Origin of the sequence: Bifidobacterium sp. W8110, assembly GCF_016101375.1 — a bacterium.
Lineage (GTDB): Bacteria > Actinomycetota > Actinomycetes > Actinomycetales > Bifidobacteriaceae > Bombiscardovia > Bombiscardovia asteroides.
On record NZ_JACFQO010000005.1, the window covers coordinates 115343 to 162109 of the forward strand.

Genomic DNA, 46767 nt, shown 5'->3' on the forward strand with positions numbered 1-46767 from the left:
GGCATCTGCTACGGCTTCCAGGTCATGGCCCATGAGCTGGGCGGCGAGGTGGACAAGGCGGCACTGGGGGAGTACGGCAAGACCGAGGCCTTCATCGACAGCGCCAAGGGAATACTGCAGGATTCGCCCGCCCGCCAGGACGTGTGGATGAGCCATGGTGTCGCCGTCAATCGTGCGCCCGAAGGCTTTGAGGTTCTGGCGCATACCGAGGGTGCTCCGGTGGCAGCCATGCAGGACCCTTCCCGTGGACTGTACGGGGTCCAGTGGCATCCCGAGGTGACCAACACCCCTCTGGGGCAGGACATGATCGACCGCTTCCTGCATCAGTGTGCCGGACTGCCGTCGGACTGGAACGCCTCGGGCATCATCGAGCAGCAGGTGGAGAAGATCCGTAGCACGGTGGGTGACGACCAGGTCATCTGCGGCCTGTCAGGCGGCGTAGATTCAGCTGTAGCGGCTGCTCTGGTCCACAGGGCCGTCGGCGACCAGCTGACCTGCGTCTTCGTGGATCATGGGCTCTTGCGCAAGGGGGAGGCCGAGCAGGTCAAGCATGATTTTGTGGCCGCCACTGGCATCAAGCTGATCGCCGTGGATGCCTCGCAGGACTTCCTGACTGCCCTCAAGGGTGTTTCCGAGCCTGAGCGCAAGCGCAAGATCATCGGAGAGAAGTTCATCCGCACCTTTGAAAAGGCCCAGCGGCAGGTGATCGAGGAAGCCGGCAAGACCGGCAAGGAAGTCAAGTTCCTGGTGCAGGGCACGCTCTACCCGGACGTAGTCGAGTCTGGCGGCGGAGACGGAGCGGCCAATATCAAATCCCACCACAACGTGGGCGGTCTGCCCAAGGATGTCAAGTTCAAGCTGATCGAGCCCCTGCGCACCCTCTTCAAGGATGAGGTCCGGGCCATCGGCACCGAACTGGGCCTGCCTGACCAGATCGTCTGGCGTCAGCCCTTCCCGGGCCCCGGTCTGGGCATCCGCATCATCGGGGAGATCACCCGCGAACGTTTGGAGACCCTGCGTGAGGCCGACGCCATCGCTCGCGAAGAGTTGTCCAAGGCTGGACTGGATCGGCAGATCTGGCAGTGCCCGGTCGTGCTGCTGGCCAATGTGCATTCAGTAGGTGTGCAGGGCGACGAGCGCACCTATGGTTCGCCGATCGTGCTGCGTCCGGTCTCCTCGGAGGACGCCATGACTGCCGACTGGACCCGTCTGCCCTACGACGTGCTGGCCACCATCTCCACGCGCATTACCAACGAGTGCCCGGGCATCAACCGCGTGGTCCTGGACTGCACCTCCAAGCCTCCGGCAACCATCGAGTGGGAGTGAGCATCTGGGCCGACAAATCATACGGCAATACGTCAAAGACCATATGGTCATATGACTTGTCGGCCCACCTATTTTGTTCTTGGGCCATTAAATGTCGACGGTCGATAAAAGAGCTCAGGTCCGGCAATTTATTGTTTACTGCTTTGTAATGGCCGCATTGATCTGGTTGACCAGCTCGCGGGGTTGCTCCACCCCGAGCACCAGCCGGTCATAGTGCTCGTCCTTGAGTTGGATGACGATGGGACTTTCCGGTCTGGTGACATTCCAGAATGTCTTTTCCCCATGCTCAATGTATGTGCCGGCCCATTTACCGGGAACATGCAGGCCGGGCGAACGCAGCCCCTTGGCATCATCAAGAATGCCCGGATCCTCGCTGGCACCGAGAACATGCTCGAGCGGCACCACCAGTTTCCCCTTGAACGACCACATCTTATCCAAGCCCTGCGGTTCTACCTCCAGCGTCCGCCCGACAATTGCCACCTTGTTGTTCATGACTTGCTTCTTTCATCATCAGACTGCAACCGAACATGTGCACGCTGCAACAGCGTCTCGCCGAGGAGCTTGGCTATATCAACGGTTACAGCATTGGTATCTCCCGATCCCGAGCAGGACAGCTTCGCAAGGTAATCCCTGACCAGCCCACGAACCTCAAGATCATGATCTGACAGCTCCATGAGTGCCACCAATACCAGATTGAGCACTCCTGAGTTGCGCGACTCCGAATCCGTTGCATCACGAAGCGCAGCCACGAACATGCCACGCTTGCTGCCGAAAGCACCGTAGAGACTGCCCCGGAGCAGACCCGTAGCCTTGACCAGAGCATCAATCGACGTGCCCTCATAGCCCTGTTCCAGGAAAACCTCGCGGGCACGGGCAAGTACCTCATCATCATCGAAACTTCTCTTGCGACCCATACTCGTCAAGATAGCATTATTTGACTGAATGGTCAAGAATAATGGACGGTCTTCTTGCTCATGATTATCGTTATATCTTTTTGGAAGCAGTCGGTGATGGAAATAGTAATTCGATGGCAAGCTTCCAGTGATGAGCACGAGAATCAAGAGCCATGAAGATGGCCCCCATCCGAGCATAAAGCCTATCCGAGCATAAAAAGTGCCATAGGAGAAGTGATAACCAGTGTAATAACTATGTTTCCCGCTGAAACTACTGCCCTGAGGAACTTTCGGTGTTCTGTTTTTTGATTGAACGAATATATTCTGGGCTTCTAGGGAACCAACAAGGAATACGATTATCAGCTGGATATCAACGAGAATTGTTGAACTTATATGTGCAGTTTTCGATAATGGTTACAACGAGAAAGACCAGTGTAAATATCGACCCGTCAACGTCGCTAACGATGATACTGACAATCCAGATATCGATAAATGGACCCGGAACAAGTTCCGCGTCTCTTCCAGGTTTCATTCGACACTCCTTTAATTGCAAGTAGAGTTGGCGACCATCAACATTTATGGTGTCAGTGGTCACCTGAATTGCAAATACTCAGAGCATAAATCAGCCGAAGCACTCCCTTATTACACAGTCAATCCCAATTATTCACAACAGCACTCTGGCAACATCTCCTCCCACCAGAGCTCAGCTTGACCTGATCGCAGCGCCCATTTGATACCGGAAATTCCGCCCCAGACTTTACCGAGCGTGCTGATTCCGCTGATGATTCTATAGGCCGGGACACCGTATTGGATAAAGACAATTCCCGTCTGGAAAATGAACCCTCCCAAATCAAACCTCGGTTGGATCTGGTTATCTGAGGGTCAGTTATAAAAGAAGGTTCCGTCAGCTAAGAAGTTATCCAGTTTTTCAGCGAAATGCGGAATGGTCCTGGAGTCGGCATTTTTAATCTCTGTAGGAAGCTGATCCAGACAATCGGCCAATTGATCAAGTTCTGCAGTGCTGAGGGATGAACCATTTTCTCTGGTTCGGATCTGTTCAATCATTGGCTTCTGCGCAGTTGTAATGAGTTCAGGAACGCTAGCCGTTCCGGTAACACCAACATCGGTGCCGCTGACGCGCTTGTTTGCACTAGGGCCAGTACCTTGTGTGTGTTCTATGACTGCATATCAGTTTCCTTTGGTTGACATGTATGCCAAATGGCATAGCCGTGCATTAGCTGCAGAAAAACAAAAAGCCAACATAATTGCTGAAGAGATAAATATGTAGGGAAACATATGGTGTCTCGAAGTCTTCTATTGCGCGATTAGAGGGCGCTTTATCGGCTCCGAGTAATGCGAGGGGCAAGGTTAGCGAAGTGGTTAAAGCCAAGTCTGACCCAGATCTTTGGCAATCCACGTAAGCGTTTCGGGAAGCACCGCCATCATTAAGATCAGAGTATGGCCACACTGGTGTTATACCCGACCAGAGGGCAGGCGGCTCATCGCCACATAGCAGTTGAGAAAATTGAAAGCACTATCTTATTTGGGGGAGAGGTTGGCTTCAACAAAAGGACCCCAATCATAGTGAGCCCAATATATCGTCACTTAGATGACTTCGAGGTATACCCATATCCCCAGTTCGCTTGAATGGGACTGGTGGGGCTCACGGAATAATGCTATCAGTGTCCAGCAGACTCTTGATGCCTGTTTCATCTGCGTTGTGTTCGGTTCGGACAGCTTTCTCTGTCATCTGAGCAAGGTACACGGCGGATTTCAGACTTAGACTCGGCTCCGCACGCCTGAGTTCACGGATAAACACAACTTGATCCTTGCTGGGATTTATTCCCCTGGAAGTGGCGATGCTTTGGGCCCATTCCACTGCCGCAGTCATGGGGTGTTCGTAGTCGGCAAATATCTTTGTGACTTCAACCCTCGGATTCTTGTCATTCGTCAAGCTCATGGCTATTCCTCTCAAAATTCCTGGTGCTCATTGTTGGCCGCTGAAGTTCTGATCGCTTTTAGAATCCAGCCGCGAGAGTCATCGTCACAGAAGCCGCCGATACCTCAACGCTTTCATGAATCGCCTATGACTCACTTTCATAACAACTATATAACAACATCATGGAATCACTAATCGCACGTTTGTGTCGTCAAACTCTGATGTCGCGGCCTTGGCCGCTTTCAACTCCCAACGCCTTCTGGCTCTATCCGTCAGTATGTTGCATATTTCGAACCTACTGATCTGGGCGTAGCGTGTTGCTCCCTGGCCGGTCAGCAAACTGCTGGTATGGTGTCGACTCAGTCATCTGGCCACGCATATGGGGTGGAGTGCATGTTGGATGCCAGCCACCGCGCCCAAGGCATGTTGTTCCGGTCCATGAAGGCCTTCATTTTGGTATGAATTTGCTTGCCGTCGCTAAAACTGAGGCGATTGTCTTGCCTTTTTTTGCGAGGAAACCACCTGCTACCAACACGCTTCCGCCGATGGTGGACATGTTCTTCTTCACATGATCCGCACGGTCTTTTCTTTTGGCCAAACAGCGGGCGCAGAAGATGCTATCCGGGTTATCCAAGAAAGTGTGGCATCCACGGGAGTTGCATACGGTCATCAGTTTTGAGCCGCATTTCGGACAGTAATCGAAGTCTTTTTTATATTTCAAGTTCTCTTTGTAAGAGTCGCATTCCTGGTTGGTGCAGCCTCTAACGCTCTTCATGGCTCTCATCCTTTTTATCAGTTATCTTTAGGTACAAGTGCTTTTCGGGCAACGCTAGGGATTTGCTTAGTTTGGATACGTCAAGTTGGAGTGCGGCCCGAGATCGCCAAATTCCCTGTTCTGTTCCTGTATCGGAGCGATCGCATTCCGCTAGAAGGCCCGCATTGTCTCCTACAGTCGTTTTGATAAAGTGCGAATATGTTTCCAGGGCTTTCACCATGGCCTTGGGTTCTCCCTGTTCGCAAAAAATGGCTGCTCTGGCAATTGACGCCTCGTGTATGGCAGGAAAGCAACCGTTGATGCTCTCCATTCTTTCATCGATGAGTTTTGTACGTTTGCCTTTTTCATGTTCGTAGTCGCCATTTGCGAGATATTTTACGTCAGACTCCATCTTCAGCTCGAGCTGGGCCTCTGCGTCCGATAGAGCGCGCAAAGCCTGAGATATAAGCAGCTTTCTAAGAGTGTCGTCGTCAACTTCACGGGCCTGCAGATAAAGGCGCATGCCGCTCTGTAGGAGGCCGAGCCTGTCGTTCTGTTGCCCCTCGAGTACTTCCTGCACGCGCACATCAATGACTGCAATCTGGCGGGCGATGTCTTCAAGTTGACCTTGAATTGCCCTGAGTTGTATTGCGTTCGCCGCTTGAACGGGATCAATTCCCTCGCTGAAATCCTCGCGCTTGATGGGTAATTTCTTTCCATATCGCCCGTTGGTATCCAAAAGTTGGGCAAAGGTGTTGCCTGCTCTATCGGTGGTTAGCTTGATGTCACCATTAGCGATGGCATCGAGGGTATTTTTTGGAGCATCTACCACCAAACGCAAATCGCTATTCATGGCTTTATGAGCCAAGGCGAATTCGGAGGATTCACGTTCCAGTGCATGAACGATGTCTTTGATGGCGGTATTGCCTTTAGTGATGCCATTCTTTATTCCGTTCCGGAAAAATGCCAAGGGCGAGTCCGGATCGGCGCTGAACTCAGATTCTTCAGGCTTCAACCAAACCCCCTATCGAAAGACATGCAGGCTGTGCGCTAATAGCTGACGATAATTCATTACATTATAACCGTCCATTGCTCAAAGGCGCTTAAAGCAATTGCCTTGTTTGGGAGTAGTCAAAGTCTGAAACAAATATCAACGAATGGTGCGGCACAGTATTTGCAACATCCCAACCTAACGTCATCCACACGGCCGTCCTCATCAGCACTAGCCTTAGGCAAGGAAAGTGATGTATATCAGACTCTTGGTATTTCACAATAGCTGGGTCAGAATTTTGCCTCACCAAACTTAAACTTCCTTGCGCACACCTGGCTTCAATGGCGTATTGCTCTGGCACATAGTTTTAGCGTTTAGAGGTCCTTGGCATGGACCATCAGGTAGTCCCAGGCACGGGTGGGGATCAGGGCATGAAGGGCGACCAAAGGTTTGGCTCCGAAGCCCAGAAGGTAGCGTGGACGAGGATGGCGTACTATCGAGGCACGGACGATGGCCCTGGCGATAGCGGATGGTTTGGTCAAATGCCTGCTCGAGTACAGTTTGCGTAGCCCGGCTGCAGCCCTAGATCCCGACTTTTGATAGGCACTCCTGTGGGTGACCGCCTGGAGATGGTCGGCGGCGATTGCGCCCCAGTTGGTGGCGATGGCTCCTGGCTCGATCAGGACCACGTCGATGCCGAAGGGTCGCATTTCCATACGCAGTGCGTCGCTGAAGGCTTCAAGGGCGTACTTGGTGGCGTGGTACCAGGCACCCATATAGGTAACCATCCGGCCTGCCATGGAAGAGGTGTTGACGATCCGGCCGCGTCTGGCCCGGCGCATGGCGGGCAGTACCAGCTGGGTCAGGCGGGCAAGGCCGAAGAGGTTGACCTCGAATTGTCGGCGGACCTCATCAATGGAGACCTGCTCGACCGGGCCATAGGAGCCATAGCCGGCGTTGTTGACCAGCAAATCAACCCGCCTCTCCTTCTGCAGGATTCGTGCGACGGCCTTCTCGATGGAGGCGGAATCTGTCAGGTCCATCCGCACGGCTGTCACCCCTTTGTCGCCCAGCGGCTTCAGTCGTTCGACACGTCGTCCTGCTGCATACACCCGGTATCCATGCTCGGCGAGCATTCGAGCGGTTTCATACCCTATGCCGCTGGTGGCCCCAGTGACCAGCGCCACTCGATTGGTCATTTCCTCACCCCTTTTGACGGATATCCAAGAATTCTGTCTCTTGCCTGTCTTTGAGGCAAAGTATATGACGGCGATCTCAAACGCAAAGGCCTGAACAGTAAGAAAAGGCCACTCTTATGATCGAGTTTGGTAGAACGACACCGCTTTGACATGACTTTTACCCAATTCGCTTTAGCTGGTCATAGTTTGCCGGCCATAGCGAAGAGATGAGCTCAGCATACAACCGATCAATACTTCGGGATGTAATGGGTCGGAATGAGATGAGAGCTTGAGTGGGGAGGGGGTTATCTCAATGTGCTGGTAAAGATTCGCGGTCTGCGATTTGCCAGCCTGGTGAATGGGTGATCCGAGGGAGCCTACCAGGGAACCTGAAGATTAATCTGGCCTGGTACCATGTCACCTACTATAAAAAAGTGTTTTGGATACCTGTCGCGTCCGCAAAATGGAAGTGCCTGGTCAAATAATGGTCGCGTTTATCGGATTGCCGCAACTTCGCTGTACGCTTACTATCAATGCTGATTGTAGACACCGCAGGAGGTTTCAGCATGCAGGGCACACGATTTACCTATTGGTGGCACGGATTCGATCTGTGACGCCGCGTGCCTTGTAGGAACGGTTGCATGGATCGGAACCCACCGGCCCTGCAGTCGTCGACAGCATTTCCCGTGCATCGTCACCGCATAGTCGGTAGGGCGGCACCAGCGACAATGGTTGTAGTAACCGCATGGGAAAGGACAAGCCAATGACATTGGCGGATCATATGAATGCCAGAGTCAAAGCCCTGGCACCGAGCGACATTCTCGAGTTCAACAAGGAGATCGCCGGAATAGACGGCATCGTGAAGCTGACCCTGGGGGAGCCGGACTTCTTCACCCCCGAGCACGTCAAGCAGGCGGGCATCCAGGCCATCCAGGACAACCACAGTCATTACACCGAGAGTCGCGGCATGCCCAGTCTGCGCAAGGCGGCGGCCGGCTATCTACACGCCAAGTATGGACTGGACTACGACCCTGACACGCAGATGGTGATTACGGCCGGGGCCACCGGGGGCATCTTCTCGGGCCTTACCGCCATGATCAACCCGGGCGACACGGTCATCCTGCCCACGCCCATCTTCCCGCTCTACATCCCCATCGCCCAGCTGAGCGGCGCCAAAACCGTCTTCGTCGACACATCCGATGACGGCTTCATTCTCAGGCCGGACAAGCTGGAGGCCGCCATCGAACACAGCGATGGTCCGGTCAAGGCCCTGGTGCTGAACTATCCGACCAATCCCACCGGAGTGACCTACGCCCGTGAGGATCTGGAGGCTCTGGCCCAGGTGGCGCGCAAGCACGGCTTCTTCGTGCTCAGCGATGAGATATACGCCGAGCTGACCTATCAGGGCACCCATGTGTCCATGGGCACCATCCTGCCTGAACAGACGGTCGTTCTTGGCGGGGTTTCCAAGTCCCATGCCATGACTGGATGGCGGGTCGGCATCGCCGCTGGCCCGGCCGACGTCATTGATCAGATCAGCAAGGTCAACGAGTTCACCATCACTTCGGTGACCACCAACGCCCAATATGCGGCCCAGGAGGCTTTGACCAAGGGCATGAATGACACGGATCCGATGCGCGAGGCCTACCGCAAGCGGCGGGACTATCTGGTCAAGGCCCTGCCCGAGGTCGGTCTGGATGTCATCGATCCTAAGGGCGCCTTCTATATCTTCGCCCGGTTGCCCGAGGGTATGCGCGACAGCTGGAGCTTCGTCTACGACCTGGCTCGAAAGGCCAAGGTGGCGGTAATCCCCGGAGCAAGCTTCGGGCCTGGGGGAGAAGGCTACGTCCGCATCTCCTATGCTGCCTCCATGGAGGATCTGCACACCGCCGTGGAGCGGATCGGCGACTATATGCGCGCTCAAAATCGCGGCTGATCCCTCCGGCGATTCACTCGGCAATCATCACAACCATCATCTAGCAACAAAATCAACGAGGACAGTTACCAAGGACTAGAAAATGACCAGCATTCTCATGTATTCAGTACGCCCCGACGAGCAGGAGGCCATTCAGGCCTGGGCGCAAGCCAATGACATTCAGGTGGACACCACCGACCACGATCTGGGGATGAAGACCGTGGACATGATCAGGGGATACGACGGCATCGTCATCCAGCAGCACGCGGCCCTGCCCGAGCCCGAGCTCTACCAGCGGCTCAAGGAGTATGGTCTCAAGCAGCTGACCCTGCGGATCACCGGCTATGACATCGTCAACCTGCAGGCCGCTCGGGAGAACGGGCTGGTCGTCACCAACGTGCCTGCCTACTCGCCCCGGTCGGTCTCCGAACTGGTTCTGGCCCAGGTCATGCGTCTGGTCCGGCATCTGGGGGAGGCCAGCGCTCGCGAGGCCAAGGACGACTATACCTGGGCTGGGCTTCAGGCCCACGAGATCCACAATCTGACCGTGGGGATCATCGGAGCCGGCAAGATCGGATCGGCAGTGGCCAGGATCTTTCGGGCCCTGGGCTCCACCGTCATCGCCAACGATCCGGTCCACCGCCCCGAGCTGGCAGACACCCTGGATTATGTGGACCTGCCCAACCTTTTGAAGCGGGCCGATATTGTCACCGTTCATACGCCGCTGGACGAGACCACACACCATCTGATCAACGCGCAGGCCCTGGATGCCATGAAGCCCTCGGCCTTCCTGATCAACGCCGCCCGTGGCCCCATTGTGGACACCCCGGCCCTGATCAAGGCCCTGCAGACCAAGTCCATTGCTGGTGCCGCCATCGACACCATTGAGGGGGAGGCCGGCATCTTCGAAAAGGATCTGAGCGGCTCCAAGGTCGACAACCAGGCTCTGGAGACCCTCAAGGCCATGCCCAATGTAGAGGTCTCACCACACATCGGCTTCTACACCGATGCCGCCGTGACCGCCATGGTCAACATCTCGCTGAACGACGTGAAGACCATCCTGGAGGGCGGCACCAGCGAGCATCAGGTGGACTGAGTCCATTGTTTATGCGACCCGGACCGGGTGCCGACCTACTCAGGCAGGATTGTGAGCAAAGGTGATGGTGCCCTGGTCCGGGTCCATGCTTTCCACGATGGCCAGGGACTTGAGGTTGTAGCCCTCTTTGCGCAGGGTGCGGCCGCCCTCCTGGAAGCCCTTTTCCACGGCGATGCCGATGCCCTCGATGACGACCTTGGCATCATGGCAGATGTCGATCAGACCGTGCAGGGCGTTGCCCTTGGCCAGGAAGTCGTCAAGGATCAGCACATGCTCGCCCTCCTTGAGGAAGCGCTTGGCCACGATGACGGGGTACTCACGCTGCTTGGTGAAGGAGTAGATGCGGGCCGTGTACTGGTCGCCGTCAAGGTTGATGGACTGGGTCTTCTTGGCGAAGACCACCGGCACGTCCCCGAAGTGGCGGGCGGCCAGGCAGGCGATGCCGATGCCGGATGCCTCGATGGTCAGAATCTTGTCGATCTGGTGTCCAGCGAACAGGCGGGCCCATTCAGCGCCCATGTGGTCGAAGAGCCGCACGTCGCACTGATGGTTGAGGAAGGCGTCCACCTTGAGTACATTGCCAGGCTTGACCGTGCCCTGGCGGCGGATTCGCTCCTCAAGTTCCTGCATGTCATCGTCCTTGTCGTCATGAATGCGGGGCCCCTATGGTCCCGACGGATAGACACCAAGATAACCCGGTTCTGGGACTGTTGTCCGGCCGCCCTGATCCGCCAGGTTTCACCTCCAGCGGATTGGAGTGTCTTCCTGGCGTGTCAGCCCGTCAATGCGCGGATTCAAGGCCCTGACTGTTACAGTGAAAATTGACCGCAATGGTCACGCATCGTCGCGATGCGTTCAAGGACCTAAGGAGGACCATATGGGGATTCTGGATGATGCAAAGGATGCCATGAAGTCTGCCGGCGAGAAGATTTCCGACGTCGCTGGCGATGTAAAGGACACCGTTATGGACAAGGCATCCGATGCCAAGGACGCCGTTGCCGATAAGATGGGCGACGCCAAGGACGCTGCCCAGGACAAGATGGGCGACGCCAAGGACGCCGCCTCCGACAAGATGGACCAGGCCAAGGCCGATGCCAAGGTCGGCAAGGCCAAGGCTGAGCAGGGCGCCACCGAGGCTGTCAACAACGCCAAGGACCAAGTGCGCAACTGACTGGGTCATCTCGACTTCCCAGACCTGTCCCGTTCGCTTTTCCTATCTAAAGCGGACGGGTTTTCATATCTGCCGCCTAACCTGTGAGCCAAGGTCGATGACACCGCTTTGTGGTAGAAATAGTTGTTTGCCGGGTGTGCGCCATCCGGCCTGTGACGGTGACCGAGACCAGATGGCAAGAGGTGGCTTGTGAACGAGGAACCGGACTTGATCCAGCGCAGCGCCAAGGAGCTGCTCAAGGGGCTCAACGATCGTCAGGCCGAGGCAGTGCAATACCAGGGGCCGGCCCTGCTGATCGGGGCAGGCGCAGGCTCAGGCAAGACCAGGGTGCTGACCCGCAGAATCGCCTGGATCCTCAGCCAGTTCGGCGCCTGGCCCAGCCAGATCCTGGCCATCACATTCACTAACAAGGCGGCATCCGAGATGCGCGAACGTCTGCGCAGGCTGATCGGGCCCGTAGCCGACCGCATGTGGGTGTCCACCTTCCACTCGGCCTGTGTGCGTATTCTGAGGCGGGACGGCAAAGAGATAGGCCTGCGGTCGGGCTTCACCATCTATGACACAGCCGATTCCGAGCGCTTGATCAAGCTGATCGGCAAGGATCTCAACATCGACTTGAAGCGCTACACCCCCAGAAACATTCTGAGCCACATATCCGACTACAAGAACAACCTGCAGGATTGGCGCACACAGTTGCAGGAGTACGCCCCCGACTACCGACCAGGGCAGCGCGGCCAGCAGATCACCGCCCGCTTCGGCAACGAGGAGGAGCTCTACTCCGTGATCTACGCCGAGTACGAGCATCGGCTTGCTCAGGCCAACGCCGTCGACTTCGACGATCTGATCGTACGCACGGTCCAGTTGCTTCAGCAGTCCCCGATGGTGGCGCAGTATTACCACCATCGCTTCCGCTACGTGCTGGTGGACGAGTACCAGGACACCAACCATGCCCAGTATGTGCTCATGCGCGAGCTGGCCGGCGCCGATGCCGGCAAGCAGGATCCCGCCTGGATTACCGTGGTGGGGGATTCGGACCAGTCCATCTATGCCTTCCGAGGGGCTGACATCAGCAACATCAGGGACTTCGAGAAGGATTTCCCCGGAGCCCGGACCATCCTCCTGGAACAGAATTATCGTTCCACCCAGACCATTCTTGATGCGGCCAATGCCATCATCGTCAAGAACGAGGGACGCAAACCCAAGAAACTCTGGACCGCCCTGGGCAAGGGGGAGCCCATCGTGGGCTACGCAGCCGACAATGCCCAGCAGGAGGCCGCATGGATCGCCACCGAGATCGCCAGGTTGCGCAGTGAGGAGGGTATTCCATACTCCGACATGGCCATCATGTACCGGGCAAACGCCCAGTCCCGCGCCCTGGAGGAGGGGCTGATCAATGCCGGCCTGCCTTATCAGCTGGTGGGCGGAACCCGCTTCTACGAGCGCAAGGAGATCAAGGACGCCCTGGCCTACCTGCACGCCATCGCCAATCCCCAGGACGATGTGAACATGCGGCGGATACTCAACGTGCCCAAGCGGGGCTTGGCCGCACGTGCCGAGGCGGCGGCGACCTCCTATGCGGATCTGCATCAGGTCTCCTTCTGGGAGGGGGTGCAGCATATCGAGGAGGTGCCCGGGGCCTCCACGCTGATGGTCAAGCGGATGAAGGCCTTCAGGGATCTGATTGCCTCCCTGACCGACTTTGCCGCAGAGCACGACACCAAGCCGTCTCAGATTGTTGAGAAGGTTCTGGAGGAGTCCGGCATGCTGGACGAGCTTCGCAAGTCAGTCGATCCGCAGGATGCCTCCCGGTTGGAGAACCTTGGCCAGCTGCAGTCCGTGGCCGCCGAGTTCGAGCAGAAGACCCCCGACGCTACTCTGGCTGGCTTCCTGGAGACCACGGCACTGGTCGCCGACTCGGACCAGCTGCCGGGTCTGGGCGACGACTCGGGCAAGGTGACGTTGATGACCCTGCACACGGCCAAGGGCCTGGAGTATCCGGTGGTCTTCCTGACCGGCATGGAGCAGGGGACCTTCCCTCATTCCCGCTGCCTTGAGGATGCCGATGAGATGCAAGAGGAACGTCGACTGGCCTATGTGGGCGTAACCCGTGCCAAGAGGCGTCTCTACCTGACCCGGGCGGCCGTCCGCTCCCAGTGGGGGCAGGTCAATGAGATGCTGCCCAGCCAATTCCTGGATGACATCCCTGACGATCTGATCGACTGGAAGCGTCGGCAGGCCGGCAACGAGCGGATGCGCGCAGGCTGGGACCTGGGTGACGACGAGGACGAATTCGGTGGCTTCGAGGATGAAAGCGACGGTCGCGCGTTCGGTCATCATTCATTCGGTGGGTTCGGCTCTTCCCGCAATGGGTACGGGCGCTCGCGGACTCCTTCGCAGCGCTCGTTCGGATCATCCGGGTATGGCTCTCGCAGCTCCTCCTCCAGAAATGGAAGGGTCACGACCCGGCGGAGCACAACAAACCCGTCGTCAACCTCACACGCTGGCAAGGCCTCGGCCCAGCCCAAGTCGAACGGCCTATCCATTCAGGACTTCTCCCTGGGAGACAGGGTGGCCCACGACCAGTATGGCCTGGGCAAGGTGGTCGATATTCAGGACAAGGGGCACAACTCGGTTCTGACAGTGGACTTCGGCTCCGAGGGGACCAAGAGGCTGATGCTTCGCTTGGCGCCGATCGAAAAGCTCTGAACGGACGAGACTCCAAAAGCTGTATGCTCACGACTCTTGCGAGGACAGCCATTCCACTGCGAGCTGGGTCCGGTTGGCCAGGTTGGTCTTGGCCAGGATGGCTGAGATGTGATTGCGGACGGTGCCCTCACTGAGATAGAGCCGCTTGGCAATGGCTTGGTTGTCGAGGCCGTCGGCCACCAGGGCGACGATTTCACGCTCACGGTCGGTCAGTGTTTGGAAGCGCCGGGTAACAGGTTCTGCTGGGTCTTTTCGTGTCTGCTCCTCCTGCTTGCCAAGTGAGAGATTAGCCACTGCTTCAGCGCCAAGAACCGTCTGCCCTGCCATCACGGCTTGGAGGGCCGGCACCACAGAAGCCACGTCCTGCTTGATTACATAGCCCTTGGCACCCAAGGCCAAGGCACGGGAAATATACTCCTTATCTGCAAAGGTGGTCAGAAAGAGTACACGGGCGGTCGAATCCATGGCGATGATGCGCTCCGCCGCCTCCAGGCCGTCCATACCAGGCATCTGCACGTCAAGCAGCAGTATGTCAGGCCTGCCACCAGCGGCCTGAAAACAATCTAGGGTTGACTGGCCGTCATTGGCTGTCCAGAGCACGTCTGCAGCGCCGGTTGCGGTCAGAATCGTTGACAGGGACGAGCAGACGATTGGATCGTCATCAGCGATAGCGACTTTCATGCCATAACCTTCTTATCCTCTACACGCTCAGTTGCACTCTGGTTGAACCAGGGTTCCTTGGGCAAGGATACGAAAACCTTCCATCCTTGTCGGTTGGGGCCGCTGTTGGCTGTGCCTCCCAAGGCTCTGGCCCTGGCTTCCATATCAGCCAGCCCCATGCCGCGCTGGAGCCCTGGCTCTTTAATGGGCGAGCTGTCAGGCTGCGAGTGCTGAATTCCACCATCATCCTGCACCACCATCTGCCAGAAGGCTGGTAGATCGCGCAGAATGACCTGTGCCGACCTTGCTGAAGAATGGCGGACCGTATTGGTAAGGGCCTCGCGAACAATGGTGGCCAGGCAACGACACACTGGTGCAGGAGCCGTCTCAATGCCGTTGTTCAGATCGACCTTAAGCTGCCCCATAGAAGCCTCGGAGCTGGCATCCTCCATCTGGGATGCGAAGTCAGTGCCCTCATCCTCCAAGTCATGCACCGAACGACGGATTGTGGTCATGGCCTCGTCCAAGGTCTTGCCGACATCGTCCAGTATCTGCTCGGTACCCTGATCACTCTTGCTCTGAGCAACCACCCGGCCAGCCTGTGTCTGCATGATGGCTCGGGTGAGCAAGTGGCCCACATTGTCATGAATATCTCGGGCGATTCGGGTCCGTTCCGATAGATGCGCCATCCGGGTCGCCTGGGCTCTCTCCTCGTCCAGATCGCTGATGCGGCCATGCAGTTGGCGAATCCTGTAGCGCTCGGTGTCTTCAATCTGCCATACGCGACCCTTAGCCACGGCTAAGTGTGCGCACGTCAGTCCGCCGCCTTGCGCCAGTGCCGAGGTCAATAAAGCCAGCAGGGCATCGCGTTGGGGGAGGCCTCTGAAGAGTATGAGGTCGCCCATAGCAGGTATCAACCAAAAGAATGCCGGCATCAAGGCCAAGAGCAGCCTGGGCCAGGCCAGTTTGGAATTCTTGGCTTGGGGAACTTTCATGCCGAATGACCTGGTGACCGGAACCATGGTTCCGAGTCCGACCCCCGCTTCGAAGGCCAGGGCTGGCAGGAAGAAAATCCAGTCTGGTATGAACGTTGCCAAAAGTGATACCAGAGCACCGCCCCACATGGAGCCTGGCGCAGGCAATAGCCATTCACACAGGGCTCCTGCGGCTACTGAGGCCAAGAGGCCAGCGACCAAGGTTCCTGAAACCCCTGAACCATACCATGATCCGCATAAGATCCCCAGACCAAGCAGGACCAGCCAGCCAGCTATCCTGCCCATGAATGTCTCCTCGCCCTGTTTGCCTATTGCCTCAAATAGTAATTGTCGGGCTACCCGTTCCTGAGCCTAGGCGCAGGCAGGACCACCCATGACAAATGTCATAAATTGTGGTTTGAGCATCCACAACATTGATGACGGCTGTCACGGTGTTGGGCCAGCCGTAGCTGGGATGATGGAATCATGAACAGTTCACGTGAGCAAGAGCCGGCCTTGAAGGTCAACGCATTGGTGAAGCGCTACGGTGACATGGTGGCCTTGGACCACTTCGACATGGAAGTCGGTCGTGGTGAAGTATTCGGACTGCTTGGCCCCAATGGTTCAGGCAAGTCAACCGCCATCAACTGCATACTGGCACTGCTCAGCTTTGAATCCGGAACGGTTCGGATATTCGGGCAGGAGATGACTCCGACCTCCTACGACCTCAAAAGTCATATCGGCGTGGTTCCACAGAATGTGGCCGTCTTCAACGAACTGAACGTGCAGGAGAACATCGACTATTTCTGCTCCCTCTATGTACCCAAGAAGGCCGACCGCAGGAACCTGGTCGAGCAGGCCATTGACTTCGTGGGTCTGGGCGACTTCCGCAGATTCCGTCCCGGCAAGATGTCGGGCGGTCTGCTGCGCAGGCTCAACATCGCCTGTGGCATCGCCCATCAGCCCGACCTCATCTTTTTCGACGAGCCCACCGTCGCCGTTGATCCACAGAGCCGCAACGCCATTCTGGAGGGGATCGAACGGCTGAACGCCCAGGGGGCCACGGTGGTTTACACCAGCCATTACATGGAGGAGGTCGAACAAATCTGTACACGCATCATGATCATGGACCACGGCCGTCAAATTGCCCTAGGCACTGCCGAGGAGCTCAAGGGCATGGTCCAGGCCGGCGAGCAGGTCACCGTCGAGACTTTGGATCTGCAGGACTCCACCCTGGCCCAGATTCGTGCCCTGCCCCTGGCCCAATCCGTCGACTATGACGGCAAGGAGCTGGTCATCCACTGCCGACAGGGCGAGCACAACCTCCAGGATGTGCTGACGGTCCTGGAATCCACCCAGACCAGCTACGGCCACCTGACCAGCCGTCCGCCATCCCTGAACGACGTGTTCCTGGAACTGACCGGCAAGGAACTGCGCGACTGAGCGCGGTCCCCAGGCTCAATTGCCGTAAGGAGCACCTATCCATGTGGAATTCATTCCTGATCAACGTCAAAACCTCGATACGCAACACCTCCTCCCTATTCTGGGTTCTGGCCTTCCCGGTCATTCTGGCCGCTCTGATGCTGGGCATCATGGGCAACCTGCAAGACAGTTACACTGCCGAGGCACAGCACTTCGCCATTGTCTCGGACGCCAACTGGAAAGCCAGCCCAGGTGCTGACGAGCTCGTTTCCTCACTATCGAAGAAACCCAAGGCCGGGTCCGATGACATTCAGCTGCTTATCCCGACGACGGTGGCTTCCAAGGCCGAAGCGAACACACGTCTGGATAACCGGAAGGACATCGGATACCTGTACGCGGGCTCTGACGGACTGGTCAACATGGTCCTGTCCGACCGCGAAGCCGCCAGCATCCAATCCGATGCAACCGCCTCAGAAGGCATAGCGGTCTCCATTCTGTCCGCTTCGCTGGGCAGTTTCAACCAAGCCAACTCCGCAAGGGCAGCCATTGCCTCACCAAGCAATCAAATTCTGTTGCAATCCGGCGGACCGACCTACACCAAGCAAATCCGCCTGACGCACATCCACCCTTCTATGACCGCGCCCTACTTCTTCGCTGTGCTGGCTATGGCCTGCCTTATCGGTGCCAGCACCGCTGCCGAGATGATAGCCAAGACTCAGCCCAACCTTTCAGCCTTGGGAGCCCGACGAGCCAGTTCTCCCAGCCCCAAGTGGCGGCAGGCAGCGGGCGCCTTCCTGGCCTCCTGGCTCTTCTCCGCAGTCAGCCTACTGGTTGCCTACATCTTCGTCCGCACAGTCTGTGGAGTGCAAACCGGTGGTCGTGACCCGATAGCCCTGATAGCTATCGCCGTAGGCACCTTCATGGCCACTGCTTTCGGCTCTATGATGGGCGCGATTCCCAAACTCCCCACCGAGACGAAGGTTGGCCTGGTCATAGGCATCGACTGCACCCTGAGTGCCTTTATCGGTCTCTACGGCAGCCTGGCCATGGACTTGAACAATGCCATCCAGGAGCATGCCCCCATCCTTCACCTGCTCAACCCCGTCAAACAGGTTTCCAACCTTTTTTACGACATCGTCTACTACGACAGCCTGGCACCCTTCGCCCGTACCTGCGGCATTCTGGTCACTATGGCTGCCATCTTCCTGGCCATCTGTGGTCTGCTCCTAAGGAAACAACGGTATGAATACTTGTAAAACAGCACTGCGTGTCATCTGGGCGCATAAGTTCTACCTGCTCCTGTATTTGGTGGGTATGAGCCTGATCATGATTGTCATCGGTTCCACGAACATGCAGGCCGCGGTACGTGCCAATACCTCAAGCTCGGTTGGTCGCTTTGAACCTGCGCAGGCGAAAATAGTCGTCATCAACCGGGACTGCGATAACCAGGCTGCTTGCGCGATGGGCCAGGGTCTGGAGCATTATCTGGGCAAGTCAGCCCAATTGGTGACAGTCAAAGATGAGCCTCAAGCTCTGCAGGATGCCAATGTGTCCGGCAAAAGCGATTTGACCGTTATCATCCCAGCCGGATATGGCCAACGGTTCCTTGATGCGCTTGAAGACACTGCTGCCCAAGCTCACAGCGACGGTAAGACACCGAGTTTTCCTAAAGTTGAAACGGCTGCCTCCTATAATTCCAGCCGCGGCAGTCTGGCACAATTGCAGGTGGACAGTTATTTTGATGCTCTTCGTACTGCCTTGCTTACGGGTCTGGGCCAAAAAGGTTCGATGGAGCTGCATTCATCTGCGGCGGTCAAGGATGCGGCTGCCTATGCAGTGGCACACTATGCCGGCAACCAGCCACATATGGGCATCCATGCCAGCCCCAAGACTGATAACCATGGAGCTTTGTTGAAAGGCTTCGCTACGACAGTCGGCCTGGCCGCTTTTCCCTTGATGACGGCGCTGACGGTCTGCGTTGCCACGCTCTTCGGAGCCTTCAGTTCTCCCGACCGACATCGACGCCTGCTTGCCTCTCCAGTGCGGTCAAGCAGCCTGAATGGACAGGAGCTCACGGCAGTCCTCATCCTGGCAGGCTTCTCCTGGGTATACTACGTGGCACTCGTTGCCTTCAGCATGGCGGCATCGGGGGTGTCCTTGGCTTCCCTTGGCTGGGGTAGGGTGCTGCTGAGCTTTTTCGTCATGCTGGTATTCGCTGTATCGGCGGCATCCTTTGGATTCATGCTTGCTCAGTTTAATCCTTCTTCTTCGCTCATAAACTCCGTCGGGGTCACCTTCGGCCTGGTGGTTATGTTCACCTCCGGGTCAAGTTCCGGCGGCCCCCTGCCTCCGGTCATGCAGACCATCGGCAAACTGACGCCGGGCTGGTGGTACAACACTGCAGTCCAATCAATCATGGATTCGAGCGCAGCAGGCTTGGCCTCCTGGGGCCTTCCGCTGACCGTGGTTGCCTTGTTCGCGCTGGCTTATGCCTGTGTCGGCCTTATGGTCTCACGCCTGACACGCACCCGGGCCACCCTGGTCGCTCCTGTCAGCTCCGACCCCAGTATGATCGGGTAGTTTTTCTGCATTCATATCATCTTTCTGTCAACGGTTTTGCTTACGGTAATCTACCGAATATAAAATAATTTTGGATAATAGAGCCAAACCAAATGCAGCACAGCTGAAGAAGTAAATGATATGAACATACTCGTCATTCAAGGATCACCCTATGGAGGTAGTTTTAGCCATACCAACGCCCAGGCTTATGCACAAGCTGCCCGGCGTAAGGGCCACACGGTCGAAATGATCGACCTCAGCCAGGAAGACTTTGACCCAGTGCTTCGCTACGGCTATGCCAAGCACATGGAGGACGAATCAGCGCCTAAGCGTTATCAAAACATGGTTGCACGAGCCGATCATCTGGTCTTCGTCTTCCCCATTTGGTGGGCGGGCGAACCGGCCATCCTCAAGGGCTGGCTGGATAGGGTACTCACGCCCCAATTTGCCTACAGATATGAGAGCAGCCTTAAGTCGGAGGGGCTGCTCAGAGGCAAGACGGCGCAAATTATCAGTAGCAGCCATGGGCCGGCCTTCGTCTCCAAGATGTATGGCTCCACCGTGACCCGATGGAAGTACTCCATCCTGAAATTCTGCGGTATCAAATTCACCGGGGCCAGCATTCTGGGCTGCATAGATTCGAAGATTGATACACCTGAACGCCGCGACGCCTTCACTCGGAGGATTTGCGAGACAGTCCCCTCAGCAAAGTAAGGCCTGTCAGCCTTATTGAGACGCTTTTGTGTCTATGTCGCTAAGCGATGGATTCTTGGTAGCCAATGGCGAAAAAGCGCCGGCGCGGCATTCAAAAGGCCTTCACCTCGTCGATCATTCATCCGGCTTCATGGCCAGTCTGGCAATCAGACATGTCAGCAGTGTCACCATGACAACACCAGTGATGATCAAGGTCATGGGGCAGTGGTCGATCAGCGGGCCGAAGGCGGCCTGTCCCAGCGGAATCGCGCACATGCATAGACTGTTGGTCAGCCCTATTACTTTGCCTATCAGCATTGCAGGGGTATGAATCTGCTCATAGGACATGGAAGTGATGTTGACCGTCTGCACCATTCCCGCAGCCAGAGCCATGCACCCGGTTACCAGGGCGAAGAGGACATGAGCAGGCAAATGCAGAAGCAGCCCTGCGGCAATGGGCAGGAGGACCAGTGCGCTGCCCGAGAGCAGCAAGGGTATCCGTTGCAGATAGAACCAGCTAGGGCGGATGGACACCGAGATGGCTCCAAGCAGGCTCCCGCAGGCCAGTATCCCTTCGGCCAGCCCCTGCATGGCATTGCTCAGACCCAGTGTCCGAGTGATTATATATGGCAGGGCCACGTTGATGTAGGAGGCAAAGATCAGGTTGGCCGCCAGGCTGAGTCCTATGACCACTTTGAGGTTGCTATGCCTGACCAGAAACTGTGCAGCCGCTTTGGTGTCCGCAGCCAGATGGCTCACCAGTGCTCCTGGGCCTTGGGAGGGACCCTGTGCCGGTTCGGGAATCCTGACGGCGATTCTGATCCAGACGGCAGAAAGAAGACAGACCAAAGCGGCAACCCCGACCACTTGCATGATTCCGAAGAAGCCCATGACCATGCCGGCAAATACTGGTCCGATCATTCCTACCAGGGAGATTGCCTGGGAAACCAGGGCTGATGCGCGGGTCAGGTCTTTTCTGTCCACCAGACAGTGAAGGGCCGCCTGCACCGTTGGGCTGTAACAGGCTCTGTAGGCATTGACCAGCATCATGCAGGCCACGGTCAAAAAAACCGGGTCGATCTTCTGGCTTATCAGGATGTACAAGAAGGCGGTCAATGCTGACAGAATGTCCAGCACCGCCATGGTGGACTGCTTGTGCAGCCGGTCGGCCAGAGCTCCGCCCAGGGGGGTCAGGAGTATGGATGGAAGGACCGCCAGAGCGGAGACCATGCCATAGAGGGATGCCGATCCTGAGATGTTGAGCAGGTGAAGCGGAAGGGCGAAGACCAAGCATGTTTGCCCTAGATTGGAGAGAATCTCAGTCGTCAGAAGAGCAATGAACGGCAGTGTCAGCAGCCCCTTGCCCTTGGAGTGGTCCATGCTTGAGGTTTGGTCGTGAGCGGGCGGGTTCATCTGCTGCCTTCGCTTTCAGTCTTTTCCTTGTTGTTGCCCTTGGCATTGGTGCCGAAGGAGGCCAGTAGGTCGGAGAATCCCTGGTCCTGCAGGGGGATGCCCAGGCCCCGCATGATCGAGAAAAAGCAAGCGGCTCTGGTGCGAAGCTCCGTCTGCGTGCCCCGGCGAAAGAAGGGCAGCAGCCACATGTTGGTCAGCAGGCGGAAGATCTCCGCGGTTTGTTCGACATGGTCCACATGCAGTGAACCGTCCTGATTGCCCTGGTTGAATAGGTCGACAAAGTCGTCCCGCTCATCCACCAAGGCGATGAATTCCATTCCGATCATCTTGGGATTGGCCTTTGGGTTGAATTTGCTGAACATCAGATCCGCAGCCTCCAGCCTCTTTCGCGCTCGCTCAGGGGAGAAGAGCGACTGCAGCTGCTCCAAGGCCGTGCCCTGTTCCGTCTGGGGTTGAGCCTTGTCGGTCGCCTCGCTCATGGTCTTCATCAACCTATTGGCCACGGCGTCGAAGAGGTCTTCCTTGGACCGGAAGTGATGGTAGACGGCTCCCTTGCTCAAGCCTGCGGTCGCATCGATAATGTCCTGCATGCTGGTCTTGTCGTAACCTTGGCTGGTGAAGAGCTCGGTCGCGGCTTTGATGATTCGCTCCTGCGTCAACTCGGGATGCGCATTGCGGGCCATGCTGGCCTTCCTTTCAGTTTGCCGAAACGAGTCGTCGCTGATCGGTTGGGGAAGTCGGTCATCCTTGATTAAATAACATACCGACCGTTGGTATGAATATATCACAACATACTCGTCCCCGCAGGTCGGGCACATGTGGTTTAATAAACACTTGGTTTGCGCATTTGTGCGCGGGCCTATCTGGAGTCTCAGCCCGTCAATGGGTCGGCGGCCGCAAGGTCGTTCGTGCTTGGCACGGTGAAGCATTGGAGAGGCCTGACTCGACGGTTCCGGCCGTCTTCGTTCAGATAACGACAGAAGCAAGTAAGGATTGCATCAATGACCAACATTCAGCGTGCGCGTCGCCAGGTTCGCCTGTCCCGCGCTCTGGGCATCGCCCTGACCCCCAAGGCACAGCGCCTGTTCGAGAAGCGCCCCTACGGCCCCGGCGAGCACGGCCGCAGCCGCCGTCGCACCGAGTCCGACTACGCCGTCCGTCTGCGCGAGAAGCAGAGGCTGCGCGCCCAGTACGGCGTATCCGAGAAGCAGCTGCGTGCCGCCTATGAACGGGGCACCCACGAGTCCGGCCAGACCGGTGCCGCCATGCTTCGCGAGCTGGAGTGCCGCCTGGACAACCTGGTCCTGCGCGCCGGCATCGCCCGCACCACAGCCCAGGCCCGTCAGTACGTGGTCCACCGCCACATCCTGGTCGACGGCAACATCGTGGACCGACCCTCCTACAGGGTCAAGCCAGGCCAGACCATTCAGGTTAAGCCCAAGAGCCAGACCATGGTGCCTTTCCAGATCGCCGCTGAAGGCGTCCACCGGGATGTGCTGCCCGCAGTCCCCGGCTACCTGGACGTGGATCTGGCCTCCCTGAAGGCCAGCCTGGTCCGTAAGCCTGAGCCCGAAGAGATTCCGGTTCAGATCAACATCCAGTACGTGGTCGAGTTCTACGCTCGCTGATCACCTGCGACTTTGGGGCCCCGGTTCGTCCGGGGCCCTTTGCGTGCCAGGATCTGCCGCCCTTGCTGGGGTGTGGGTGGGATAATAGGGGCATGTTGCTCCATCTGTATGCTGTCCGCCATGGACAGACCTATTTCAATCGCTACAACCGTCTTCAGGGCTGGTCCAACTCGCCCCTGACTTTATCGGGGCTGGAGGATGCCGACCGTGCGGGTCGTAAATTGAGCAAGGTGAGTTTTGCGGCCGCTTACTGTTCGGACACCACCCGAGCCCAGGAGACAGTCCGCAGGATCCTGGCCCAGAACCAGTCGGGGAAGAAGCCCGAGCCGATCAGCGACAGCCACTTTCGAGAGCAGTTCTACGGCTACTTCGAGGGGCAGGACATGGCCATGGCCTGGTGGGCCGCAGGAGCGCCCCATGGAGCAGGCACCTACCAGCAGATTGTGGACCAGTTTGGTCTGGCCGCCACTAGGGACTTCCTCAAGGAGGCCGATCCCTTCGGCGATGCCGAGTCCGACAGCGAGTACTGGATTCGGATTGCCGGCGGATTCGCCATGATTGCCGCCGACCAGCAGCTGAAGAATGATGACTGCGTCCTGCTGATCTCGCACGGCAACACCCTGCTCAGTCTGGTCAACCGCTTCGGCGGCGGGCGTTACGACACCAGCAGCCGCCCAAGCAACGGAAGTGTCACCATATTCGACTTCGATACGGAGGCCCCCTTCGAGCGGGCCTTGCAGGTTCGGTCCTTCAACAGCTGAACGGACTTCAACCGGCCGTTCATGGCCTGGCCTGATAGACGGCGCGTGCTAGCGTTGTCCCCAGTATCGTACCAATGGAAGAGAGGTAGCAGATGGACGTAGGACAGATTGCCGGCCTGATAGCGGCCATTGCCTTCGCTATCCTGGCGGGGTTTCTGATCTACCCCCTGATTCGTCTGGGGAAGCTCTTCGATCAGCTGGCGCAGACCATCAAGCAGACGGGTGACCATGTCGTGCCCACCCTGGACGAGTCCACCAGCACGGTCACCCAGCTCAATCAGACCCTGACTGACGTCAATCGCATCTCCGCAGCGGCCTCAACCACGGCAGGCAACGTCGGCGCCCTGACCGACCTGTACGGATCGATGCTGGGCAAGCCGGTCATCAAAGTGGCGGCTTTCTTCTACGCCCTGCGCAAGACGATTTCGTCATTCCTTTCAGGAGGCCGCGAGAGCGCCAAATCCAAGTCCTCCACAGCGGAAAAGACCAATGACGGCCTGGGGAACGAGGGGAGGACCCGCTGATGTTCAAACGGATCTTCTGGCTGGGACTGGGCGTCACAGCAGGCGTGGTCCTGGTGACCAAGGCCGAGGCCTATGTGAGGGCCAATACCCCCAAGCGAGCGAGGGAATTCGTACTGGGTGAGGACCAGGACCAGGTGGCCTCCCGGACCCTGGCCGGACTGGTGCGTCAGTTCACCCAGACAATGCAGGAGCGGCAGGACGAGCTGGACCGCCGCTATCTGGACCGTTTCCAGGGCTGAGCCTGGGGCGGACAGGCCAGGACAGATGCGCCTGGCCGGTGTAAAATCACCATATTCAGCTATGAGTCCGGAGTACGGGCAACTTGTTCGTGCTCCGGACAACCGAGTCATTTGGACAACCCGTAATCCCGTCGGCGTTCACCGGGTCTGAAGGAGCAGAAGCAGCATGCGCACATCGGAAATCGCCAAGCGTTTCCTCGATTATTTCCAGGACAAGGATCATCTGGTGGTTCCCTCCGCCTCCCTGATCTCGCCCAATCCCACCACGCTCTTCACCATCGCCGGCATGGTCCCCTTCATCCCCTATCTGCTGGGGGAGCAGACCCCGCCCAAGAGCCGGATGGCAAGCAACCAGAAGTGCGTGCGCACCCTGGACATCGATGAGGTGGGCAAGACCACCCGTCACGGCACCTTCTTCCAGATGCTGGGCAACTTCTCCTTTGGAGACTACTTCAAGGAGGAGGCCATCCACTACGCCTGGGACCTGTTGACCAAGCCCGAGGACCAGGGCGGCTACGGCTTCGATCCCGATACAATCTGGGTGACCACATATACCGATGATGACGAGGCCCGCTCCCTGTGGAAGAACGAGGGCTTCGACCCCGAGCACATGGAAATCCTGGGCATGGAGGACAACTTCTGGACCACCGGTGGCCCCGGCCCCGGAGGCCCCTGCTCCGAGATCTATGTGGATCGCGGGCCTGCCTACGGCAAGGAGGGCGGTCCCTCGGCGGACGAGAACCGATACATCGAGATCTGGGATCTGGTCTTCGAAAACTATGAGGTGGACAACGTCCGCTCCAAGACCGACCTGCACATCGTGGGCGAGCTGGAGCACAAGAACATCGACACAGGCGCCGGATTGGAGCGCCTGGCCTACCTGCTTCAGGGCAAGCAGAACATCTACGAGACCGACGAGGTCTATCCCGTCATCCAGGCGGCCGAGGGTCTGTCCGGCCGGCACTACGGCGATGACGCCCAGGATGACGTGCGCTTCCGTGTGGTGGCAGACCATGTTCGCTCGGCTTTGATGATCATGAGCGACGGTGTCCGTCCCAGCAACGTCGGCCGTGGCTATGTGCTGCGCCGTCTGCTGCGCCGGACCATCCGCTCCATGAAGATGCTGGGCGTGGACCAGGAGGTTCTGCCCCAGCTCTTCCCGGTCTCCAAGGAGGCCATGGCCCCCAGCTACCCAGAGCTCAACGACACCTTCTCCGAGGTGGCCGAATCGGCCTATGGCGAGGAGCTGGCCTTCCGCCGGACCCTGGACAAGGGAACCACCATTCTGGATACGGCCGTCAACAAGGCCAAGAGTGGGAAGGGCGAACCCGAGGTCTCCGGCAAGGATGCCTTCACCCTGCATGACACTTACGGGTTCCCCATCGAACTTACCCTGGAGATGGCTGCCGAGCAGGGCGTCAAAGTGGACCAGGACGAGTTCCGAAAGCTCATGAACGAGCAGAAGTCCAGAGCCCGCGCCGATGCCATGAAGAAGCGGCACAACGTGGATCTGAGCGTCTACGACGATATGCGCAAGAGCCTGGACGAGCCTCAGGTCTTTCTGGGCTACACCGACTTCTCCAGCCGCTCGACCGTCCTGGGCATCATCCAGGAGGGCAAGGGGGCGGTTCCGGCTGTCAAGGCCCCTGCCCAGGTTGAGGTGATTCTGGATCGCTCGCCCTTCTACGCCGAGGCCGGCGGCCAGCTGGCCGACCAGGGCGAGATCTTGACCGACGATGGGGCCGTCCTGGAGGTGGACGACGTGCAAAAGCCCATCAAGGGACTCACCATCCACCGCTGCCGGCTGACTGAAGGAACGCTGACCCTGCAGGCCACGGCCACGGCCACCATCGACCGGAACCGGCGCGGCGCCATTGCCCGCTCGCACACCGCCACTCACATGGTCCACAAGGCCCTGCGCGAGGAGCTGGGTCCGCAGGCCACGCAGCGCGGCTCCGAGGATGCGCCCAACAGGCTGCGCTTTGACTTCCAGTGGTCGCAGGCACCCAGCCGTCAGGCCATGGATGCGGTGGAAGCACGTGTCAACGACCGCCTGCGTGACAACCTGGCCGTGACCGCGCAGGAGATGAAGTACGACGACGCCATCGCCCTGGGAGCCATGCACCTGTTCGGAGAGAAGTACGGCGACGTGGTCCGTGTGGTCTCCATCGGCGAGGACGGCTGGAGCCGGGAGCTCTGCGGGGGAACCCACGTGGACCACGTGGGCAAAATCGGCGCGGTCTCCATCATGTCCGAGGCCTCGGTGGGCACCGGCGTTCGTCGTGTGGATGCCGTGGTGGGCCAGGGGGCCTACGAATACAACGCCCGTGAGCACGCCCTGGTCTCTCAGCTTTCCGACAAGCTCAACGCCCGCCCTGACGAGCTTGAGTCCAGGATTTCGGCCCTGCTGGCCAAGCTCAAGGAGTCCGACCGCCGACTGGCGGCCACCTATGAGCAGCAGATGGCCCAGGCTGTGCCTGAACTGGCCAATCAGGCCCTGCATGCCCCGGGCGAGGTCAAGATCGCATCCAGGAACATGGGGCATTTCGGCGCGGTCGATGCCTTGCGCAAGACCGTGACCGACCTGCGGGCCCGGATGGGCGAGGAGTACCCGGTTGTGGTCGCACTGGCCGGTGTCAGCGAGGATGAGAAGCCTGTCATCTTCGTAGCCACCAACCAGGCTGCCCGTGACCGCGGTCTCAGGGCCGGCGACCTGGTCAGGACGGCCTCCAAGGTCCTGGGAGGCGGCGGCGGTGGCAAGCCTGACTTCGCCCAGGGCGGCGGCCAGGATGCTTCGGCCATCGATCAGGCCTTGAAAGCCCTGAGTGCTCAGGTCCAAGAAGGCTGAGCTTCCCGTGGGATCACAGACAGCCGTGTGGCTGGGGGTGGATCTTGGTGAAGCCAGGGTGGGTCTGGCCCTGTCGGACCCGGAGCTGACCCTGGCCTTTCCCGCTGGCAACATCAGGGTTCAGGGCGACTACTTTCAAGCCCTGGACCCGGTGGAAGACCTTATTATGGACAAGTGTGTGTCCAGGGTCGTAGTCGGACACCCCCTGCTCCTGAGTGGCCAGGCTGGTCGAAGCGCCAAAAAGGCGGCCCGTTGGGTGCGTGCCCTGACTGGCCGTCTGCAGGAGGCTGCACAGGATGCGGACATTGCCCCTGGGCAAGTTCCCAGTGTAGTATTGCGAGACGAACGACTGACGACTGTCAGCGCCCATCGTCAGCTCTATGATGCCCGCGTGGACGGGCGAAGACATCGTCCCGTGGTCGATCAGCAGTCCGCTGTTGTGCTGTTGCAGTCGGCCCTGGACGACCAACGTGCCGACAAGGAGTGCTAATTGGCCGATGACATGCAGGAGTTCTTCCAGGACAAGGTTCAGTGGATGGCCGATGGGCAGGCCCCGGTGTCCGCTATGCCGCCTCGTCCTCCTCGTTCGCGCCGTGAGATGCGCCGTCGGCGTGAAAGACGCAAACGTCGCAAACAGATCATGATTGTCATCATCGTCTTGGCTGTTGTGCTTGCCTCATCCTGCATGGCGATACTGGTCAGAGGGCTGCGCCATGGCACCCCCAGGATCGTAGCCACCAAGGAGGTTGCCCCAGACTATCCAGGCCCCGGCGGACAATCTCTGGAGTTCACGGTCGAGAGCGGCCAGGGGGCGGATCAGGTGGGTGCCAATCTGGTCAAGGCCGGGGTGGTCAAGTCCACGGCTGCCTTCCTGCATGCCATCGCCAGCACACAGTCCGAATCCAGGCTTCTGCCCGGCACCTTCGATCTGCGTCTGCGGATGAAGGCCTCGGATGTGGTGGCTATTCTGACCGACAGCAGCAAGGCCGGAGGCTTCCTGCAGGTACGGGCCGGCGAGCGGGTCCGTGATGTGGTTACCCGGGCCGTCCAGCTTTCCGGGGTTCCGCAGAACGAATTCGATGCCCTGATTCAAGCCAAGGGCGAGGGCATCCTACCCCAGGAAGCACAGGGTAACTTCGAGGGATGGTTGCAGCCTGGCGAGTACGACGTGCGGAAGGCCGGGTCGGCCAAGGCCATCCTGACCAATCTGGTCTCCAAGCGGATCGAGCACCTGGACCAGTTGGGCGTCCCCGGAGGCCAGGATCGGCAGACCATTCTCAACACGGCATCCATCACCGAGGCCGAGGTCAACAGGTCGGAATACTACAGCAAGGTGGCCCGGGTCATCGAAAACCGATTGGCCAAGGGGATGCCCCTGGGCATGGACAGCACCGTGGCATACTCCAACAATGTCTCCGCCCTGAAGCTGACCGACGCCATGCTGCAGAACGCCGATGACCCCTACAACACCAGGGTCCACCAGGGTCTGCCCCCAGGTCCCATCGGCAGTCCTGGAGATGAGGCCATCCAGGCGGTCATGCACCCTGAGTCGGGCGACTGGCTCTATTTTGTGACCGTCAATATGGACACGGGAGAGACCAGGTTCAGCGACAATCAGGATCAGTTCAACCGCGATGTCAAGGAATACAAGGCCTGGGAGGCTCAGCACAACGAGCAGAGCCAGTAGCGCTTTTCATGGAATCTCTATTGCCAGTGACTTTAGAGACCTGCCGGTCCTAGAGGACATCAATGATCAAGGCCACTAGCGCCGCGACGAGGATGACCGGGACATAGGCCAGCGAGAGAGGGTTGTGTGTTCTGTCGGGTGGTATGCGGCTACGAGCCAACCAAACCAGAGCAAGGGCGACCAGTCCCAGCAGCCCCATCATCAGCCACCAGACCAGGATGGTTGTCCACCCGAGAACCGACAGGCTCAGGGCGACCAGACCCGTGGACGTCACGTCGCCCAGTCCCAGGGCGCCGGGCCGGACCAGGGCCAGCAGAAACTGAAGGCCTGCAGAAGCCAGGGTCAGCAGCAGGCACTGGACGAGCAGCTTCGGCTGACCCTGGATCAGCGAAAAGACCAGCAGCGTTATGGTCTGCAGGACCAGTCCCAAGAGCACCAAAAGACGCGGGACTCGCCGGGAACGGATGTCGATCAGGGCCAGGAGGAGGGCGGTCAGCAATCCCGGCGCTGGGATGAGGTAGACCATCTTCTAAGATAATCATACGTAGCCCTAACCTGGCAAACGAGGAACAAACGAGGAGCTTGAATATGTTGCGCTGGCAGACGGCAGGGGAATCCCATGGAGAGGCCCTGGTGGCCATGATGGAGGGTCTGCCCGCCGGGGTTGCCGTGTCCACTAAGGACATCGAATCGGCCCTGGCCCGTCGTCGGCTGGGCTATGGCCGCGGGGCCAGGATGGGCTTTGAGCAGGACAAGGTACGTCTGCTGACCGGGGTCAGGCATGGACGGACGCTCGGCTCACCGGTGGCCATCGAGATCGGCAACACCGAATGGCCCAAGTGGGAGCGGATCATGAGCGTGGACGAACTGCCCACCGATCAGGAGCCGCCGGCGACTGGTCGCAACGCCCCCCTGACCAGGCCCAGGCCCGGCCACGCTGATCTGACCGGCATGCGCAAGTATGGGTTTACGGATGCGCGCCCGGTACTGGAACGCTCCTCTGCCAGGGAGACCGCCTCCAGGGTGGCCCTGGGCTCGGTGGCCGCCGACTTCCTGCAGCAGGCTCTGGGCATAAGAACCGTCTCCCATGTCATTTCCATAGCCGGGGTCGGCCTGGAGGGTCATGAGGTCACGCCCGGCCCTGAGGACGGACCAGCCCTGGACGCATCACCGGTCAGGACCCTGGACAAGGATGCCGAGAAGCGGATGATGGCCAGGATCGACCAGATCAAGAAGGACGGCGATACCGCCGGTGGGGTCTTCGAGGTCATCGCGTATGGTGTGCCAGCAGGCCTGGGCACCTATGCGGAAGACGACCGGCGTCTGGATGCGGCCCTGGCCGGTGCTTTCATGGGCATTCAGGCCATCAAGGGCGTGGAGATCGGCGATGGATTCAGCGAGGCTGACCGACCCGGTTCGCAGGCCCATGACGAGATGGAGCCCGGTCCCGACGGCGTCATCCGCAGACTCAGCAACCATGCAGGCGGCCTGGAGGGTGGCACCTCAAATGGGCAACCCATCAGGGTGAGGGCCGCTATGAAGCCCATCTCCTCGGTGCCGCGGGCCCTGCGCACGGTGGATGTGGCCACGGGTCTCCCAGCCCAGGCCATCCATCAGCGTTCCGACGTGACCGCTGTGCCTGCCGCCGCGGTGATCGGCGAAGCCATGATGAATCTGACCCTGGCGCGATTCGCCTTGGAGAAGTTCGGCGGAGACTCGCTCGACGAGGTTCGGCGCAACGCCCAGGCCTACCTACAGTCCTGGCCCGAGCATCTGCGGTGAGGGGCGGAATCGCATGATTGAAAGCAGCAGCATGCCCAAGGCCGTCATCATCGGCATGCCCGGTGCGGGCAAGACCAGGCTGGGCAGGGAGACGGCCGCCCTTATCAAGGCGGACTTCCGGGATACGGACCAGTGTATTGAGGAGGAAGCAGGCCGATCGGTCAGCGAAATCTTCGATACTCAGGGCGAACAGGCTTTCCGGGGTATGGAGACCAGGGCGGTCCTGAACCTCCTGAAGGATTTTCCCGGCGGCATCCTGTCCCTGGGAGGAGGAGCCCCCATGAGCACCGAGGTCTTCCAGGCATTGCAGGACTATCGGCGGGCAGGTGGTGCTGTGGTCTACCTGCAGATCGATCCCGAGGAGGGGATGAGCCGGGCGGCACTGTCGGATCACCGGCCCCTTCTGCGCGGCGGCGCATCGGAACGTTGGATGGCTCTCTATCGTGAGCGCCGCAGCGTCTACCAGGAACTGGCCACCATCACCCTCAAATCCAGGAATACCACCCCCCGCGCTCTGGCCCGACGGCTGGCCGATGCCTTGACTGAGCGGGTGGTTCACGTCAGCGGTCCAGACCCCTACGATGTGAGAATCGGCGCTGGGGTGACCGGACGACTGCATGAACTGCTTGGCGACCAGACCATGCGGGTGGCCCTGATTCATACCCAGCCGGTCCAGCGCCATTCCGACCATGCCCGGGCCCTGCTTCGCCAGGCAGGGTATCAGGTGGTGGATCTGACCATTCCCGACGCGGAGGCCGGCAAGACCATCCGGGTCAGCCAGGGTATCTGGGAGCGCCTGGCCACCGAGGGCTTCACCCGCTCCGACGCGGTCGTGGGACTTGGCGGGGGAGCGGCTACGGACCAAGCAGGGTTCATCGCCGCCACCTGGATGCGGGGCATCCGCTATGTGAATTGCCCCACCTCCCTGCTGGCCATGGTGGATGCCTCCACCGGAGGCAAAACCGGCATCAACCTGGAGCAGGGCAAGAATCTGGTTGGCAGCTTCTATACCCCTGTCGGCGTCCTGGCTGATCTGCGGACTCTGCGGACACTGCCCAATGAAATCTTTGTGGAGGGTCTGGGCGAGGTGGCCAAGTCCGGATTCATCATGGACGGAGGTATCCTGCGTGAGCTGGAGGAGCGGGCTGACTCCCTGCGTGCCTTCAACGGAGGAGAGTCCGACCAGTGGTTGGGCACCGTGGTCCAGGATCTGATCGAACGCACCGTCGAGGTCAAGGCCCGGCACGTCTCGGTGGATCTCAAGGAGTCCGGCTTGCGGGAGTTCCTCAACTACGGCCATACCTTGGGACACGCCATCGAGAAGATTGAACACTTCACCTGGCGGCATGGTCAGGCCGTGTCTGTGGGCATGGTCTTCGCAGCAGAGCTGGCCAGGATCACCGGCCATCTGGATCAGGGGGCGGTCGACTACCACCGGCGGCTTCTTTCCTCCCTGGGACTGAGGACCTGGTGGAATGGGGGAGACTTCGACCAGGTGCTGGCCCTCATGCATCGGGACAAAAAGGCCCGTGGCAACAAGTTGCGATTTATCATTCTTGACGGTTTGGGCAAACCCACTCACCTGGACGACCCGCCGGTCTCGGCGATCAAGGAGGCCTTCCAGGCCATACGCAAGGAGGATTGACAGATGGCGGATGCCGACAAGGGCAGGCAGAAGGTTCTGGTGGTCAACGGACCCAACCTGGGTCGGCTGGGTGTGCGCGACCCTGAGGTCTACGGTCGTCAGGATCTGGCGGCGCTGACCCGTGACTGCGAACACTGGGGTCAGCAGCTGGGTCTGGATGCTCAGGTGCTGCAATCGGACGACGAGGGTCAGGTCATCCGCTGGATGCATCAGGCCGTGGACCAGGGTAGCGCGGTGGTGCTCAACCCGGCCGCCTTCACCCACTACAGTTATGGCCTTGCCGATGCCGCCGTCCAGGTCACCCAGGCAGGGTTGCCGCTGATGGAGGTCCATATTTCCAATCCCTCGTCCAGGGAGGCCTTCCGCCGACGCAGTGTCATCTCGCCGGTGGCCACCGGCACCATCACCGGCATGGGCTTCTACGGTTACCGGCTGGCCCTGGAAGCTGTGGCCCACCTGCTGGAGACCGCATGAGCGACAGCGGAGAGACCAGCAGGGAACTCTCCGCACCGCCCAAGGCCATCCTTGTCCGCCGCGCCCGGGTCCACAACCTGCGCAACCTGGATGTCGACATTCCTTTGAATCACCTGGTGGGCATCGCCGGGGTCTCGGGCTCCGGCAAGTCCTCCCTGGCTCTGGGGGTCCTCTATGCCGAGGGCTCCCGGCGCTACCTGGAATCCTTGTCCACCTACACCAGGAGGCGGATGACCCAGGCCCAACGTCCCCAGGTGGAGTCGGTGCGTTTCCTGCCGCCGGCTTTAGCTCTGCGCCAGCGGCCGGGAGTGGGCGGCATGCGATCCACCTTCGGCACTGCCACCGAGCTGCTCAACGTGCTCAGGCTGATGTTCTCCCGGCTGGCCAGCCATGTCTGCCCCAATGGCCATCGCCAGGAGCCCACCCTGGCAGTGGCGGCCGAGATCCCCATCACCTGCCCGATCTGCGGCGCTAAAATGGAGCCTCCCAGCGCCGAGGAACTGGCCTTCAACTCACTGGGAGCCTGTCCTACCTGCCAGGGGACCGGGACCGTGCGCGAGGTGGACGACGCCACTCTGGTTCCCGATGACAGCCTGACCATCGACCAGGGGGCCGTGGTGCCCTGGCGGACCTTCGGCTTCAACGTCCAGCCCGACATCGTGCGCGAGTTCGGAGTCCGCACCGACGTACCTTGGCGGAATCTGACCGATCGGGAGCGGAAGATCGTCTTCGAGGGCCCGGCTGAAAAGAAGCACATCACCATCACCTCGGTCAAGGGGGTCCATGAGCTGGACTTCACCTTCCGGAACGCACGGTTGACCGTGACCGAGGAGCTCAAGAGGGCCAACGACGACAAGCGCCTGGCCAAGGTGGCCAAGTTTCTGACCGAACGGACCTGCCCGGACTGCAAGGGCACCCGGCTCAACCAACGGGCGCGTCTGCCCGAGATCAACGGGGACAATCTGGCCGAGGTCACCTCCTGGCCCCTGGATAAGGTGCTGGACTGGGGTCGGAGACTGCCGCCCACATTGCCCGAACCTATGCGGCCTATGGCATCGGCCCTCTGCAAGACCCTGGACGAAATGGGCAGGCGGTTGATGCAGCTGGGACTGAGCTACCTGACCCTGGACCGCTCCAGCGCATCACTATCCACAGGTGAGCGGCAGCGGGCCCAGCTGGCCAGGGCTGTGCGCAATGAAACCACAGGCGTGCTCTATGTGCTGGACGAGCCTTCGACCGGCCTGCATCCTGCCAACCTGGAGGGGCTGATAGGGGTCATGCGCGACCTGCTGGCCGACGGTAACTCAGTGGTTTTCGTCGACCACGACGTCAAGGTTTTGCAATCAGCCGACTATCTGATCGAAATGGGTCCCGGAGCAGGCGAGCGCGGCGGCAGAATCCTGGCCCAGGGAGCCCCTGAGCGGATTGCCGCCGTCCCTGACTCGCGCATTGCCGGGTTTTTGGATGGACGCGAGCCCGTTTTGGTACGCGATCGGCATCCCATGCCTGCAGAGAATGAGTGGATCCGTATGCAGGCAGGATCCATTCACACGGTCCACCCGCTGGATTTGGCCATTCCTCGTGGATGCATGACAGCAGTGACCGGCGTATCCGGTTCCGGCAAGACCACCATGATCCTGGAGTCCCTGGTCCCCGCCCTGCAAGCCCGTATCCAGGGCGATCCCATGCCCAAACATGTGCGCAGCCTGGACCCGGCCGGCATCGACCGGGTTCGCCTGGTGGACTCCTCGCCCATCGGCATCAACGTGCGCTCCACGGTGGCCACCTACTCGGGGCTGATGGACCGGTTGCGCCGTCTCTTCGCGGCTACTGACCAGGCGAAAAAGGACAAGCTGGGCATCTCGGCATTCTCATACAACACCGGATCCCTGCGCTGCCCCCAGTGCGACGGAACAGGCCAGATCAGCCTGGATGTACAGTTCCTGCCCGACATTCCGATCACCTGCCCGAGCTGCCATGGTCGGCGGTACCGTCCGGAGGCCGAGCACTACCGTCTGTCCACGCCGGCCCATTCGGAGCCTTTGAGCCTGCCCGATCTGCTGGCCATGGAGGTGGGCCGGGCCTTGGAGGTCTTCGCGCATGGCCGCGAGTACACGGCCATCCGCCGAGGCCTGCAGACCCTGAAGGACCTGGGCCTGGACTACCTGACCCTGGGGGAGGATACCCCTTCGCTTTCTGGCGGGGAGGCCCAGCGGCTGAAGCTGTCCAACGAATTGGGCCGCAGGCAGAACGGCTCCATGTTCGTCCTGGACGAGCCCACCACAGGCCTGCATCCCTTGGATGTGCGTGTCCTGATTGGAGTGCTGGAGCGCCTGGTCGGCAAGGGGGCCACGGTGATCTTCATCGAGCACGATCTGGACATGATCGCCAACGCCGACCATGTGGTCGATATGGGCCCGGGAGGCGGCGACCGGGGCGGAAGAATCGTGGCCCAGGGCGACCCTGAATCCGTGGCCCGCAACCCGGATTCGGTGACCGGCCGCTACCTGGCCGACCACCTGCATCTGAGCCGTCCCTGAATCCGTCCCGCTTCCTCGAGTGTTGGCCGGTTTCTGGTCGCTCCTGGCTGATAGGCTGAAGTTCCATGGTCAGAGAACATGGAAATTCGCAAGGGCATATCACCAAACACATTTTCGTCACCGGCGGCGTGGTCTCTTCACTGGGCAAGGGACTGACCGCATCCTCTCTGGGCCGACTGCTGAGAAGCCGCGGAATCCGCGTTCTTCAACAGAAGCTGGATCCCTATATCAACGTCGATCCGGGGACCATGAACCCCTTCCAACACGGCGAGGTCTACGTGACCGAGGATGGGGCCGAAACCGATCTGGACATCGGCCACTACGAGCGTTTCACCGACGTCTTCCTCTCCCAGAAGGCCAACGTGACCACTGGTCAGATTTACCAGTCCGTTCTGCGCAAGGAGCGGGCGGGGGAGTACCTGGGCCAGTGCGTCCAGGTCATTCCCCACGTGACCAACGAGATCAAGAGCCGCATGCGGGCCCAGGCCAGTGACGACGTGGACGTGATCATTACCGAGATCGGCGGGACTGTGGGCGACATCGAGTCCCAGCCCTTCATGGAGGCTGCCCGCGAGGTTCGTCGGGACATCGGCCCGGACAACTGCATGTTCGTCCACGTCTCCCTGGTTCCCTACGTGGCCGCCGCCCACGAGCTCAAGACCAAGCCCACTCAGCACTCGGTCATGGCCCTGCGCCAGCTGGGCATCGCCCCTGACGCCTTGGTGCTGCGCTCCGACCGGCCGCTCAACCAGGCCATCAAGGACAAGATTTCCCTGATGTGCGACGTGGATGCCGAGGGCGTGGTCAACTGTGTTGATGCTCCCAGCATCTATGACGTACCCAAGATCCTCTACAAGGAGGGTCTGGACGCCTATGTGGTGCGCAAGCTGGAGCTGCCCTTCCACGATGTCGACTGGAATGAGTGGGAGGATCTGCTGGACAGGGTCCACAACCCCCGGACCAAGGTGGCCATCGCCATCGTGGGCAAGTACATCGACCTGCCTGACGCCTACCTGTCGGTCATCGAGGCGCTGAAGGCCGGCGGCTTCGCCAACCGGTCCCAGGTCCAGGTCAAGCTGGTGGCCGCCGATACCTGCGAGACCATGGACGGCGCCCGCAAGGCCCTGGAGGGCGTGGACGGCATCGTGGTCCCCGGCGGCTTCGGCATCCGTGGCATCGAGGGCAAGATCGGCGCCCTGCGCTACGCCCGCGAGACCGGCCTGCCCGCACTGGGTCTCTGCCTGGGTCTGCAGTCCATGGTCATCGAGTTCGCCCGCCACGTCCTGGGGCTGGAGGATGCCAACTCCTCGGAGTTCGAGCCTGACTGCGAGAACCCGGTCATCGCCACCATGGAGGAGCAGAAGGACATCGTGGCCGGCCACGGCGACATGGGCCACACCATGCGGCTGGGCGCCTACCCGGCAGTGCTCAAGCCCGATTCCCTGGTGGCCCGGCTCTATGGCTCCACCGAGATCTCCGAGCGTCACCGCCACCGCTACGAGGTCAACGTGGCCTACAAGGAACGGCTGGACAAGGCCGGCCTGCACATCTCGGGCACCAGCCCGGACGGGCAGCTGACCGAGTTCGTGGAGCTCTCCCAGGATCAGCACCCCTTCTATGTGGGCACCCAGGCCCACCCGGAGTTCAAGTCCCGGCCCACCAAGCCGCACCCCCTCTTCGCCGGCCTGGTCAAGGCCAGCCTGGAGCACGGAGGCCAGGAGGCCGCCTGAGGTCAATCCCTTTTCAAAAACGTTGACCATGATCGCCCGTTTCCCTCTTATGGGAGGCGGGCGATTGTCCGTATCGGTGCTTTTGTCAAGAGGGCGGGCTGGATTCCTTAGAGAGCGTAAGCCCAGGTCTGGCGGTTCACTATCGTCCCGGTTATCCTGTAATGGTGTGAACGGCCGCATATGGCGGCCGTGCGTGTGTTAGGAGGTCTCAGCTCGTGGACAGCACCTCGCAGCGGACAGACACATCGCGGGATGTGGAAATGAGCCAGTATGTGGCCGACCGCTCCCGCGTCAACGAAGAAAAAATCAAAAAAGACGACCAGATCATCTCCGAATTCGGCGACTATACCTATGGCTGGCACGACTCCGATGATGCCGGGCGCAACGCCCACAAGGGCATTGATGAGGACGTGGTCCGGGCCATCTCGGCCGACAAGGGCGAGCCTGATTGGATGCTGCAGATGCGTCTCAAGGGCTATCGGGCCTTCATGGAAAAGCCCATGCCCAAGTGGGGCGTGGATTTAAGCGGGTTCGATGCCGACGACTTCAAGTACTATGTCAAGCCCCTGAAGGAGCAGGCCAAGGACTGGAAGGACCTGCCCGACGACATCCGCACCACCTATGACCGGCTGGGCATCCCCGAGGCCGAGAAGAAGCGGCTGGTCTCCGGTGTTGCCGCCCAGTACGAGTCCGAGGTCATCTACAACTCCATCCGCGATGACTTGCGCAAACAAGGGGTCATCTTCCTGGATACGGACACTGCCTTGAAAGAGTACCCGGACCTCTTCCGCAAGTACTTCGCCACGGTCATCCCCCCGGACGACAACAAGTTCGCCGCACTGAACACGGCGGCCTGGTCGGGCGGATCCTTCGTCTATGTGCCCAAGGGAGTCCATGTGGACATCCCCCTGCAGGCCTACTTCCGTATCAACACACCCAACATGGGCCAGTTTGAGCGCACGCTGATCATTGCCGACGAGGGTTCCTACGTCCACTATGTGGAGGGCTGCACAGCACCCATTTACTCCACTGACTCTTTGCACGCGGCCAACGTGGAGATTGTGGTCGAGCCCCACGCCCGTGTGCGCTACACCACGGTCCAGAACTGGTCCAACAACGTCTACAACCTGGTCACCCAGCGCGCCTATGTGCGCGAGGGCGGCACCATGGAGTGGGTGGACGGCAACATCGGGTCCAAGGCGACCATGAAATATCCGGCCTGCATCCTGGCCGAGCCCTACGCCAAGGCCGAGACCCTCTCCCTGGGCTTCGCCGGCAAGGGGCAGTATCAGGACACGGGCGCCAAGATGATTCACCTGGCACCCCATACCTCATCCACCATCGTCTCCAAGTCCATCTCCCGCAACGGGGGAAGGGCCGCATACCGGGGCCTGGTCAAGATCATCAAAGGCGCCGAGAAGTCCTCCTCCTCGGTGGTCTGCGACGCCTTGCTGGTGGACGACTACTCCCGCTCGGATACCTACCCGCACGTGGATGTTCGCGAGGACGACGTCTCCATGGCCCACGAGGCCACCGTCTCCAAGGTCTCCGAGGACCAGCTCTTCTATCTGATGAGCCGCGGCCTGGAGGAGAAGGAGGCCATGGGCATGATCGTGCGCGGGTTCGTGGAGCCCATTTCCCGGCAGCTGCCCATGGAGTATGCGTTGGAGCTTAACCGCTTGGTCGAATTGCAGATGGAGGGTTCGGTAGGCTGATGTCACAAAACAGCGAAATAACCATTCCGCATGCGGATCCAAAGGATCCCTACGCTTTCCCGGCCACTATGCCGTCCAGTGCCGACAAGGAGCCACGTTCCTTCAACCCTGATGACTTCCCCATGCCCACCCGCAAGCAGGATGACTGGCGGTTCACCCCCATCGACCGGATGGAGGAGTTCTTCGCTGTCTTCAAGCCCAGCGGTCTGACCAAGGTCTCAGTCACCATGATCGACGGGTCCGAACCGCCCACAGATCAGGTCAGCTTCAGCCGGATTCCCATGAATCAGGCTCCCTGCGGCACCGTCCTCAAGCCCAGCGACCGAGCGGCAGCTGTGGAGTGGGCGAGCGGCAGGCAGGCGACTGTGGTCAACCTCAAGGGCACGCTGGATCAGCCTGTGCTGGTCCGTGTCAACGGTGGCGGCCTCGATCTGGATGCTTTCCACCTGGTGATCAAGGCCGAAGCGGGCACCAAGGCCGATCTGGTGGTCGAGCACCAGGGCCAGGCACGTCTGGCTGAGGGTGTTGAAATCGACATCGGTGACAATTCGCAGATGTCGACCACCTTCATTCAGGAGTGGGACAAGGGCAGCAAGCATATCGGCAACCACCGCATTCACCTGGGTGCCGAGGCCTCCCTGCGTCACTCCGTGGTCAGTCTGGGTGGAGACGTCGTGCGGCTGCGCATGGACCAGGACTTCGGCGGCGAGCAAGGTGACCTGAACATGCTGGGCATCTACTTCGTCGATCCCGGCCAGCACATGGAGCATCGAACCATGGTGGTGCACAACCATCCCAATTGCAAGTCCCGTGTGGTCTACAAGGGGGCCCTGGACGGAATCGGCGCGCACACCACCTGGGTGGGCAACGCGCTCATTCAGCCCACGGCGCCTGGAACCGACTCCTATGAGCTCAACCGGAACCTGGTGCTCACCCCTGGGGCCATCGCCGATTCCGAGCCCAACCTGGAGATCGAGAACGGCGACATCATCGGGGCAGGCCATGCAAGCTCGGTCGGACGCTTCGACGATGAGGAGCTCTTCTACCTGCAGTCCCGTGGCATTCCCGAACAGGAGGCCCGCAAGCTGGTGGTTCGTGGCTTCTTCGGCGAACTGGTGGAGGAGATCGACGTCCCCAGCGTCTCCGGGCACCTGATGGGGGTCATCGACCGCAGGCTGGCGGCCGGCGAGGATCAAGAGATGCAGCACGTTTTGGAGGAGAACTGACATGTCCACATTGGAAATCAAGGATCTGCACGTCTCGGTGGAGACCAAGGAGGGTCGCAAGCAGATCCTCAAGGGAGCCACGCTGACCGTCCACTCCGGTGAGACCCACGCCATCATGGGGCCCAACGGTTCGGGCAAGTCCACCCTGGCCTACACCCTGGCCGGCCATCCCAAGTATGAGGTCGACTCGGGCCAGGCCCTGCTGGATGGGCGGGATCTGCTCAAGATGACCCCGGACGAGCGGGCCAAGGCCGGACTCTTCCTGGCCATGCAGTACCCGGTCGAGGTGCCCGGCGTATCCATGACCAATTTCCTGCGTACCGCCAAGACCGAGGTCGACGGCAAGGCCCCGGCCATCCGCCAGTGGACCAAGGATCTGAATGAGGCCATGAAGCGGCTGCGCATGGATCCCAAGTTCGCCCAGCGCTCGGTCAACGAGGGCTTCTCCGGCGGTGAGAAGAAGCGCGCCGAGGTCCTGCAGCTGGAGCTGCTCAAGCCCAAGTTCGCCGTCCTGGACGAAACTGATTCCGGACTGGACGTTGATGCCTTGCGCATCGTCTCGGAAGGTGTCAACAGGGCCAAGGAGAACACCGGCATGGGCGTGCTCATGGTCACCCACTACACCAGGATCCTCAAGTACATCAAGCCTGATATCGTCCACGTCTTCGCCGACGGCCGCTTTGTGAAGACCGGTGGCCCCGAGCTGGCCGACACCCTGGAGGAGACCGGGTATGACCAGTACCTGCCCGAGGGCGCCGACTCGGAATCGGCCCTGGCCTGAGGATGAGAGAAGAGGTCCGCAATGGTCATCGATGACAGCATTCGCCAGCAGTTTCCGATTCTGGACCAGCAGGTACATGGACACCCTCTGGTCTACTTGGACTCGGCTGCCACTGCCCAGAAGCCCCTGGCGGTCATCGATGCCGTTCGGGACTTCTACTTGAAGGACAACGCCGGGGTGCACCGGGGTGCCCATGAGCTGGCGGCCCGCAGCACCATGGCCTTCGAGCATGCCCGCTCCCGTGTGGCCGCCCTGGTAGGGGCAGAGGGCCAAGAGGGCGGTGAGGAGATTGTGGTCACCGCCGGTGCCACGGCCGCACTGAACCTGCTGGCCACGGCCTTCGGCAACGCCAGCCTGGGTCGCGGTGGGAAGGCGGCACGTCGATTCGCCCTGAAGCCTGGCGATGAAGTGGTGGTCAGCAAGGCCGAGCACCACTCGGTCCTCCTGCCCTTCCAGGAGCTCTGCTACCGGACCGGAGCAGTCCTCAGGTATTTCGATCTGGATCCGGAGGGCCGTGTTCTGGCCGATACCGCCGACCAGGTCATTACCGAGCGCACCAAGGTGGTCGCCGTCACCCACGTCAGCAATGTGACCGGTGCCATCACCGACATAAAGCCCATCGTCCGCCGTGCCCATCAGGTGGGCGCCCCGGTGGTGCTGGACGTTTGCCAGTCGGTGCCTCATCTGCCTGTCGATCTGCACGCCATGGATGTGGACTTCGCTGCCTGGAGCGCCCACAAGATGTATGGCCCGACCGGTGTGGGATTCCTCTATGGCCGTAGGGAGCTCCTGGAGGCCCTGCCTCCGGCATCATTCGGCGGTTCCATGGTGGAGTTGGCCTATCTGGATCGTCCTGCCAGCTATATGGATCCCCCGGCTCGGTTCGAGGCCGGTACACAGCCGGTGGCACAGATGATCGGGGCCGGAGTAGCCGCCGATTGGCTGATGGATTTGGGCATGGATAAGGTGGCCGAACATGAGAAGGCCATCACCGCCGGTCTGTTGAGGCTGGGGGAGTTGGACGGAGTGCGCATCCTAGGTCCGACCACACCAGAGGACCGGATCGGCACGGTCGCTTTCGACGTTCAGGGAGTCCATCCCCACGACGTAGGCCAGTACGTGGATTCACGCGGCATTGCCATCCGCGTGGGGCACCACTGCGCTCAGCCGGTGCATCGTCACTTTGGCCTGATGGCCTCCAACCGGGCCTCTACCGGCGTCTACAATACTGTGGCCGACACGGATGCCCTGCTGGATGCCGTCTCCGGTGTCCGCAGCTTCTTCAAAGTGGGCTGAGGGTCTTCACCGGCGGCACATTGACGGTTTTAGCAAAGACTTACTGGTAGGTTTAAGGACATGGCGGATTTCGGGATGGATGACGAAGAACTGGAGCAGATGTACCAGGAGGTGATTCTGGACGCAGCCCGTGATCCTCACGGGCGCGTAGGGGATCAGGCTGATGGGGGAGGAGACTCCGATGGCGACGGCGTGACCATCCGGGTGGAGCACGAGGCCTGCCTGGCTGCCGAGTCCCATCAGTTCAATCCCACCTGCGGGGACCAGGCCACCATCCATGTGGAAGTGGCGCCTGGCGAGCAGGGCGGCCCCGACCTCATCCAGCGAATCGTCTGGCAGGGTTCGGGTTGTTCCATCAGCCAGGCCAGTCTGTCCATCATGGTGGATCTGGTCCAGGGGCAGACCGTTGATCATGCCATGGACCTGGCTGCTGACTTCCGCAGGCTCATGGAATCTCGCGGAGCTGGACTTGAGGATGAGCAAGCCGAGGATGCCCTTGGCGATGCCATGGTCTTCCAGGGTGTGTCCAAGTACCCCATGCGAATCAAGTGCGCTCTGCTGGGTTGGGAGGGCATGAAGGCCTCGGTGGCCCAGGCCCTGTCGGCTGGACGTGAGGGCGGCGAAGGTGAGAAGGAGGAGCAGGTATGAGTGGCAATACGAATCTGGTTCCCGAGCCCCAGGACTCCATCCTGGCCTCGGTGGGCAGGGCCATTAGCGACCCTGGCACGGCGCAGGCTCTGGCCAGCAATCCCCTGGGCGCGGAGACGGTTCTGAAATCGGCCGAGGGCACTTCCATGCGTAAGGTCGATGGCCAGGAGGATAAGAAGTCCGATTCGGCCAAGTCTGACGATAAGCCTGTTGACGCAGCTACCCCTGAAGCTTCCACTGAAGGTGCGTCGGCTGGACAGGGTTCGAATGTAGAATCCGCGGAAAGTGCGTCAGCCACCAATGGTGAGAAGCCTGCGGATCAGAATGCAGCTGATGCCGAGGCTGCTGCTGAGGAGGCCATCCCTCTGAAGGCAGTTGACGACATCGGCCGGGCCACTGCAGAGGATGTCAGGGAGGCCCTGCACCAGGTCATCGATCCCGAGCTGGGTATTGATGTTGTCGATCTGGGCTTGGTCTATGGCATTGAAATCGACGAACTGGGACGGGCCATCATTACCATGACCCTGACCACGCCGGCCTGCCCGTTGACTGACCTGATCGAGGATCAGTGTGCCAGCGTCCTGGCGGGCCTGGTCGAGGAGTTCCGCATCGATTGGACCTGGTCGCCACGTTGGACCCTGGACATGATCACCCCTGAGGGTCGTGAACAATTGGCCGCCATCGGCTTCAACTTCGAGAACATGCCCACCTATCAGTGAGACCATCCGCCCGGTAGATGGTTTCGGGTCCTCCCATGTGAATATACTGATGATTCCGGTCCGCCGTGACCGGCACGGCGCACGAGAGAAAGCACAGTGAAATGGCATTGTCCATGGGCTGGAAACTGCACGGCGACGGGAAAACATTGGCTCCGGGCGAAGTGGTGGAACCCGATGAGCGACTCACATGGCCACGTACGGCTGGCATCGGTGCACAGCATGTCATCGCCATGTTCGGCTCCACTTTCCTGGTTCCCATTCTGACTGGATTCGACCCCTCCACCACCCTCTTCTTCACGGCCATGTCCACGGCCCTCTTCCTGCTGATCAACCGCAACCGCCTGCCTTCCTACCTGGGCAGCTCCTTCGGCTTCATCGCCCCGGTCCTGGCAGTGACCACCGCCCACAAGGGTCTGGCTGTGGCCTCCTTCGGGATCATGGTCACCGGCGCCCTGCTCTTCCTAATTGGTCTGATCGTCCACTTCGCAGGTTCGCGATGGATCGATATGATCATGCCCCCGGTGGTCAACGGTGCCATCGTCGCCATCATCGGCTTCAACCTGGCCCCCTCGGCCTGGAAGAACTTCAAGTCGGCCCCGCTGACCGCACTGGTCACCCTGGTGGCCGTCATGTTGATAGCGGTCCTCTTCAAGGGTCTGATTGGCCGTCTCAACATCCTTCTGGGAGTCATCGTCGGCTACATCTTCGCGGTCACCCAGGGCCAGGTCGACTTCGCGGCTGTGGAGAAGGCCGCCTGGTTCGGTCTGCCTCACTTCCACACTCCTCAGGTCGACCCATCAGTCCTGGCCATGTTCATCCCCGTGGTGCTTGTCCTGGTGGCCGAGAACATCGGTCATGTCAAGTCGGTGGCCCTGATGACCGGCCGCGATTATGACGACCAGATCGGCACCGCCCTGATGGCCGACGGACTGGGCACCACGCTGGCCGGGTTGGGCGGAGGCTCGGGCACCACCACATACGCGGAGAACATCGGCGTCATGGCCGCCACCAAGGTCTACTCCACGGCCGCCTACTGGTGCGCCGCGATTTTCGCCTTCCTGCTCTCCCTCTGCCCCAAGTTCGGGGCCATCATCAACACCATCCCCACCGGCGTTCTGGGCGGGGTCACCACCATGCTCTACGGCATGATCGGCATGCTGGGCATCCGCATCTGGGTGGAAAACAAGGTGGACTTCGGCAAGTCCGTCAACATGACCGTTGGCGCCGTCGTCATGATCGTGGGCATCGCCGACTTCACCTTCGCGGTGGCCGGAGTCAGCTTCAACGGTATCGCCATCGGCTCGGTCGCCACGCTGGTCATGTACCACGGTCTCAAGGCCATTGGTCGTTGGCGGGGAACCATCGATCCGGACGATTATATTCATGAGGATTCGCAGGCCGTCTCACAGCAGAGCTGATTGCGTCGAGGGCATTCGTCTTTCGCGGTTGTCTGATACTTGAAGATGTCTGATGTCAAGGTTGGCTCGATGCAGAAAATCACCTGATGTCAATGGTCCCCCGATATTAGGTGCCCGGCTATGAGGCGAAGCGGCGGAGGGCAGTAGGAATTTGCTACCTTTCATAGGGCTTAGTCGTTGGCTTGATCAGCTGGCTGGTTTGGTTGGTTGGTTGCTTGACTGGCTGATTTGGATTGATCGGTCAGTTGCCCGGCTTGGTCAGCCAGCAAGACTCAGCTGGCACGCTCGGGTCTGGTCGCGTAGAAAGCCACGGCGCTTGAGGCAGCCACGTTCAGGCTGTCCACCTCGTGGCTCATGGGGATGCGCACAGTCAGGTCCGCCCGGGCGATGGTCCTGTGGCTCAGCCCGTCACCTTCGGTGCCGAAGATCAGAGCCAGACGCTCAATCTGGTCAGGCCCAGGACCCAGTCGTTCAGCCAGTTCATCCAGGCTGATGGCATCCGGGTTCAGGGCCATGGCCGCCGTGGTAAAGCCCAGATCGTGTAGTTGGCGCATGCCCTGGTCGGGCCATGCGTGGATGTCGTCGCCGCCGATTCTGGTCCAGGGAACCTGAAAGACGGTGCCCATGGAGACACGCGCGGCCCTGCGGTAAAGGGGGTCGGAGCAGGAGGGGGTGACCAGGACCGCGTCCACCTGCAGGGCTGCCGCGGAACGCATCAGGGCGCCGATGTTGGTGTGATCAACAATGTTCTCCATGACGGCCACCCGCCTTGCCGATCGGCAGATCTGCTCAACGGTGGGCAGAGGCCAGCGTCGCATGGCGGCCAGCGCGCCTCGATGGAGCCGGTAGCCGGTGATGGTCTTGAGCTGCGCAGGGCTGGCCACATAGACGGGAACGTCCGGTCCGAAGGCTGCATCCACCTGGTCGAACATGGAGCGCATCCCATCCAGCCAAGGTTCCTCAACCAGGAAGGAAATCGGCTCAACTCCGGCATCCAGGGCGCGGGAGATAACTTTGGGGGACTCGGCGATGAACAGGCCCTTGGCGGGTTCCAGGCGGTTGCGCAGCTGCGGTTCGGTCAGCCTGGTGTAGGCCTCGATTCTGTCATCCTCGATGGAGTCGATTCTCACCTTGAGCACGCCTGCCGTTCCTCCTTCTGGTCCTGGTAACAGCATAGGCGGTGCAACCGAAAACCAAGCCGGAATGATGTCCGATGAAGAATGGGAATAATAAGAAAGAGCCGTATTAATCAGCTGCATCCACAAAAAACAACGATTCCAGCCATACATAGATCAGTTAATTCTGTATGTGATTCTGATTTTCAACAAATATGGGCTATAGGAACTAAACGCGTTGTTTATGTTGGGGGTTTGGCCTTGTGGCTGTAAGCGTGTTGGGTGGTTGTTAATAGGTCGG

At 59.8% G+C, this 46767-nt stretch carries 42 protein-coding genes (1 of these 42 running past the window's edge); 28 read left to right on the top strand and 14 right to left on the bottom strand.

Annotated elements, in window-relative coordinates; translation table 11 throughout:
* On the top strand, positions 1–1326 hold the 3' portion of the coding sequence (gene guaA / locus H3T88_RS07985) for a glutamine-hydrolyzing GMP synthase (RefSeq protein ID WP_198204213.1). It extends 237 nt beyond the left edge of the window; 1326 of the gene's 1563 nt are visible here — the last part of the coding sequence; its start codon lies off the left edge, out of view; it ends in the stop codon at positions 1324–1326.
* Between the two features lie 135 nt (positions 1327–1461).
* Here the strand turns inward: guaA and H3T88_RS07990 are convergent, their stop codons facing one another.
* From H3T88_RS07990 to H3T88_RS08020, 7 genes are all read right to left on the bottom strand, one after another.
* A complete protein-coding gene (locus H3T88_RS07990; protein WP_198204214.1) occupies positions 1462–1818 on the bottom strand; it encodes a hypothetical protein in 357 nt (118 codons plus the stop codon).
* Positions 1815–2378: a TetR/AcrR family transcriptional regulator gene (locus H3T88_RS07995; protein WP_198204215.1), complete on the bottom strand. Its 564-nt coding sequence runs from the start codon at positions 2376–2378 to the stop codon at positions 1815–1817. The genes H3T88_RS07990 and H3T88_RS07995 overlap by 4 nt, the downstream gene beginning before the upstream one ends.
* Positions 2379–3101: 723 nt before the next feature.
* A complete protein-coding gene (locus tag H3T88_RS08000; protein ID WP_198204216.1) occupies positions 3102–3284 on the bottom strand; it encodes a hypothetical protein in 183 nt (60 codons plus the stop codon).
* Between the two features lie 598 nt (positions 3285–3882).
* The gene (locus H3T88_RS08005) at positions 3883–4179 is read right to left on the bottom strand and encodes a hypothetical protein (RefSeq protein ID WP_110417278.1); all 297 of its coding nucleotides are present in this window, start codon (positions 4177–4179) and stop codon (positions 3883–3885) included.
* A gap of 427 nt (positions 4180–4606) precedes the next feature.
* The gene (locus H3T88_RS08010; protein ID WP_110417277.1) at positions 4607–4933 is read right to left on the bottom strand and encodes a hypothetical protein; all 327 of its coding nucleotides are present in this window, start codon (positions 4931–4933) and stop codon (positions 4607–4609) included.
* Positions 4920–5927: a hypothetical protein gene (locus H3T88_RS08015; RefSeq protein WP_198204217.1), complete on the bottom strand. Its 1008-nt coding sequence runs from the start codon at positions 5925–5927 to the stop codon at positions 4920–4922. The genes H3T88_RS08010 and H3T88_RS08015 overlap by 14 nt, the downstream gene beginning before the upstream one ends.
* Positions 5928–6277: 350 nt before the next feature.
* Positions 6278–7102, bottom strand: coding sequence for an oxidoreductase (locus tag H3T88_RS08020; protein WP_198204218.1), 825 nt, complete (start codon positions 7100–7102; stop codon positions 6278–6280).
* 742 nt (positions 7103–7844) lie between these two features.
* Between H3T88_RS08020 and H3T88_RS08025 the strand changes: the two genes are divergently transcribed.
* Positions 7845–9017: an aminotransferase class I/II-fold pyridoxal phosphate-dependent enzyme gene (locus H3T88_RS08025; RefSeq protein ID WP_198204219.1), complete on the top strand. Its 1173-nt coding sequence runs from the start codon at positions 7845–7847 to the stop codon at positions 9015–9017.
* Between the two features lie 82 nt (positions 9018–9099).
* A complete protein-coding gene (locus H3T88_RS08030) occupies positions 9100–10092 on the top strand; it encodes a D-2-hydroxyacid dehydrogenase (protein ID WP_198204220.1) in 993 nt (330 codons plus the stop codon).
* Positions 10093–10131: 39 nt separating this feature from the next.
* Here the strand turns inward: H3T88_RS08030 and H3T88_RS08035 are convergent, their stop codons facing one another.
* On the bottom strand, positions 10132–10722 hold the full coding sequence (locus H3T88_RS08035) for a xanthine phosphoribosyltransferase (RefSeq protein WP_015021927.1): 591 nt from the start codon (positions 10720–10722) through the stop codon (positions 10132–10134).
* A 247-nt stretch (positions 10723–10969) separates the two neighbouring features.
* On the opposite strand from H3T88_RS08035, the gene H3T88_RS08040 reads away from it, so the two are divergent.
* The gene (locus H3T88_RS08040; RefSeq protein WP_045924523.1) at positions 10970–11263 is read left to right on the top strand and encodes a hypothetical protein; all 294 of its coding nucleotides are present in this window, start codon (positions 10970–10972) and stop codon (positions 11261–11263) included.
* A 189-nt stretch (positions 11264–11452) separates the two neighbouring features.
* Positions 11453–13969 carry a UvrD-helicase domain-containing protein gene (locus H3T88_RS08045; protein WP_198204221.1) on the top strand — a complete coding sequence of 839 codons (2517 nt, stop codon included), beginning with the start codon at positions 11453–11455 and terminating at the stop codon, positions 13967–13969.
* A gap of 27 nt (positions 13970–13996) precedes the next feature.
* Here H3T88_RS08045 and H3T88_RS08050 read toward each other — a convergent pair whose 3' ends face one another.
* Both H3T88_RS08050 and H3T88_RS08055 read right to left on the bottom strand, forming a co-directional pair.
* A complete protein-coding gene (locus H3T88_RS08050; protein WP_198204222.1) occupies positions 13997–14650 on the bottom strand; it encodes a response regulator transcription factor in 654 nt (217 codons plus the stop codon).
* Positions 14647–15909: a sensor histidine kinase gene (locus H3T88_RS08055; RefSeq protein ID WP_198204223.1), complete on the bottom strand. Its 1263-nt coding sequence runs from the start codon at positions 15907–15909 to the stop codon at positions 14647–14649. Before H3T88_RS08055 ends, H3T88_RS08050 begins: the two co-directional genes overlap by 4 nt.
* 180 nt (positions 15910–16089) lie before the next feature.
* On the opposite strand from H3T88_RS08055, the gene H3T88_RS08060 reads away from it, so the two are divergent.
* The 4 genes from H3T88_RS08060 (at position 16090) to H3T88_RS08075 (ending at position 20298) form a co-directional block, all read left to right on the top strand.
* Positions 16090–17046, top strand: a complete 957-nt coding sequence (locus H3T88_RS08060) for an ABC transporter ATP-binding protein (RefSeq protein ID WP_198204224.1) — start codon at positions 16090–16092, stop codon at positions 17044–17046.
* Positions 17047–17087: 41 nt separating this feature from the next.
* Positions 17088–18281, top strand: a complete 1194-nt coding sequence (locus tag H3T88_RS08065) for an ABC transporter permease (RefSeq protein ID WP_015021921.1) — start codon at positions 17088–17090, stop codon at positions 18279–18281.
* Complete coding sequence (locus tag H3T88_RS08070) at positions 18268–19605, top strand: ABC transporter permease (RefSeq protein ID WP_198204225.1); 1338 nt, start codon at positions 18268–18270, stop codon at positions 19603–19605. The genes H3T88_RS08065 and H3T88_RS08070 overlap by 14 nt, the downstream gene beginning before the upstream one ends.
* Positions 19606–19725: 120 nt before the next feature.
* Positions 19726–20298: an NAD(P)H-dependent oxidoreductase gene (locus H3T88_RS08075; RefSeq protein WP_198204226.1), complete on the top strand. Its 573-nt coding sequence runs from the start codon at positions 19726–19728 to the stop codon at positions 20296–20298.
* Positions 20299–20412: 114 nt separating this feature from the next.
* Here H3T88_RS08075 and H3T88_RS08080 read toward each other — a convergent pair whose 3' ends face one another.
* The gene (locus tag H3T88_RS08080; protein WP_198204227.1) at positions 20413–21690 is read right to left on the bottom strand and encodes an MFS transporter; all 1278 of its coding nucleotides are present in this window, start codon (positions 21688–21690) and stop codon (positions 20413–20415) included.
* Positions 21687–22373: a TetR/AcrR family transcriptional regulator gene (locus H3T88_RS08815; protein ID WP_198204228.1), complete on the bottom strand. Its 687-nt coding sequence runs from the start codon at positions 22371–22373 to the stop codon at positions 21687–21689. Before H3T88_RS08815 ends, H3T88_RS08080 begins: the two co-directional genes overlap by 4 nt.
* 318 nt (positions 22374–22691) lie before the next feature.
* Here H3T88_RS08815 and rpsD point away from each other — a divergent pair, with 318 nt between their 5' ends.
* From rpsD to mltG, 7 genes are all read left to right on the top strand, one after another.
* Positions 22692–23318 (top strand): 30S ribosomal protein S4, encoded by a 627-nt coding sequence (gene rpsD, locus H3T88_RS08090; protein WP_015021916.1) that lies wholly within the window; start codon positions 22692–22694, stop codon positions 23316–23318.
* A gap of 92 nt (positions 23319–23410) precedes the next feature.
* Positions 23411–24079 carry a histidine phosphatase family protein gene (locus tag H3T88_RS08095; RefSeq protein WP_198204229.1) on the top strand — a complete coding sequence of 223 codons (669 nt, stop codon included), beginning with the start codon at positions 23411–23413 and terminating at the stop codon, positions 24077–24079.
* A 92-nt stretch (positions 24080–24171) separates the two neighbouring features.
* Complete coding sequence (locus H3T88_RS08100) at positions 24172–24603, top strand: DUF948 domain-containing protein (RefSeq protein ID WP_015021914.1); 432 nt, start codon at positions 24172–24174, stop codon at positions 24601–24603.
* Complete coding sequence (locus H3T88_RS08105) at positions 24603–24842, top strand: hypothetical protein (RefSeq protein ID WP_110417261.1); 240 nt, start codon at positions 24603–24605, stop codon at positions 24840–24842. The genes H3T88_RS08100 and H3T88_RS08105 overlap by 1 nt, the downstream gene beginning before the upstream one ends.
* Before the next feature lie 166 nt (positions 24843–25008).
* Entirely contained in the window at positions 25009–27690 is a 2682-nt protein-coding gene (gene alaS / locus H3T88_RS08110) for an alanine--tRNA ligase (protein ID WP_198204230.1), read from the top strand.
* A 7-nt stretch (positions 27691–27697) separates the two neighbouring features.
* Positions 27698–28180 (top strand): Holliday junction resolvase RuvX, encoded by a 483-nt coding sequence (gene ruvX / locus H3T88_RS08115; RefSeq protein WP_015021911.1) that lies wholly within the window; start codon positions 27698–27700, stop codon positions 28178–28180.
* The gene (mltG, locus tag H3T88_RS08120; protein ID WP_033511459.1) at positions 28181–29377 is read left to right on the top strand and encodes an endolytic transglycosylase MltG; all 1197 of its coding nucleotides are present in this window, start codon (positions 28181–28183) and stop codon (positions 29375–29377) included.
* Positions 29378–29426: 49 nt separating this feature from the next.
* Here mltG and H3T88_RS08125 read toward each other — a convergent pair whose 3' ends face one another.
* A complete protein-coding gene (locus H3T88_RS08125) occupies positions 29427–29903 on the bottom strand; it encodes a prepilin peptidase (RefSeq protein WP_015021909.1) in 477 nt (158 codons plus the stop codon).
* 62 nt (positions 29904–29965) lie between these two features.
* On the opposite strand from H3T88_RS08125, the gene aroC reads away from it, so the two are divergent.
* The 12 genes from aroC (at position 29966) to H3T88_RS08185 (ending at position 45351) form a co-directional block, all read left to right on the top strand.
* Positions 29966–31159: a chorismate synthase gene (gene aroC, locus H3T88_RS08130; RefSeq protein WP_198204231.1), complete on the top strand. Its 1194-nt coding sequence runs from the start codon at positions 29966–29968 to the stop codon at positions 31157–31159.
* Positions 31160–31172: 13 nt separating this feature from the next.
* Positions 31173–32804, top strand: coding sequence for a bifunctional shikimate kinase/3-dehydroquinate synthase (locus H3T88_RS08135; protein WP_198204232.1), 1632 nt, complete (start codon positions 31173–31175; stop codon positions 32802–32804).
* 3 nt (positions 32805–32807) lie between these two features.
* Positions 32808–33278 (top strand): type II 3-dehydroquinate dehydratase, encoded by a 471-nt coding sequence (gene aroQ / locus H3T88_RS08140; protein ID WP_015021906.1) that lies wholly within the window; start codon positions 32808–32810, stop codon positions 33276–33278.
* Positions 33275–35818, top strand: coding sequence for an excinuclease ABC subunit UvrA (locus H3T88_RS08145; protein WP_198204233.1), 2544 nt, complete (start codon positions 33275–33277; stop codon positions 35816–35818). Before aroQ ends, H3T88_RS08145 begins: the two co-directional genes overlap by 4 nt.
* A 65-nt stretch (positions 35819–35883) precedes the next feature.
* Positions 35884–37548 (top strand): CTP synthase, encoded by a 1665-nt coding sequence (locus H3T88_RS08150; protein WP_015021904.1) that lies wholly within the window; start codon positions 35884–35886, stop codon positions 37546–37548.
* 260 nt (positions 37549–37808) lie between these two features.
* Positions 37809–39263: a Fe-S cluster assembly protein SufB gene (gene sufB, locus H3T88_RS08155; protein WP_081581024.1), complete on the top strand. Its 1455-nt coding sequence runs from the start codon at positions 37809–37811 to the stop codon at positions 39261–39263.
* The gene (gene sufD / locus H3T88_RS08160; RefSeq protein ID WP_198204234.1) at positions 39263–40489 is read left to right on the top strand and encodes a Fe-S cluster assembly protein SufD; all 1227 of its coding nucleotides are present in this window, start codon (positions 39263–39265) and stop codon (positions 40487–40489) included. The genes sufB and sufD overlap by 1 nt, the downstream gene beginning before the upstream one ends.
* A gap of 1 nt (position 40490) precedes the next feature.
* Positions 40491–41270, top strand: coding sequence for a Fe-S cluster assembly ATPase SufC (sufC, locus tag H3T88_RS08165; protein ID WP_015021901.1), 780 nt, complete (start codon positions 40491–40493; stop codon positions 41268–41270).
* Positions 41271–41291: 21 nt separating this feature from the next.
* A complete protein-coding gene (locus H3T88_RS08170; protein WP_198204235.1) occupies positions 41292–42566 on the top strand; it encodes a SufS family cysteine desulfurase in 1275 nt (424 codons plus the stop codon).
* A gap of 60 nt (positions 42567–42626) precedes the next feature.
* Positions 42627–43214: a Fe-S cluster assembly sulfur transfer protein SufU gene (gene sufU / locus H3T88_RS08175; RefSeq protein WP_015021899.1), complete on the top strand. Its 588-nt coding sequence runs from the start codon at positions 42627–42629 to the stop codon at positions 43212–43214.
* Positions 43211–43933, top strand: a complete 723-nt coding sequence (locus tag H3T88_RS08180; RefSeq protein ID WP_198204236.1) for a metal-sulfur cluster assembly factor — start codon at positions 43211–43213, stop codon at positions 43931–43933. Before sufU ends, H3T88_RS08180 begins: the two co-directional genes overlap by 4 nt.
* A 101-nt stretch (positions 43934–44034) precedes the next feature.
* Positions 44035–45351, top strand: coding sequence for a uracil-xanthine permease family protein (locus tag H3T88_RS08185; RefSeq protein ID WP_015021897.1), 1317 nt, complete (start codon positions 44035–44037; stop codon positions 45349–45351).
* Positions 45352–45623: 272 nt separating this feature from the next.
* On the opposite strand, the gene H3T88_RS08190 is transcribed toward H3T88_RS08185, so the two are convergent.
* A complete protein-coding gene (locus H3T88_RS08190; RefSeq protein ID WP_015021896.1) occupies positions 45624–46490 on the bottom strand; it encodes a TrmH family RNA methyltransferase in 867 nt (288 codons plus the stop codon).
* Positions 46491–46767 lie beyond the last annotated feature (277 nt).

Bases quoted from the DNA above. Each gene is read 5' to 3' on its own strand.
- H3T88_RS07990 (WP_198204214.1), bottom strand. From the start codon at position 1,818: ATGAACAACAAGGTGGCAATTGTCGGGCGGACGCTGGAGGTAGAACCG.
- H3T88_RS08000 (WP_198204216.1), bottom strand. From the start codon at position 3,284: ATGATTGAACAGATCCGAACCAGAGAAAATGGTTCATCCCTCAGCACT.
- H3T88_RS08005 (WP_110417278.1), bottom strand. From the start codon at position 4,179: ATGAGCTTGACGAATGACAAGAATCCGAGGGTTGAAGTCACAAAGATA.
- H3T88_RS08010 (WP_110417277.1), bottom strand. From the start codon at position 4,933: ATGAAGAGCGTTAGAGGCTGCACCAACCAGGAATGCGACTCTTACAAA.
- H3T88_RS08020 (WP_198204218.1), bottom strand. From the start codon at position 7,102: ATGACCAATCGAGTGGCGCTGGTCACTGGGGCCACCAGCGGCATAGGG.
- H3T88_RS08025 (WP_198204219.1), top strand. From the start codon at position 7,845: ATGACATTGGCGGATCATATGAATGCCAGAGTCAAAGCCCTGGCACCG.
- H3T88_RS08030 (WP_198204220.1), top strand. From the start codon at position 9,100: ATGACCAGCATTCTCATGTATTCAGTACGCCCCGACGAGCAGGAGGCC.
- H3T88_RS08035 (WP_015021927.1), bottom strand. From the start codon at position 10,722: ATGCAGGAACTTGAGGAGCGAATCCGCCGCCAGGGCACGGTCAAGCCT.
- H3T88_RS08040 (WP_045924523.1), top strand. From the start codon at position 10,970: ATGGGGATTCTGGATGATGCAAAGGATGCCATGAAGTCTGCCGGCGAG.
- H3T88_RS08050 (WP_198204222.1), bottom strand. From the start codon at position 14,650: ATGAAAGTCGCTATCGCTGATGACGATCCAATCGTCTGCTCGTCCCTG.
- H3T88_RS08055 (WP_198204223.1), bottom strand. From the start codon at position 15,909: ATGGGCAGGATAGCTGGCTGGCTGGTCCTGCTTGGTCTGGGGATCTTA.
- H3T88_RS08060 (WP_198204224.1), top strand. From the start codon at position 16,090: ATGAACAGTTCACGTGAGCAAGAGCCGGCCTTGAAGGTCAACGCATTG.
- H3T88_RS08065 (WP_015021921.1), top strand. From the start codon at position 17,088: ATGTGGAATTCATTCCTGATCAACGTCAAAACCTCGATACGCAACACC.
- H3T88_RS08070 (WP_198204225.1), top strand. From the start codon at position 18,268: ATGAATACTTGTAAAACAGCACTGCGTGTCATCTGGGCGCATAAGTTC.
- H3T88_RS08075 (WP_198204226.1), top strand. From the start codon at position 19,726: ATGAACATACTCGTCATTCAAGGATCACCCTATGGAGGTAGTTTTAGC.
- H3T88_RS08080 (WP_198204227.1), bottom strand. From the start codon at position 21,690: ATGAACCCGCCCGCTCACGACCAAACCTCAAGCATGGACCACTCCAAG.
- H3T88_RS08815 (WP_198204228.1), bottom strand. From the start codon at position 22,373: ATGGCCCGCAATGCGCATCCCGAGTTGACGCAGGAGCGAATCATCAAA.
- rpsD (WP_015021916.1), top strand. From the start codon at position 22,692: ATGACCAACATTCAGCGTGCGCGTCGCCAGGTTCGCCTGTCCCGCGCT.
- H3T88_RS08095 (WP_198204229.1), top strand. From the start codon at position 23,411: ATGTTGCTCCATCTGTATGCTGTCCGCCATGGACAGACCTATTTCAAT.
- H3T88_RS08100 (WP_015021914.1), top strand. From the start codon at position 24,172: ATGGACGTAGGACAGATTGCCGGCCTGATAGCGGCCATTGCCTTCGCT.
- H3T88_RS08105 (WP_110417261.1), top strand. From the start codon at position 24,603: ATGTTCAAACGGATCTTCTGGCTGGGACTGGGCGTCACAGCAGGCGTG.
- alaS (WP_198204230.1), top strand. From the start codon at position 25,009: ATGCGCACATCGGAAATCGCCAAGCGTTTCCTCGATTATTTCCAGGAC.
- H3T88_RS08125 (WP_015021909.1), bottom strand. From the start codon at position 29,903: ATGGTCTACCTCATCCCAGCGCCGGGATTGCTGACCGCCCTCCTCCTG.
- aroC (WP_198204231.1), top strand. From the start codon at position 29,966: ATGTTGCGCTGGCAGACGGCAGGGGAATCCCATGGAGAGGCCCTGGTG.
- H3T88_RS08135 (WP_198204232.1), top strand. From the start codon at position 31,173: ATGATTGAAAGCAGCAGCATGCCCAAGGCCGTCATCATCGGCATGCCC.
- aroQ (WP_015021906.1), top strand. From the start codon at position 32,808: ATGGCGGATGCCGACAAGGGCAGGCAGAAGGTTCTGGTGGTCAACGGA.
- H3T88_RS08145 (WP_198204233.1), top strand. From the start codon at position 33,275: ATGAGCGACAGCGGAGAGACCAGCAGGGAACTCTCCGCACCGCCCAAG.
- H3T88_RS08150 (WP_015021904.1), top strand. From the start codon at position 35,884: ATGGTCAGAGAACATGGAAATTCGCAAGGGCATATCACCAAACACATT.
- sufB (WP_081581024.1), top strand. From the start codon at position 37,809: ATGAGCCAGTATGTGGCCGACCGCTCCCGCGTCAACGAAGAAAAAATC.
- sufD (WP_198204234.1), top strand. From the start codon at position 39,263: ATGTCACAAAACAGCGAAATAACCATTCCGCATGCGGATCCAAAGGAT.
- sufC (WP_015021901.1), top strand. From the start codon at position 40,491: ATGTCCACATTGGAAATCAAGGATCTGCACGTCTCGGTGGAGACCAAG.
- H3T88_RS08170 (WP_198204235.1), top strand. From the start codon at position 41,292: ATGGTCATCGATGACAGCATTCGCCAGCAGTTTCCGATTCTGGACCAG.
- sufU (WP_015021899.1), top strand. From the start codon at position 42,627: ATGGCGGATTTCGGGATGGATGACGAAGAACTGGAGCAGATGTACCAG.
- H3T88_RS08180 (WP_198204236.1), top strand. From the start codon at position 43,211: ATGAGTGGCAATACGAATCTGGTTCCCGAGCCCCAGGACTCCATCCTG.
- H3T88_RS08185 (WP_015021897.1), top strand. From the start codon at position 44,035: ATGGCATTGTCCATGGGCTGGAAACTGCACGGCGACGGGAAAACATTG.